Origin of the sequence: Ornithinimicrobium cavernae (assembly GCF_003121625.1) — a bacterium.
In the GTDB taxonomy this organism is placed as follows: domain Bacteria; phylum Actinomycetota; class Actinomycetes; order Actinomycetales; family Dermatophilaceae; genus Ornithinicoccus; species Ornithinicoccus cavernae.
This window is the reverse complement of the sequence record NZ_QDDJ01000010.1, coordinates 1-57,369: the sequence shown is the minus strand read 5'-3', so window position 1 is coordinate 57,369 and position 57,369 is coordinate 1. Positions and strand designations below refer to the sequence as shown.

48 protein-coding genes, 2 tRNA genes and 1 pseudogene (1 of these 51 only partly in view) are annotated in these 57,369 nt (G+C 71.8%); 34 read left to right on the top strand and 17 right to left on the bottom strand.

The window, feature by feature from the left end; all coding sequences use genetic code 11:
* Positions 1 to 3,576: the 5' portion of a S8 family serine peptidase gene (locus tag DA085_RS12640; protein WP_109473346.1), read on the bottom strand. It extends 33 nt beyond the left edge of the window; 3,576 of the gene's 3,609 nt are visible here — the first part of the coding sequence; the start codon lies at positions 3,574 to 3,576; its stop codon lies beyond the left edge, outside the window.
* Positions 3,577 to 3,853: 277 nt separating this feature from the next.
* On the opposite strand from DA085_RS12640, the gene metG reads away from it, so the two are divergent.
* Positions 3,854 to 5,680, top strand: a complete 1,827-nt coding sequence (gene metG, locus DA085_RS12635; protein ID WP_109473345.1) for a methionine--tRNA ligase — start codon at positions 3,854 to 3,856, stop codon at positions 5,678 to 5,680.
* Positions 5,677 to 6,522, top strand: coding sequence for a TatD family hydrolase (locus DA085_RS12630; protein WP_109473344.1), 846 nt, complete (start codon positions 5,677 to 5,679; stop codon positions 6,520 to 6,522). Before metG ends, DA085_RS12630 begins: the two co-directional genes overlap by 4 nt.
* A gap of 247 nt (positions 6,523 to 6,769) precedes the next feature.
* Here the strand turns inward: DA085_RS12630 and DA085_RS12625 are convergent, their stop codons facing one another.
* Positions 6,770 to 7,399, bottom strand: a complete 630-nt coding sequence (locus DA085_RS12625) for a superoxide dismutase (protein ID WP_202619216.1) — start codon at positions 7,397 to 7,399, stop codon at positions 6,770 to 6,772.
* Positions 7,400 to 7,709: 310 nt separating this feature from the next.
* On the opposite strand from DA085_RS12625, the gene rsmA reads away from it, so the two are divergent.
* The 5 genes from rsmA (at position 7,710) to DA085_RS12600 (ending at position 12,971) form a co-directional block, all read left to right on the top strand.
* Positions 7,710 to 8,576: a 16S rRNA (adenine(1518)-N(6)/adenine(1519)-N(6))-dimethyltransferase RsmA gene (rsmA, locus tag DA085_RS12620; protein WP_109473342.1), complete on the top strand. Its 867-nt coding sequence runs from the start codon at positions 7,710 to 7,712 to the stop codon at positions 8,574 to 8,576.
* 9 nt (positions 8,577 to 8,585) lie between these two features.
* Entirely contained in the window at positions 8,586 to 9,548 is a 963-nt protein-coding gene (locus DA085_RS12615; RefSeq protein WP_109473341.1) for a 4-(cytidine 5'-diphospho)-2-C-methyl-D-erythritol kinase, read from the top strand.
* 4 nt (positions 9,549 to 9,552) lie between these two features.
* Entirely contained in the window at positions 9,553 to 11,403 is a 1,851-nt protein-coding gene (locus DA085_RS12610) for an ABC-F family ATP-binding cassette domain-containing protein (RefSeq protein ID WP_109473340.1), read from the top strand.
* A 94-nt stretch (positions 11,404 to 11,497) separates the two neighbouring features.
* Positions 11,498 to 12,424: a DMT family transporter gene (locus tag DA085_RS12605; protein ID WP_109473339.1), complete on the top strand. Its 927-nt coding sequence runs from the start codon at positions 11,498 to 11,500 to the stop codon at positions 12,422 to 12,424.
* 34 nt (positions 12,425 to 12,458) lie between these two features.
* Positions 12,459 to 12,971, top strand: a complete 513-nt coding sequence (locus tag DA085_RS12600; RefSeq protein WP_109473338.1) for a MarR family winged helix-turn-helix transcriptional regulator — start codon at positions 12,459 to 12,461, stop codon at positions 12,969 to 12,971.
* Between the two features lie 176 nt (positions 12,972 to 13,147).
* Here DA085_RS12600 and DA085_RS12595 read toward each other — a convergent pair whose 3' ends face one another.
* Positions 13,148 to 13,759: a TetR/AcrR family transcriptional regulator gene (locus DA085_RS12595; protein WP_202619230.1), complete on the bottom strand. Its 612-nt coding sequence runs from the start codon at positions 13,757 to 13,759 to the stop codon at positions 13,148 to 13,150.
* Positions 13,760 to 13,899: 140 nt separating this feature from the next.
* On the opposite strand from DA085_RS12595, the gene DA085_RS12590 reads away from it, so the two are divergent.
* Positions 13,900 to 13,978, top strand: a tRNA-Gln gene (locus DA085_RS12590).
* A gap of 33 nt (positions 13,979 to 14,011) precedes the next feature.
* Here the strand turns inward: DA085_RS12590 and DA085_RS12585 are convergent.
* Positions 14,012 to 14,794, bottom strand: coding sequence for a 2-keto-4-pentenoate hydratase (locus tag DA085_RS12585; protein ID WP_109473336.1), 783 nt, complete (start codon positions 14,792 to 14,794; stop codon positions 14,012 to 14,014).
* 112 nt (positions 14,795 to 14,906) lie between these two features.
* Positions 14,907 to 15,428 (bottom strand): CarD family transcriptional regulator, encoded by a 522-nt coding sequence (locus DA085_RS12580; RefSeq protein ID WP_109473335.1) that lies wholly within the window; start codon positions 15,426 to 15,428, stop codon positions 14,907 to 14,909.
* A 221-nt stretch (positions 15,429 to 15,649) separates the two neighbouring features.
* Between DA085_RS12580 and glmU the strand changes: the two genes are divergently transcribed.
* From glmU to pth, 5 genes are all read left to right on the top strand, one after another.
* The gene (glmU, locus tag DA085_RS12575) at positions 15,650 to 17,185 is read left to right on the top strand and encodes a bifunctional UDP-N-acetylglucosamine diphosphorylase/glucosamine-1-phosphate N-acetyltransferase GlmU (RefSeq protein WP_109473334.1); all 1,536 of its coding nucleotides are present in this window, start codon (positions 15,650 to 15,652) and stop codon (positions 17,183 to 17,185) included.
* A complete protein-coding gene (locus DA085_RS12570) occupies positions 17,182 to 18,165 on the top strand; it encodes a ribose-phosphate diphosphokinase (protein ID WP_109473333.1) in 984 nt (327 codons plus the stop codon). The genes glmU and DA085_RS12570 overlap by 4 nt, the downstream gene beginning before the upstream one ends.
* 21 nt (positions 18,166 to 18,186) lie before the next feature.
* Complete coding sequence (locus DA085_RS12565) at positions 18,187 to 18,726, top strand: DUF1697 domain-containing protein (protein ID WP_109473332.1); 540 nt, start codon at positions 18,187 to 18,189, stop codon at positions 18,724 to 18,726.
* A gap of 210 nt (positions 18,727 to 18,936) precedes the next feature.
* Complete coding sequence (locus DA085_RS12560; protein WP_109473331.1) at positions 18,937 to 19,608, top strand: 50S ribosomal protein L25/general stress protein Ctc; 672 nt, start codon at positions 18,937 to 18,939, stop codon at positions 19,606 to 19,608.
* 171 nt (positions 19,609 to 19,779) lie between these two features.
* Positions 19,780 to 20,370: an aminoacyl-tRNA hydrolase gene (gene pth / locus DA085_RS12555; RefSeq protein WP_109473330.1), complete on the top strand. Its 591-nt coding sequence runs from the start codon at positions 19,780 to 19,782 to the stop codon at positions 20,368 to 20,370.
* Positions 20,371 to 20,455: 85 nt separating this feature from the next.
* On the opposite strand, the gene DA085_RS12550 is transcribed toward pth, so the two are convergent.
* From DA085_RS12550 to DA085_RS21860, 3 genes are all read right to left on the bottom strand, one after another.
* Complete coding sequence (locus DA085_RS12550) at positions 20,456 to 22,399, bottom strand: TPM domain-containing protein (protein ID WP_109473329.1); 1,944 nt, start codon at positions 22,397 to 22,399, stop codon at positions 20,456 to 20,458.
* Positions 22,400 to 22,516: 117 nt separating this feature from the next.
* Complete coding sequence (locus DA085_RS12545) at positions 22,517 to 23,233, bottom strand: PspA/IM30 family protein (protein WP_109473328.1); 717 nt, start codon at positions 23,231 to 23,233, stop codon at positions 22,517 to 22,519.
* 142 nt (positions 23,234 to 23,375) lie between these two features.
* Positions 23,376 to 25,442: a TPM domain-containing protein gene (locus tag DA085_RS21860; protein WP_109473327.1), complete on the bottom strand. Its 2,067-nt coding sequence runs from the start codon at positions 25,440 to 25,442 to the stop codon at positions 23,376 to 23,378.
* A 145-nt stretch (positions 25,443 to 25,587) separates the two neighbouring features.
* On the opposite strand from DA085_RS21860, the gene mfd reads away from it, so the two are divergent.
* From mfd to DA085_RS12515, 5 genes and pseudogenes are all read left to right on the top strand, one after another.
* Positions 25,588 to 29,226 carry a transcription-repair coupling factor gene (gene mfd / locus DA085_RS12535; protein WP_109473326.1) on the top strand — a complete coding sequence of 1,213 codons (3,639 nt, stop codon included), beginning with the start codon at positions 25,588 to 25,590 and terminating at the stop codon, positions 29,224 to 29,226.
* Between the two features lie 13 nt (positions 29,227 to 29,239).
* Positions 29,240 to 30,351: pseudogene (locus DA085_RS22040) on the top strand (DUF2332 domain-containing protein).
* Between the two features lie 27 nt (positions 30,352 to 30,378).
* Positions 30,379 to 31,053, top strand: coding sequence for a VOC family protein (locus DA085_RS12525; protein WP_109473325.1), 675 nt, complete (start codon positions 30,379 to 30,381; stop codon positions 31,051 to 31,053).
* 35 nt (positions 31,054 to 31,088) lie between these two features.
* Positions 31,089 to 31,808, top strand: a complete 720-nt coding sequence (locus DA085_RS12520; protein ID WP_202619214.1) for an ABC transporter ATP-binding protein — start codon at positions 31,089 to 31,091, stop codon at positions 31,806 to 31,808.
* A complete protein-coding gene (locus DA085_RS12515; RefSeq protein WP_109473324.1) occupies positions 31,805 to 32,554 on the top strand; it encodes an ABC transporter permease in 750 nt (249 codons plus the stop codon). Before DA085_RS12520 ends, DA085_RS12515 begins: the two co-directional genes overlap by 4 nt.
* On the opposite strand, the gene DA085_RS12510 is transcribed toward DA085_RS12515, so the two are convergent.
* Both DA085_RS12510 and DA085_RS12505 read right to left on the bottom strand, forming a co-directional pair.
* Complete coding sequence (locus DA085_RS12510) at positions 32,555 to 32,989, bottom strand: DUF6918 family protein (RefSeq protein ID WP_109473323.1); 435 nt, start codon at positions 32,987 to 32,989, stop codon at positions 32,555 to 32,557.
* Between the two features lie 61 nt (positions 32,990 to 33,050).
* Positions 33,051 to 33,698 (bottom strand): TetR/AcrR family transcriptional regulator, encoded by a 648-nt coding sequence (locus DA085_RS12505; RefSeq protein WP_109473322.1) that lies wholly within the window; start codon positions 33,696 to 33,698, stop codon positions 33,051 to 33,053.
* Between the two features lie 61 nt (positions 33,699 to 33,759).
* Here DA085_RS12505 and DA085_RS12500 point away from each other — a divergent pair, with 61 nt between their 5' ends.
* Positions 33,760 to 34,050: a hypothetical protein gene (locus DA085_RS12500; protein WP_154402190.1), complete on the top strand. Its 291-nt coding sequence runs from the start codon at positions 33,760 to 33,762 to the stop codon at positions 34,048 to 34,050.
* Positions 34,051 to 34,069: 19 nt separating this feature from the next.
* Here DA085_RS12500 and DA085_RS12495 read toward each other — a convergent pair whose 3' ends face one another.
* A complete protein-coding gene (locus tag DA085_RS12495; protein WP_109473444.1) occupies positions 34,070 to 36,022 on the bottom strand; it encodes an ABC transporter ATP-binding protein in 1,953 nt (650 codons plus the stop codon).
* 11 nt (positions 36,023 to 36,033) lie between these two features.
* Positions 36,034 to 37,977, bottom strand: a complete 1,944-nt coding sequence (locus DA085_RS12490; RefSeq protein WP_109473320.1) for an ABC transporter transmembrane domain-containing protein — start codon at positions 37,975 to 37,977, stop codon at positions 36,034 to 36,036.
* A gap of 78 nt (positions 37,978 to 38,055) precedes the next feature.
* Here DA085_RS12490 and DA085_RS12485 point away from each other — a divergent pair, with 78 nt between their 5' ends.
* A complete protein-coding gene (locus DA085_RS12485; RefSeq protein WP_109473319.1) occupies positions 38,056 to 40,122 on the top strand; it encodes a prolyl oligopeptidase family serine peptidase in 2,067 nt (688 codons plus the stop codon).
* Here the strand turns inward: DA085_RS12485 and DA085_RS12480 are convergent.
* Positions 40,086 to 40,610, bottom strand: coding sequence for a GbsR/MarR family transcriptional regulator (locus tag DA085_RS12480; protein ID WP_109473318.1), 525 nt, complete (start codon positions 40,608 to 40,610; stop codon positions 40,086 to 40,088). The two genes, DA085_RS12485 and DA085_RS12480, sit on opposite strands and share 37 nt — an antisense overlap.
* A gap of 64 nt (positions 40,611 to 40,674) precedes the next feature.
* On the opposite strand from DA085_RS12480, the gene DA085_RS12475 reads away from it, so the two are divergent.
* The 11 genes from DA085_RS12475 (at position 40,675) to DA085_RS12425 (ending at position 50,849) form a co-directional block, all read left to right on the top strand.
* Positions 40,675 to 41,724: an ABC transporter ATP-binding protein gene (locus DA085_RS12475; protein WP_109473317.1), complete on the top strand. Its 1,050-nt coding sequence runs from the start codon at positions 40,675 to 40,677 to the stop codon at positions 41,722 to 41,724.
* Positions 41,721 to 43,310, top strand: coding sequence for an ABC transporter permease (locus tag DA085_RS12470; RefSeq protein ID WP_109473316.1), 1,590 nt, complete (start codon positions 41,721 to 41,723; stop codon positions 43,308 to 43,310). Before DA085_RS12475 ends, DA085_RS12470 begins: the two co-directional genes overlap by 4 nt.
* Before the next feature lie 79 nt (positions 43,311 to 43,389).
* Positions 43,390 to 43,917, top strand: coding sequence for a hypothetical protein (locus DA085_RS12465; RefSeq protein WP_109473315.1), 528 nt, complete (start codon positions 43,390 to 43,392; stop codon positions 43,915 to 43,917).
* Entirely contained in the window at positions 43,878 to 44,990 is a 1,113-nt protein-coding gene (locus tag DA085_RS12460) for a nucleoside triphosphate pyrophosphohydrolase (protein WP_237565479.1), read from the top strand. The genes DA085_RS12465 and DA085_RS12460 overlap by 40 nt, the downstream gene beginning before the upstream one ends.
* 37 nt (positions 44,991 to 45,027) lie before the next feature.
* Entirely contained in the window at positions 45,028 to 45,885 is an 858-nt protein-coding gene (locus DA085_RS12455; protein ID WP_109473314.1) for a TrmH family RNA methyltransferase, read from the top strand.
* Between the two features lie 227 nt (positions 45,886 to 46,112).
* Positions 46,113 to 47,399 carry a phosphopyruvate hydratase gene (gene eno / locus DA085_RS12450; protein WP_109473313.1) on the top strand — a complete coding sequence of 429 codons (1,287 nt, stop codon included), beginning with the start codon at positions 46,113 to 46,115 and terminating at the stop codon, positions 47,397 to 47,399.
* Between the two features lie 65 nt (positions 47,400 to 47,464).
* Positions 47,465 to 48,079, top strand: a complete 615-nt coding sequence (locus tag DA085_RS12445) for an FtsB family cell division protein (RefSeq protein ID WP_109473312.1) — start codon at positions 47,465 to 47,467, stop codon at positions 48,077 to 48,079.
* Positions 48,063 to 48,632, top strand: a complete 570-nt coding sequence (locus DA085_RS12440; RefSeq protein ID WP_109473311.1) for a DUF501 domain-containing protein — start codon at positions 48,063 to 48,065, stop codon at positions 48,630 to 48,632. Before DA085_RS12445 ends, DA085_RS12440 begins: the two co-directional genes overlap by 17 nt.
* Positions 48,629 to 49,576, top strand: coding sequence for a Ppx/GppA phosphatase family protein (locus DA085_RS12435; protein ID WP_109473310.1), 948 nt, complete (start codon positions 48,629 to 48,631; stop codon positions 49,574 to 49,576). The genes DA085_RS12440 and DA085_RS12435 overlap by 4 nt, the downstream gene beginning before the upstream one ends.
* Before the next feature lie 13 nt (positions 49,577 to 49,589).
* Positions 49,590 to 50,477 (top strand): uracil-DNA glycosylase, encoded by an 888-nt coding sequence (locus tag DA085_RS12430; protein WP_109473309.1) that lies wholly within the window; start codon positions 49,590 to 49,592, stop codon positions 50,475 to 50,477.
* 298 nt (positions 50,478 to 50,775) lie between these two features.
* Positions 50,776 to 50,849 (top strand) — tRNA-Leu (locus tag DA085_RS12425).
* A gap of 185 nt (positions 50,850 to 51,034) precedes the next feature.
* Here DA085_RS12425 and DA085_RS12420 read toward each other — a convergent pair.
* Genes DA085_RS12420 through DA085_RS12410 form a run of 3 tightly spaced genes read right to left on the bottom strand, consistent with a single transcriptional unit; the run spans position 51,035 to position 54,658 of the window.
* Positions 51,035 to 51,637, bottom strand: a complete 603-nt coding sequence (locus DA085_RS12420) for an FMN-binding negative transcriptional regulator (RefSeq protein WP_237565478.1) — start codon at positions 51,635 to 51,637, stop codon at positions 51,035 to 51,037.
* Between the two features lie 60 nt (positions 51,638 to 51,697).
* Positions 51,698 to 52,177: an alternative ribosome rescue aminoacyl-tRNA hydrolase ArfB gene (gene arfB / locus DA085_RS12415; protein WP_109473308.1), complete on the bottom strand. Its 480-nt coding sequence runs from the start codon at positions 52,175 to 52,177 to the stop codon at positions 51,698 to 51,700.
* A gap of 6 nt (positions 52,178 to 52,183) precedes the next feature.
* A complete protein-coding gene (locus DA085_RS12410) occupies positions 52,184 to 54,658 on the bottom strand; it encodes a M14 family zinc carboxypeptidase (protein ID WP_109473307.1) in 2,475 nt (824 codons plus the stop codon).
* 171 nt (positions 54,659 to 54,829) lie between these two features.
* Here DA085_RS12410 and DA085_RS12405 point away from each other — a divergent pair, with 171 nt between their 5' ends.
* The gene (locus tag DA085_RS12405; RefSeq protein WP_109473306.1) at positions 54,830 to 55,729 is read left to right on the top strand and encodes a Bax inhibitor-1/YccA family protein; all 900 of its coding nucleotides are present in this window, start codon (positions 54,830 to 54,832) and stop codon (positions 55,727 to 55,729) included.
* A 5-nt stretch (positions 55,730 to 55,734) separates the two neighbouring features.
* Positions 55,735 to 56,043: a hypothetical protein gene (locus tag DA085_RS12400; RefSeq protein WP_109473305.1), complete on the top strand. Its 309-nt coding sequence runs from the start codon at positions 55,735 to 55,737 to the stop codon at positions 56,041 to 56,043.
* 12 nt (positions 56,044 to 56,055) lie between these two features.
* Here DA085_RS12400 and DA085_RS12395 read toward each other — a convergent pair whose 3' ends face one another.
* A complete protein-coding gene (locus tag DA085_RS12395; RefSeq protein WP_109473304.1) occupies positions 56,056 to 56,304 on the bottom strand; it encodes a hypothetical protein in 249 nt (82 codons plus the stop codon).
* 384 nt (positions 56,305 to 56,688) lie between these two features.
* Between DA085_RS12395 and DA085_RS12390 the strand changes: the two genes are divergently transcribed.
* Positions 56,689 to 57,222 (top strand): hypothetical protein, encoded by a 534-nt coding sequence (locus DA085_RS12390; protein WP_154402189.1) that lies wholly within the window; start codon positions 56,689 to 56,691, stop codon positions 57,220 to 57,222.
* Positions 57,223 to 57,369: the final 147 nt, after the last annotated feature.

Sequence of the window (57,369 nt, the reverse complement as noted above, 5' to 3'; positions counted from 1 at the left end):
CTCGACGTCCTGGCCGACCGCCGCGCGACCACCCAGGATCTGGATGTTGGCGGCACCCAGCCGGGTGAGCTCGGTCAGCACGCTGGCCGGGATCCGATCCGTCTTGACCAGCAGGACCGGGCTCTGCAGGTGACCCGCAAGGACCGCACCCGTCAGCGCGTCGGGGAACGCCTCGCCGGTGGCCACGAACACGTTCTGCAGCCCGTCGGGGAAGTCCGCCGAGATCGCTGCCGCGGTCTCGTAGCGGTTCTTGCCCTGCCGGCGCTCGACGTCACCGTAGGCGCCGAGCGCCTCCTCGACGTCCGCGGAGACGGCAGCGGTCCCGCCCAGGACCACGATGGTGGTCGGGTCGAGCCGGTCGAGCTCGTCCGCGGTCGCCCTGGGCAGGTGGGTGGACTGGGTCAGCAGCACCGGGCTGTCGACCGTTCCGGCGCGGGCGGCGCTGGTCAGGGCGTCCGCAAAGTCCTCGCCGGTGGCGATGTAGACCGTGTCGGCGCCCGGCTCGATGTCCGCCGAGATCGCGGTCGCGGTCTCGTAACGGTTCGCGCCGGCCATCCGGCTGACCTCACCCTCGGTCAGCCCGCCCAGCTTGGCCTCGACCGTCGCGTCGACCGCACCGGAACCGCCGAAGATCACGATCTGGCCCGGCTGCAGCCGCTCCAACTCGAACAGCGTGGCGGCCGGGATCGCGTCGGGCTTGACCAGCAGGACGGGTACGCCCTCGCTGCCTGCCCGGGCCGCACCCGCGAGCGCGTCGGGGTAGGTCGTGCCGGTGGCGATGTAGACCGTCTCGACGCCCGGGTCGTAGTTCTGCCCGGAGATCTTGGCGGCCGTCGAGTAGCGGTCGGTGCCCGCGTAGCGCGAGACCTCCGGTGAGGTCGGCGCCTCCTGGCCGTCCTCGATCGTGAAGGGCTCGCTGGTCCAGGACTCGGTCGCGGCCTCACCCTCGTCGTTGAACGACTGGGCCTTGGTGACGGTCATCTCCAGGAGGTACTTGCCGTCATCGACCGTCGCTCCCTGGAAGGTCCCGTCCCAGGTGAGGACCAGGAAGTCGTTGGGAGCCTCGCTGCGGCGCAGGTAGTCCTCCGTGTAGACGACGCCCACCTCGGCGCCCTGGGTGCCGTCGGCGTTGGCCTCGTAGGCGGTCAGCTCGACCGCGCGTGCCTGGTGGCCGAACTCGGCCAGGACGGCCGGGTCGTCGTCCTCCACGAGGGTGAAGACGGGCTCGTCGCCGGTCCCGGTCTCCGGGAAGACGTCGTAGCTGCCGCCACCGGTGTGGACGCCCAGGACCGGGAAGTCGAAGTCCTCGACGGCGCCGGGCAGCAGCACCGGACGCTCCTGGTAGTCACCGGCGTAACCGGCGTACGGCACGCGCAGCATGTCGCCCGCCGTGCCGTCGACCGGCTCGAGCTCCAGGTAACCGCCGTACTGCAGGCCGAGCTCCATGTCGGGATCGAGTGCCGGACCAGTGATGGTCACGGTGATCCAGGCGCTCTCGCCGGCCTCGACAGTGACCGTGTCGGGACCATCGACGATCGTGGCAGGACCCCAGTAACCCGGGCTGTAGTCGCCACCGTCGGTGGCGATGGTGGCGTCGTTGTTGCTGAGGGCGTAGGTCACCGAGTCGTTGCTGGTGTTGGTGATCCGTAGCCGCTGGCTGACCGGCCCCGCATCGGTCTCACCGAGCGAGATCTTGCCGGGGGAGACCATCGCCGGCGCCGAGATGGCGTCGTCGATGTCCACCATGCCGGCACCCTGCCGGTGTACGGAGTCAAGGTAACCGCTGGCCGGGCTGAGTGACCAGAGAGCCGGGTCGGCGCTGTTCTGCAGCACCGTCCGGACGTCCTCGGTGGCCAGGTCTGGACGTGCCTGCAGCAGGAGCGCTGCGGTGCCGGCCACGTGCGGGGACGACATCGAGGTGCCACCCAGGGAGGCGTAGCCACCCTTCTCCAGCGGGTAGGCGGAGAAGATGTTGCCGCCCGGGGCGCCGAGGTCGGGCTTGAGCTCCAGCTCGGCGGTCATGCCGTAGGAGCTGAAGGAGGAGATCAGACCGGCGGTGGGGCTCTCGGCCGAGGTGACCTCGTCGGTCCAGGTGAGCTCGATCTCCTCACCACCGGCGGCGATCGCGGCGTTCAGGTCCGCGCCGGCGGCCTGCTGGATCGTGACGACCGGGATCGTGATGGCCGGGTCGCCCTCGACCGTGGCGTTGATGACGCCGGCCACGTTGTTGGCCAGCACGACGCCGACGGCGCCCGCGCCCTCTGCGTTGGCTGCCTTCTCGTGGAAGGAGCAGGTGCCGCGGTCGATGAGCACGAGCTTGCCGGTCAGGTCCGCGGTGATGCCACCGTCGGCCGTGCACGCCATGCCCTCGGGGGAGCCGGTGTCGCCCAGGCGGACGATCGCGCCGGTGCCCTCGGTCGGCGGCTCGGGTGCCCCGGTCGCCGGGGAGTAGCCCACCGCCACGGCCTCGTCGCCGTAGGTGAAGGCGTTCTGGGTGACCATGGCGTTGTCGTAGGACGCCACGCCGATCGCCTTGTCGGAGACGCCCGGCGCCCCGGCGGAGAAGGTGCCGCTGGCGCCCTCGTTGCCGATCGAGTTGACCACGACGACGCCGGCGTCGACCAGTGAGTCGGACGCCTGGGCGCTCGGGTACTGCTTCCAGCTGGCCCAGCCCGAGCCGATGGACATGTTGACCACGTCCATGCCGTCCTCGTAGGCCAGCTCCATCGCCGAGAGCATGATGTCGGTGTTGGTGGACCCGGTGCAGCCGAACACGCGGTAGGCGCCGATGACGGCGTCCGGTGCGACACCCATGACGCCACCCGCCGCCTCGTCGCCGTTGCCGGCGGCGATGCCGGCCACGTGGCTGCCGTGACCCTGGCAGTCGTCCGGGTTGGGGTCCTGGACCGGGAAGTCGGTCTCGGGGGTGGAGGCGTCGTAGTCGTCGCCCACCAGGTCGAAGCCGAACCGGACCTGCTCGGTCTCCCAGCCCTCGCTCGTGCCGTCACCGGGCGTGCCGGAGCCGCCGAAGTCCGGGTGGTCGACGTCGACGCCGGTGTCGATGATGGCGATGCGCATGCCCTCGCCGGTGTAGCCCATCTCGTGGGCCTTGTCGACGCCGGTCATCCCCTTGGCGTACGCCATCTGCGGGGTGGCGTCCCCGACCGGCGTGGACGGGGCCTGGATCTGGTGGACGGGGAAGACGGCGACGACGTCGGCGGAGCCCGCGGCGAGCTCGACGTCGGCGCGGGAGCCGGAGACGGACAGCCCGCTCCAGACCGAGTCGTAGGTCTGGCGCACCTCGAGGTCGGCGCCGACGGAGCGGGCGTGGTCCAGGAAGGAGTCGGTCTGGGCCGCCACCGTCGTGGCAGAGCCGCCCTTGATCACCGGCGTGGCCCTGAGCTGGATGAAGTAGGCGGAGGGCTGGGCACGGACCCCCTCCACGGTGCGGTCCTGGACCTTCGCGGCCCCGTCCGGCGCCGAGACCCCGTAGTCGGCGCTGTCGCCGAGGTCCTGCGCCTCGTTCCCGTCAGCCAGGGCCCCGCCCCCGCTGACAGTGGTGACTGCAAGAGCCACCGCGGCGACTCCTGCGGTGGTGACCCTGCGGAGGCCCGTGGCGGGCGCTCTGCTCCCTGCTCGTCTCATCATTGAGTTCTCCCAGAATGTGATCCGGTGACACCCACCGGTGGCTCGACAGTAGGCAGTCCCCGGGCGTTCACGAGGACCTTGGCACAGTCCGTTATGGATTCGTGACCTTGGGAGAGGACCGCACGCCGCCTGGGTGCAGGTGGGGAGGGCCGGTGGCAGCGGCCCCGATCGGCCGGGACGGTGGCGGCAACTAGACTCGCCAGCCATGAGCCACGTCCTGTCTGCCGTCGCCTGGCCCTACGCCAACGGCCCGCGCCACATCGGCCACGTCGCCGGGTTCGGCGTGCCGTCCGACGTCTTCAGCAGGTACATGCGGATGGCGGGGCACGAGGTCCTCATGGTGTCCGGCTCCGACGAGCACGGGACCCCGATCCTCGTCCAGGCGGACAAGGCGGGGATGAGCCCCCAGGAGTTCATCGACGCCAACCACCGCCTGATCACCGAGGACCTCACCGGGCTCGGCGTCTCCTACGACCTGTACACCCGGACCACCGCGGCCAACCACCACGATGTCGTGCAGCGGATGTTCCTGGCCTGCCACGCCAACGGCTACATGGTCGAACAGGCGCAGCAGGTCGCGATCAGCCCGTCGACGGGCCGCACCCTGCCGGACCGCTACATCGAGGGCACCTGTCCCATCTGCAAGTACCCGGAGGCCCGGGGAGACCAGTGCGACAACTGCGGCAACCAGCTCGACCCGGCCGACCTGATCGAGCCCCGCAGCAAGATCAACGGCGAGGTGCCGCAGTTCACCGACACCCAGCACTTCTTCCTCGACCTGCCGGCCCTGGCGGGCGCGCTCGGCGAGTGGCTGGCAGGCCGCGAGGCGAGCGGGCTCTGGCGCCCCAACGTCATCCGGTTCTCCCGCAACATCCTGGAGGAGATCCGTCCCCGGGCGATGACGAGGGACATCGACTGGGGCATCACCGTGCCGCTGGACGGCTGGCGGGAGAACCCTACCAAGAAGCTCTATGTCTGGTTCGACGCCGTCATCGGCTACCTCTCGGCCTCGGTGGAGTGGGCCCGACGGCTCGGCGAGCCCGAGCGGTGGCGCGACTGGTGGAACGACCCGGAGGCGCTGTCCTACTACTTCATGGGCAAGGACAACATCACCTTCCACGCCCAGATCTGGCCGGCGGAGCTCCTCGCGCACAACGGTGAGGGCGCGCGCGGTGGCGACGAGGGCCCGTTCGGTCGGCTGAACCTGCCGACCGAGGTCGTCTCGAGCGAGTTCCTGACCATGGAGGGTCGGGCCTTCTCCACCTCGCGGAACATCGTGATCTACGTGCGGGACATCCTGGAGCGCTACCAGCCGGACGCGCTGCGCTACTTCCTCTCGGCCGCGGCCCCCGAGACCGCCGACTCCGACTTCTCCTGGCCCGAGTTCGTCAAGCGGACCAACAACGAGCTCGTCGCCGGCTGGGGCAACCTGGTCAACCGCACCGCCTCGATGATCGCCAAGAACTTCGGCGAGGTCCCGGCGCCCGGTGAGCTCGAGGAGGTCGACCGTGCGCTGCTCGACCAGATCGCCACCGGGTTCGACACCGTGGGTGAGCTCATCGCGACCCACAAGCAGCGGGCGGGCCTGGCCGAGGCCATGCGCCTGGTCGGTGAGGCCAACGCCTACGTCTCCACCACCGAGCCGTTCAAGCTCAAGGGCGAGGACCAGCGCGAGCGCCTCGCGACCGTGCTGCACGTCCTGGCCCAGGCGGTGGTCGACCTCAACACCATCCTGTCGCCCTATCTCCCGCACTCCTCGACGGCGGTGCACCGTGCGCTGGGCGGGGAGGCGGTGTTCCAGCCGATGCCGGTGGTGCAGCAGGTGCAGGACCTGGATGACCCGTCGCGCCCGGACTACCCGATCATCACGGGTGACTACTCGGCGGCGCCGCGGTGGGAGCACCGGCCCGTCCGCGTCGGGGCACCGGTCGCGAAGCCGACGCCGATCTTCACCAAGCTCGACCCCGGGACGGCGGATGAGGAGCGGCGTCGGCTCGGGCTGGGACCCGATGACGACGCACCGGCCGGATGACGGACGAGCGCACCGCGGAGCTCCCGCCCGCCCCAGAGCCGCTGCCGATCCCGGTGGCGGACAACCACTGCCACCTGGACATCAGCCGGGACGGCGGCGACCCGGTGTCGGTCGCCGACCAGGTCGCCGCGGCCGCCCGGGTGGGCGTCACCCGACTGGTCCAGATCGGGTGCGACCGCGAGAGCGCCCGCTGGACCGTCGGCATACTCGATGAGCACCCCGCCCTCCTCGGTGGTGTCGCGATCCACCCCAACGAGGCGCCGAAGCACGCGGCGGCCGGAGAGCTCGACGAGGCGCTCACGGAGATCGAGGCGCTCGCCGGGCACCCGCGGGTGCGCGTCATCGGGGAGACGGGGCTGGACTACTACCGCACCGGCCCCGACGGCGTCGCGGCCCAGCAGGAGTCGTTCCGGCGGCACCTCGAGATCGCCAGGCGCACCGGACTGGCCCTGCAGATCCACGACCGGGACGCGCACGCCGACGTGCTGCGCATCCTGGCCGAGGAGGGGGCGCCCGAACGGGTCGTGCTGCACTGCTTCTCCGGGGACATGGAGATGGCGAGGGAGTGCGTGCGAAGGGGGTACTACCTGTCGTTCGCCGGCACCGTCACGTTCAAGAACGCCCGTGACCTGCGCAACGCGCTCGCGGTGACCCCCCTGGAGCACCTGTTGGTGGAGACCGACGCGCCCTACCTGACACCCAGCCCGCACCGCGGCCGGGTCAACGCGCCCTACCTGATCCCGCTCACGGTGCGCGCCATGGCGGCCACCCTCAACGTGGCGGTGCCCACCCTCTGTGAGGCGCTGTCGGCCAACTCCGAGCAGGTCTACGGCCCCTGGTGACCTCGGCCGCGCCCTGGTGACCTAGCGCGCCGTGGCCCCGGGCCCCAGCGAGTGTCGTGCGCCCCGGGTCCCAGCGAGCGTCAGGTGCCCCGACCGCGGCGAGCGTCAGGCATCGCCAGGGTCAGAGCCCTGGAGATGCCTGACGTTCTGGGGCGTGGACGTGACGTCCTGTGGCGTGGACGTGCCCTCGGGACGACACACGGCCCCGGTGCAGGTGCACCGGGGCCGCTGAGGTGACGCGAGGTCGTCAGGCGCTGGGGACGATCAGGCCGTTGGTGGTGGTGCGGGCGGCCTCGAAGCGCGCCTGCACGTCCGCCCAGTTGGCGACGTTCCACCACGCGGTGACGTAGTCGGCCTTCACGTTGCGGTACTGCAGGTAGAAGGCGTGCTCCCACATGTCGAGCATCAGCAGCGGCACGAGGCCGGCCGACAGGTTGCCCTGGTGGTCGTAGAGCTGGCACAGGATCAGCTTCTGACCCAGGGTGTCCCAGGCCAGGATCGACCAGCCGGAGCCCTGGATGCCGAGCGCGTTGGCGGTGAAGTGCGCGCGGAAGGCGTCGAAGCTGCCGAAGGTGTCGTCGATCGCGGCGGCCAGCTCACCGACCGGCTTGTCGCCACCGTCGGGGGACATGTTCGGCCAGAACACGGAGTGGTTCACGTGCCCGGCCAGGTTGAACGCCAGGTTCTTCGACAGCATGTTGACGGTGCCGAAGGAGTCCTTGTCGCGGGCCTCGGCCAGCTGCTCCAGGGCGGTGTTGGCGCCGCTGACGTAGGCGTTGTGGTGCTTGGAGTGGTGCAGCTCCATGATCTCCCCGGAGATGTGCGGGGCGAGGGCACCGTAGTCGTAGGGAAGATCGGGAAGGGCGTAGTCAGCCACAGCAAACAACTCCTCAGTCGTAGATGTCCACAGGTTTCGAGCCTGTCCTACAAGCAACATAGCCGCAACCGCTCCGACGGGTCCGCGGTGGGGGGTGCGCCAGCAACAGGGGGTGGGGGCTGCGCCAGCAAGGGGTCGGGGGTGCGCCAGCAACAGGGGTGGGGGTGCGCCAGCAACGGGGTGGGGGGTGCGCCAGCAACAGGGGCGGGGTGTGGCAGCCACCCACCTCTCCCACCGGGCGGCCGGGCGCTCGCGTGGCGCCACCGACAGGTCAGGGTCCTGGGGGCTGCGACCAGTACGCTGACCGGTCATGGAGCCCCACCTGGAGGAACGCCTGCTCGGCGCGGCGGAGATCCGCGAGCTGGCCGGCCGGCTGGGGGTGCGGCCCACCAAGACGTGGGGCCAGAACTTCGTCATCGACGGCAACACGGTGCGCAAGATCGTCCGCCAGGCGGGTGTGGGGGCGGACGACGTCGTGGTCGAGGTCGGCCCGGGCCTCGGCAGCCTGACCCTCGCCCTGCTGCACGTGGTCGACCGGGTCACCGCGATCGAGATCGACCCGGTGCTCGCGGGGCAGCTGCCGGCCACCGTTGCCGAGCACGCCCCGGACCGGGCGGACCGGCTGACCGTCCTGCAGCAGGACGCGCTGACGGTCACGGCTCTGCCCGACCCGCAGCCGACCGCGTTGGTCGCGAACCTGCCCTACAACGTGGCGGTCCCCGTCGTCCTGCACCTGCTGGAGACACTGCCGACGCTCGAGCGGGTCCTGGTCATGGTGCAGCTCGAGGTCGCCGAGCGGCTCGCGGCCTCGCCGGGAGGACGGGTCTACGGCGTGCCCAGCGTGAAGGCGGCTTGGTATGCGGAGGTGTCACCGGCGGGGCGGATCGGCCGCAACGTCTTCTGGCCGGCACCCAACGTCGACTCGGGGCTGGTGCGCATGGTCCGACGGGACCCACCGGTCACGACCGCGGACCGGCGCGAGGTCTTCGCGGTCATCGACGCGGCCTTCGCGCAGCGTCGCAAGACGCTGCGTGCCGCTCTCGGCGGGTGGGCCGGCTCACCGGCGGCGGCCGAGGAGGTGCTGCGCCGGGCGGGGGTGGATCCCGGGGCGCGCGGTGAGAGGCTCACGGTCGAGCAGTTCGCGGCCATCGCGGCGGCGCGGCACGCTGACGCATAGGGTGTCGGCATGAGTCTGGCCGTCGAGTCCCGGGGCGTCACCGTCCGTGTGCCCGGGAAGATCAACCTGGAGCTGGTCGTGGGTCCGCTCCGTGAGGACGGCTACCACGAGCTCGCCACGGTCTACCACACCGTCGGCGTCTTCGACTACGTCACCGTCACCGCGGCGGACACCTGGTCCGTGCAGGTCAGCGGTGCGACCGCCGCCGGTGTGCCCACGGGCTCCGGCAACCTGGCGCTCAAGGCGGCCAAGATGCTGGCGCGGCGCTACGGCGTCGAGGAGGCCGCCACGCTGAGCATCGAGAAGAACATCCCCGTCGCCGGTGGCATGGCGGGCGGGTCCGCCGACGCCGCCGCGGCGCTCGTGGCGTGCGAGTCGCTGTGGGAGCTGCAGCTCACGCGGGACGAGCTGGAGCCGATCGCCGCGCGCCTGGGCTCCGACGTCCCCTTCCTGCTCCACGGCGGCACCGCCATCGGGTCCGGGCGCGGGGAGCGGCTCGCTCCGGTCCTGGCCCGGGGGGAGCTGCACTGGGTGCTCTGGGTGAGCACCGAGTCGGGACTGTCCACCCCGGACGTGTATGCCGAGTGCGACCGCCTGCGTGAGGCCGCCGGCACCGAGGCGGCTGACCCGGCGCCGTCGGGCGAGCTCATCGCGGCGCTGCGCACGATGCAGACCGCCGAGGTCGGCGCCGCCCTGCGCAACGACCTGCAGGAGGCCGCCTGCTCGCTGTACCCCGTGCTGCGCGAGGTCCTGGAGGCAGGCACGACCCTCGGTGCCCAGGGGGCGATCGTCTCCGGTTCCGGGCCGACCGTGGCCTTCCTGGTCGGCACGCAGGCGGAGGCGATCGACCTGTCCGTCGGCCTGGCCGCCCGTGGCCCCGCCGGTGACATCCGGCGCGCCACCGGGCCGGTCGCCGGCGCCCAGGTGATCCAGTCCGTCGCGCCGACCGGCCCGCACAACTTCACCGGCTGAGCGGATGGCCAACCTCATCTCGACCGACCGTGTCACGCTGATCGCGGGCACCCAGGTGCTGCTGGACGACGTGTCACTGGGCGTGCTGGACGGCGAGCGGATCGGTGTCCTGGGCCGCAACGGCGGCGGCAAGACCTCCCTGCTCCGGGTGCTCATGGGCACCCGCGAGGTCGACAGCGGCAGGGTGCTGCGCCCGGCCGGCGTGACCGCCGGCATGCTGGCGCAGGCCGACGTGCTCGACCCGGACGCGACCGTCCGGCAGGTTGTGCTGGGTGACCTGGCCGAGCACGAGTGGGCCGGTGACCCGCGGGTCCGGGAGATCCTGACGGGCCTCCTGGGCGACCTCGGGGCCAGTGCCCTGGGTGGGCTGGACTCGCAGGTGGGCGCCAAGTCCGGCGGGGAGCTGCGTCGTCTGGCGCTGGCCGCGCTGCTGGTGCGCGACCCGGACCTGCTCGTCCTCGACGAGCCCACCAACCACCTGGACGTCGAAGGGGTCGCCTGGCTGGCGGCATACCTGTCGGGGCGCCGTCCCCGTCCCGGCAGCGGACTGGTCTTCGTCACCCACGACCGGTGGTTCCTGGACGCCGTGGCCACCCGCACCTGGGAGGTAGGCGACGGTCGCGTGCACAGCTACGACGGGGGCTACGCGGCCTACGTCCTGGCCCGTGCCGAGCGCGCCCGGGTCGCCGCCGTGACCGAGGAGCGGCGCACCAACCTGCTGCGCAAGGAGCTCGCCTGGCTGCAGCGGGGCGCACCGGCCCGCACCAGCAAGCCCCGGTTCCGGATCGACGCGGCCGAGGCGCTGGTGGCGGACGAGCCGCCACCCAGGGACACCGTCGAGCTCGTCCGGTTCGCCACGACGCGGCTCGGCAAGGACGTGCTCGACCTGCTGGACGCGACGGTGCGCCTCGGTGACCGGGTGCTGCTGGACGACGTGACCTGGCGGATCGGCCCGGGTGACCGGTTCGGCATCGTCGGGGTCAACGGGGCCGGCAAGTCGACGCTCCTGCGCGCGCTGATGGGGCAGGTGCCCCTGGAGTCCGGCACCCTCCGGACCGGCAAGACCGTGCGGCTGGCCTGCCTGAGCCAGGACCTGCGTGAGCTGGAGGCCGTGGCCGGCCGCAAGGTCATCGACGCGATCACCGAGGTCCGCTCCTTCACGGTCCTCGGGGGCAAGGAGATCTCCGCCAGCCAGCTGGCCACCCGCCTGGGTTTCACCGGTGGACGCCAGCAGTCCCGGGTCGGTGACCTGTCCGGTGGTGAACGGCGCCGGCTGCAGTTCCTCCGGCTGTTGATGGATGAGCCGAACGTGCTGCTGCTCGACGAGCCGACCAACGACCTGGACATCGACACGCTGACCTCGATGGAGGACGTGCTGGACGGTTGGGCCGGCACGCTGATCGTGGTCTCGCACGACCGCTACCTGCTCGAGCGCATGACGGACCGTCAGGTCGCCCTCCTGGGTGACGGTGCGCTGCGCGACCTGCCCGGCGGGGTGGACCAGTACCTCGAGCTCCGTCGCGCGCGTGCGGCCGGGGCGGCACAAACCGGTGCCGCGGCGCGTGCGGGCTCACGCGGAGCAGACGCTGCCGGCGGCGGGCGGGCGCCCGTCCCCGACACACCGCCGCGGGGCCACACCCCGGCCGAGCTGCGTGAGGCCCGCAAGACCATCGCGCGGGTCGAGAAGTCCCTGGCCAGGCTGGGGGAGCGGGAGGCTCGGGTGCACCAGGACATGGTGGCGCAGGCGACCGACCCGGGAGCCATGACGCGGCTCAGTGCCGAGCTCGCCGAGATCCATGCCGAGCGCGAGACCCTCGAGCTGGAGTGGCTCGAGGCGGCGGAGCTGGTCGACTGAGCCACTCGGCCCGGAGCCGTGTGCACCGGGCACTGCAGGGTGGCGACGGCGGTCGCCCGACGGTCGAACGAGACAAGGGGAGGGTGCGCTGCAGATGTCAGGAACCGGCGCCCGCAAGGGCGGTCTGGTCGCCGTCCTGGCCCTGTTGGGGGCGACCCTGTTCTGGGCCGGCAACTACGTCGTCGGCGCGGCCGCGGTGGAGAGCATCGACCCGCTCGACCTGGTGCTGCTGCGCTGGCTGATCGCGCTCCCGCTGCTGGTGCTGCTGGCCCGGCGGACCGAGCGACCGGTCTGGCGCGAGACGCTCGGGGCGTGGCGGTGGCTGGTCAGTCTCAGCCTGACGGGCCTGCTCGGTTATCCGCTGCTCGTGTACGTGGCCCTGCAGCACACCTCCGCGCTCAGCGCTGCCCTGATCAACGCCGCCAACCCGGCGCTGATCGTCCTCGTGGCCACGGTCGTGCTGCGGGAACGGCTGACCCCGCTCGTGCTCACGGGGGTGCTGGTCGCGCTCGCCGGGGCCGTGGTGGTGCTCAGCCGTGGTGACATCGGGGCGGTGCTCAGCACCGGCTTCGGCCCGGGTGAGGTGGCGATGCTCGCTGCCATCGTGTGCTGGACCGCCTACACCGTCATCGGCCGCGCGGGCCAGGGTCTGCTCCGGGTGCCGCCGGTGACCGCCCTCGCTGTGCAGGCAGCGATCACTGTGGCCGTGCTCACGCCGGTCAGCCTCGCCAACGGTGGGCCCACCCTCCCCGCCACGGCGGAGGCCGTGGGATCGGTGCTCTTCATCGCCGTCTTCCCCTCGGTCCTGGCCTACGTGCTGTGGAGCCGCGCCCTGGTGGGGCTGCCCGCGGGGAGTGCCGGGGTGTTCCTCAACCTGATCACCGTGTTCGTCGCCGTGTTCACCCTGCTGGTCGGGGAGCCCTACTCGACGGCGCAGCTCGTCGGGGGCCTCATCGTGATCGTCGGCGTCGTCGCGACGAACGTCCGCACCGGCCGTCGCGATCCCCTCAAGGTCTCTTGATGCCGAGATTCTTGACGGTCACTACAGTGGGGTCATGACCGCCCGGCAGCCCGCGACCCCGGACCAGGTGGACGGCATCGTCGCTGCCTGGCGGCGTGAGCGCCCTGACCTGGACGTCTCCCCGCTCGAGGTCCTCTCGCGGGTCAGTCGGCTGGCGCGGCACCTGGACCTGGCCCGCCGGCACGCCTTCGACCAGTGGGGCCTGGTCGCCTGGGAGTTTGATGTGCTCTCGGCGCTGCGGCGGTCCGGCGACCCCTACCAGCTGTCGGCCGGTGAGCTGGTGCGGCAGACGCTGGTGACCAGCGGCACGATGACCAACCGGATCGACCGGCTGGTCTCGCGCGGCATGGTGGCCCGTGCGGCCTCCGAGAGCGACCGGCGCACGGTGCTCATCACCCTCACTCCGCTGGGGCGCGAGGCCGTCGACGGTGCCCTCGCCGACCTCGTGGACGACGAGCGTGACCTGCTGGCCGGGCTGTCGCCCCGCGAGTGCGACGATCTCGCCGGGCTGCTGCGCCGGCTGCTGGCCCCGTTCGAGCAGGAGTAGCGCGGACGGAGGCGGCTGGCATGCGTGCCACACTCCCGCAACGGCATTGTGCCCGGGGAGTGTGAGCGTCGGGTGATCTGCCCCCGGAGAGCGTCGGGTGACCTGTCCTCGGGGGGAGCGTCGGGTGACCTTCCCCTGGGGGAGCCTCGGGTGACCAGCCCCTAGGGGGCGTCGGGCTATCTTCCTCTGGGGGTGATCAGCCGCAGCGTGGGCTTGGACTCCAGCCCGGACAGCCCGTTCCAGGCGAGGTTGACGACGTGGGCGGCCACGTCCTCCTTCTTGATCTTGCGGGAGTCGAGCCACCAGCCGCCGGGGGTCGCCACCATGCCGACGAGCATCTGGGCATAGAGCGGTGCCATCTTGGGGTCCAGCTTCTGGCGCTTGAACTCGGCGGCGAGGATGTGCTCCACCTGGCTGGCGACGTCGCTGATTAGCGACGCGAAGGAGCCCGTGGACTGACCCGGAGGGCTGTCCCGGACCAGGATCCGGAACCCGTCGGTCGAGTTCTCGATGTAGTCCAGGAGGGCGAGGGCCGCTCGCTCGAGCAGGGCACGCGGGTGGCCCGGCTCGGAGAGGGCCGTCGTGATCGCGGTGAGCAGCGCCTGGATCTCCCGGTCGACGACCACCGCATAGAGGCCCTCCTTGCCGCCGAAGTGCTCGTAGATCACCGGCTTGGACACCTCGGCCTTGGCCGCGATCTCCTCGACCGTGGAACCCTCGAACCCCTTCTCGGAGAACAGCGCACGACCGATCGAGACCAGCTGCTCCCGTCGCTGGGGCCCCGTCATCCGGTGGCGGGCGGCGGGGGTGGACAGTTTCGGGTCTGGGCGGCTCACTTGCCCCATTGTGCCCTGTAGCGTCGTGGCGGCTGCTGGCGCCGTGACGATCTGGCCTAACCTTGACGGGTCCGGTGCCTGCGCACCGGCCTTCCCCGGTTGCTCTGCTGGTAGGGGCCGCCTGACTTTGAATCAGGATTAGCGACGTAGGTTCGATTCCTACCCGGGGAGCCTCACGATGTCGTGCGTGGGTGCCCGCGCCGCTCAGCAGAACGTGACGCTGTGCGTGCCCAACCGTCCGTAGTCGCCGGTGATGGTGTCGCCCGGAGCGACCGGCAGCGGGGGAGTGCAGATCCCGGTGGTGACGAACTGACCGGCGTGCAGGGTCTCCCCGATCCCCGACAGCTCGTTGACCAGCCAGGTCAGCGCGGTCCGGGGGTCGCCGAGCACGCGGGCACCGACCCCGTCCAGCTCCGTCCCCGAGGTGCTGGTGGCGCGCACCTGGTGGGCCGCGAGGTCGATGTCCTTCCAGTCCTGCACGGCCGCGGGGACCAGCGCGACGTGGAAGCCGCACGCGTTGTCGGCGATCAGCTGGGCCTCGCCCGCGCTCTCGACCTCGTCGAAGCGTGTGCTCGGGATCTCCCAGGCCAGCAGCAGCTCACCGGTGCCGTCCAGGACCTCCTGCTCGGAGTATGCCGTGGCGCGCGGCGCGAAGTCGACGTCCAGCCGGAAGGCGAACTCGAGCTCGGCCAGGTGCATGAAGTTGCCCTCCAGGGGGATCGGCTGCCCGGGAGCGACCACGCGCTCGGACAGGACCCGGCCGGCGAGCGGACCACTGACGTTGATGTGGTGCTGACCGACCTCGGACGTGGCCGCGATCTTCCAGCCGACCACCGCCGAGGTGTGCTCGGCGAAGTGGGCCTGGACGGCGTACCCCTCGGCCCGGGTGCGCGGGCGCACGTCCTCGGGGATCGCCGGGATCGTGAAACCACCCTCGTGCGCGGCCCACAGCGTCTGGAACGCCCGACCGGATGCGCTGGTGTCCATGGCACCGTCCTCTCGTCCCCAGCAGGGTAGCGAGAGACCTCGGCCGGCGGGCAGGCAGCCGGGTCAGCCCGTCGTGTCAACCCTTCGTCCCGGGCCCGTGCCCGGCTCGTCGTCAGCCGGTGGGTGCCAGGTCACCCGGACGCGGGACGTCCCGGCCGGTGACGGCGTCGACCAGCAGCTCCTCGGCGCGCTCGTCACTCAGTCCGAGCGCCTCGACGAACTCACCGAGCAGTGGCTTGCGGGCCTTCTTGAGCAGGTCCTTCTCGGCCGGTGCGAGACCGCCCTCCAGGTCACGACGGACCAGGTCGCGGACGACCGCCGCCGTGACGGTGAGGTCGCCGAGGAGCAGCCGCTCCTGCTGGGCCTTCATCCGGCGGGACCACTGCTTCTCGAAGGGCTCGCTCGGCGCCTGCAGCACATCGAGCACCTCCTGCAGCTGCTCGGTGGACAGCAGGGCGCGGATCCCGACCTCCTCGGCGGCGTCCGCCGGCAGGGACACGGTCAGGTCACTGCGCTGGACCCGCAGGGTGACGTAGACGCGCTCCACACCGCCGACGGTGCGGGTGATCGTGTCCTGGACGGTCGCCGGACCGTGGTGGGGGTGGATGACGAGCTGGCCGGGGGTGAACTGCACTGGAGGACCTTTCTCACGGTTCGTCGGGTCCGGTGCGAACGCGCATCACGCTGGCGGGGACGTGGTTCCGTCGCGGACCGACCCACCTATTGTCGCAGATCCGGCGACCGTGTTCCCGGCGTGAGATCCGTCACTGGGGCGGGGCGGGTAGCATCCAGGACTGGGTGACCCCGAGGGCCGCCGCCAGTGTCCTGTCCCCGAGACCTTGGGAGCGACTTCGCGTGAGCGAGAACCACCCGGCCGCCGTCATCATCCTCGCCGCGGGCGAGGGCACCAGGATGAAGTCGAGGACCCCCAAGGTCCTGCACCCCATCGCGGGTCGCTCCCTGGTCGGTCACGCCATCCACGCCGCCCGCGGCACCCGGCCGGAGCACCTGGCCGTCGTCGTGCGGCACCGGCGCGACCTCGTGGCACCGCACGTGGCCGAGACCGACCCCGAGGCCCTCATCGCCGACCAGGACGAGGTCAAGGGCACGGGACGCGCTGTCGAGTGCGGTCTGGAGGTGCTGCCGCCGGACCTGACCGGGACCGTGCTGGTCACCTACGGGGACGTGCCCCTGCTGACCACCGAGACCCTGCTGGCGCTCACCGCGGACCACGAGGCCTCGGGCAACGCCGTCACCGTCATCACCTCGGTGCTGGACGACCCGACGGGCTACGGCCGCGTCGTCCGGGACGCCGACGGCCAGGTGCTGCGGATCGTGGAGCAGAAGGACGCCCAGGCGGCCCGGGAGGCCGGTGCGGAGGACGGCGCCGCCCTCGACATCCGCGAGATCAACTCGGGGATCTATGCCTTCGACGCCCAGGTGCTGCGCGACTCCCTGGCGCAGGTCGGCACGGCCAACGCGCAGGGCGAGAAGTACCTCACCGACGTGCTCGGCCTCGCCCGCGAGGCCGGCCGGGCCGTGCGCGCGCACGTCGTCGAGGACCGCTGGCAGTCCGAGGGGGTCAACGACCGCGTCCAGCTGGCCCAGCTGGGACGGATCCTCAACGAGCGCACGGTCACCGCCTGGATGCGCAAGGGCGTCACGGTCGTCGACCCGGCCACCACCTGGATCGACGCGGACGTCACGATCGGCCAGGACACCGTCATCCGGCCGGGCACCCAGCTCCTCGGAGCCACCACCATCGGGGAGGACGCCGTCATCGGGCCGGACACGACCCTCACCAGCGTCGAGGTCGGCGACGGGGCCAGCGTGGTCCGCACCCAGGCCGAGCTCGCGGTGATCGGGCCGCGGGCCACCGTCGGCCCGTTCAGCTATCTGCGCCCCGGGACCGAGCTGGGCGCCGGCGGCAAGATCGGGGCCTTCGTGGAGACCAAGAACGCGGTCATCGGCGAGGGCGCCAAGGTCCCGCACCTCACCTACGCCGGCGACGCCACGATCAAGGAGGGCGCCAACATCGGCGCCGGCACGATCTTCGCCAACTACGACGGTGTCGACAAGCACCACACCACGATCGGCCGCCACTCCTTCGTCGGGTCCAACACGGTGCTCATCGCGCCGGTGAACGTCGCGGACGGCGCCTACACCGGGGCCGGGTCCGCGCTGACCGGCGACGTGGAGCCGGGGCAGATCGCGGTCTCCCGGGCCCGGCAGCGCAACGTGGACGGCTGGGTCGCCCGCAAGCGCGCCGGCACGCGCACCGCCGAGGCCGCCGAGGCGGCCCGCGCCGCCGGGGACGGGACAGGGGCGACCCGGTCCGACGGAGCCGGCTCACGGCATACCGGCTCCGGAGCCGAAGGAGGCCAGGCGTGACCGGCATCCAGCGCACCACGCAGAAGAACCTGATGATCTTCACCGGCCGGGCCCACCCCGGTCTGGCGGAGGAGGTGACCACGACCCTGGGCACCGACCTGGTGCCCACGGACGCCTACTCCTTCGCCAACAGCGAGATCTACGTCCGGTTCGACGAGTCCGTCCGCGGCTGTGACGCCTTCGTCATCCAGAGCCACACGGCGCCGGTCAACGAGTGGATCATGGAGCACCTGATCATGGTCGACGCGCTCAAGCGCGCCTCGGCCAAGCGGATCACCGTGGTGCTGCCGTTCTACGGCTACGCCCGGCAGGACAAGAAGCACCGGGGGCGGGAGCCGATCTCGGCCCGCCTGATGGCCGACCTGTTCAAGACGGCCGGTGCCGACCGGCTGATGGCGGTCGACCTGCACACCTCCCAGATCCAGGGCTTCTTCGACGGCCCGGTCGACCACCTGATGGCCCTGCCGATCCTGTCCTCCTACGTGAAGAAGAACTACGGCAAGGAGGACCTGGCGATCGTGTCGCCGGACGCCGGCCGGATCAAGGTCGCCGAGCAGTGGAGCCAGCGCCTGGGCGGTGCCCCGCTGGCCTTCATCCACAAGACCCGCGACATCACCCGCCCCAACCAGAGCGTGGCCAACCGGGTCGTCGGTGAGGTCGCCGGCCGCACCTGCATCCTCGTCGACGACATGATCGACTCCGGCGGCACGATCTGCCAGGCGGCCGACGCCCTCATGCAGGACGGGGCGCACAGCGTCGTGATCGCCGCGACCCACCCCATCTTCAGCGGCCCGGCCGTGGAGCGGTTGTCCAACTCGGTCGCCCGCGAGGTGATCGTCACCAACACCCTGCCGATCTCGGCCGAGGCCCGTGCCCTGGACAAGATCACCGAGCTGTCGATCGCGCCGCTGATCAGCCAGGCGATCCGGGCGGTCTTCGAGGACGGCTCGGTCACGAGCATGTTCGACGGCCACGCCTGAGGTCCGGCCCCGGCCACCACGATGCCCACCCACGTCGCCTTCCTCCGGGCGATCAACCTCGGGTCCCGGCGCACCTTCCCCAAGGACGCAGTCCGGGCCGCGGCGGAGGGGGCCGGCTTCACCGGCGTGCAGACCTACCTCAACACCGGCAACCTCCTGGTCACCTCCCGGATGCGCTCGCTGGCCCGCGTCGGGGACGCGCTGGAGGAGGCGTTCGCCCGGGACCGGGGGTTTGAGGTGCCGACCATCGTCTTCGGCTTCCCGGAGCTCACCGAACTGACCGAGTATGCCGCTCGGCTGGCCGGGCAGGCCGGTCACCTGGAGCGGCACTACGTCAGCCTGCTGCGCGAGGAGCCGGCGGCCGACCTGGCCGCCGAGGTGGAGGGCAGGTCCACGCCCGGCACACGGCTGGTCGTGCACGGTCGCAGCGTCATGATGATGTGGACGCGCGCCGTCCCGGGCGACGTCGACCCGCTGGGGAGCAGCCTGAGCAGGAGGCTCGGGCTGTCGACCGCCCGGACCGCCGGGGTCCTCACCGAGATCGTGCGCCGCTGGGGCTGAACGACAATGCGGTGGACGACCCGAGTTGGTTCCGGCGATACTGCTGACCTAGACTGACCGACTGTTGCCTCGGCGAGGGATGCTGCACGAAGAAGTGGCCGCGTCCGTGAATCGACGCGGTTGAGCCGATGATCCGGCCCTCCTGCCGCGTCGTGCGGCGCCCCGCGTCGAGGCCCCACCCGACGAACCACCAACCACGGAGGCCCCGACATGGCTGACCAGCTTTCCATCTCCGCCGAGAGGCGCACCGAGTTCGGCAAGGGCGCTGCCCGCCGCGTGCGTCGCGCCGACAAGATCCCCGCCGTGCTCTACGGCCACGGCACCGACCCGCTGCACCTGACCCTGCCCGGGCACGCCACGATGATGGCCCTCAAGCTCACCAACGCCGTCCTCAGCCTGGACGTCGAGGGCGAGCAGCACCTGGCCCTGGCCAAGGACGTGCAGCGCGACCCGATCAAGCGCACCATCGAGCACGTCGACCTGGTCATCGTCCGCAAGGGCGAGAAGGTCGTCGTCGACGTCGCGGTCCACGTCGAGGGCCAGGCCGGACCCGACACGCTGGTCACGACCGACTACACCGAGGTCAGCGTCGAGACCGACTTCACCAAGATCCCGGAGTCCTTCGTCGTCTCCGTCGAGGGCCTGCAGGCCGGCAGCCAGATCCTGGCCGGCGACATCGAGCTGCCCGAGGACGTCACCCTGGTCACCGACCCGGAGGCGCTCCTGGTCAACGTCACCCAGGCGATCTCCGAGGAGGCCCTGGAGGCCGAGCTGGCCGAGGCCGAGTCCGAGGCGGGCATCGAGCACGAGGAGCCCGAGGCGGCTGCCGCCGAGGGCGAGGAGCCCGCTGCCGAGGGCGAGGCCCCGGCCGAGGAGGCCTGACCGGCACCACAGCCGGCCACACGGCATACCCTCGGGGTTGTCCCGGACCACGCGTCCGGGGCAACCCCGTTGTCATGGCGAGCCCACCCCGCATTTGCGTAGCGGTTTCGCTGTGCAGGACTGAGTTTTCGTAGCGGTTTCGTCGGTGCACCGCGGACCTGAGGAGGAGCGATGGACCCCTGGTTGGTGGTCGGGCTGGGCAACCCCGGGCCGAAGTATGCCGGCAACCGGCACAACATCGGCGCGATGGTCATCGCGGAGCTGGCCCAGCAGGCCGGGGTGTCGGCCCGGGAGCACAGGTCCCGGGCGTGGGTCAGTGAGGTCCGCCTCGGCACCCTGCCCGGCGGGGCGCCCGGCCCGCGCGCGATCCTGGCCCAGCCGATGACCTACATGAACGTCTCCGGTGGGCCGGTCGCGGCGCTGGTGAGGTTCTACAAGGTGCCGTTGGAGCAGGTCATCGTGGCCCACGACGAGCTGGACATCGACTTCGGTGTGGTCCGGCTCAAGCGCGGCGGTGGCGAGGGCGGCCACAACGGGCTGCGCTCGATCAGCCAGTCCCTGGGGAGCAAGGACTACCTTCGGGTCCGCCTGGGCATCGGACGGCCGCCGGGACGGCAGGACCCCGCCGACTACGTGCTCTCCGACTTCCCGTCCCGGGACCGGGTCGACGTCGAGCTGCTCATCGGGGACGGCGTGGACGCGGTGACCGACCTGGTGCACACCGGCCTGGAGGCCACGCAGCAGCGTTTCCACTCGCGCTGAGGCGCGCACGCCTGACGGGGGCCGGGCTGCCGGGGGACCCGGGCCCCGCGGCAGGCCGGCCGGGAGCCCGCCGCAGGACGCCGGGTCAGAAGCGGCCCCCGCGCGAGCTGCGCGAGGATCGGGAGGACGAGCGGGACGAGCGACTGCGCGACCGGCTGCGGGAGCTGGTCCTGGACCTGGTCCGGGAGCGCCGGTGCGAACGGCCGGAGGATCCCGACCACGAGCTTCCCCACCCGCCGGAGGTGGAGGCCTCGGCGTCCTCCCGGATGTTCTGGATCGAGTTGAGGGCGCTGGAGGCCCGCTGGGCGGCGTCGCGCAGCAGGCTGTCGGCCTGGACCGGCTCGGTCTGCAGCAGCGCCTCGCCCTGGCTGAGCAGCGCCCGCGCCTCCGTCGACCTGGAGAGTGCCGTGGAGCTGGCGTAGGCCCGGTTGCGGCTCAGCTCTCGCTCCATCGCCTCGACCCTGGCCCGGCTCCGGGCCAGCTGGTCGGTCGCTGACCGGACCGCCTTGAGGTGGCGTTCCTCGGCCTGGCGGTGGCTGGCGAGGGCCAGGTCCAGCCCGTGCTCGAGGTCGCCCAGCTCCTCGGTGAGCTCCACCGGGTCCTCCGCCGGGTCCGTGACCCGGCCCAGGGCGGTCCTGGCCGCCTGGGCGGCGCGGGTCACCTCGGGGTCCTGCGGAGCGAGTCGGTCGGCATCTGCGATGTCCCGAGCCAGGGAGTCGGCGGCGTCCCGGAGCAGGCCGCGCCACCGGTCCAGCAGGGCGTCGAGGTCGCTCAGCCGGTCCGCCCGCGCCGTGAGGCCGGACAGGGCCTCCTCGGCGGCCTTCAGCGGGGGCACCGCCTCCTCCGGAGCGCCGGCGGTCACCCGCTCACCCGCTCGCGCCAGGGCCTGCTCGCCCCGGGCCGCGAGGGTGGAGCACTCCTGGGTCAGTCGCTCGAGGCGGGCGTGCTGGCCGGCCGGCAGGTCGGTCCGCGCGGAGGCCACGGCGAGGCCGTCCTCGACGCGGGTGGACGCCGTGGCGAACGCTGCGGACAGCTCCTCGATCCGCTGCGGGGCGCGGTCGGCCAGGGCCCGCAGCTCGTTGAACGCGCTGGCGTGCTCGTCGAGCCGGTCACCGGCCCGTGTCACCAGCTCCTCGAGCTCGGCGTAGAGCTCCACGACGCCGGCGTGGTTCTCCTCGGCATCGGCTCCGGCGATGCGCTCCTGCAGCCGGTAGGCCTCGATCGCCTCCTCCCGGGAGGTCGCCAGGGCGGCACGGAACGGGGAGGTGAGCTCGGGGGAGAACTCGGCCTCGGCATACTGCAGCTCTCCCTCCGCAGCCGTGAGGGCGGTGTCGAGGCGGACCAGCTGGCCACCCACCCGCTGGGCGGTCTCCTCCAGCGTCTCCCGCTCCTCCGCGCGCTCCTTGCGGCGGCGTGCCCACCCGCGTGTCCGGTGCACGCCGTAGCCCGCGGCCGCCAGGCCCCCCACCACGGCGGTGCCGAACCAGAACGTCGACGGGGCCGTGGCCTCCTTCAGGTAGCCCTCGGCCGCGGCGATCGCCGCGCCGTCCCAGTCGCTGTTCCGCAGCGCGGGCTCGATGAAGTCCGAGGCGACGGCGTCCAGCTGCGACCCGGACAACCCGCTGCCGTCGGCGATGCTGTCGCCCCAGGACCGCTCCTGCACCGCCACCGCGACGAGCAGGTCCCGGTCGCCCAGGTGGGAGACCTCGGCGGTCTCGGCGGCCCAGTCCGGACCGCTGAGCCCACCGAAGTCGTCGACATAGACCACGAACAGCTGCAGGCCGGTCTCGTCAAACAGCCGGTCCTGGGCGTCGCGGACGGCCGCCTCGTCCCGGAGGACACCGGCGTGGTCGACCAGCTCGTCCGGCAGTGGGAACGGCTCCTCGGCGTATGCCGCGGTGCCGGTGAGCAGCCAGCCACCCGTGAGCAGGGCGAGCAGTGCGAGCAGGCGGGCCGCCGCGGGCGGCAGACGGAGGGCCGGCGTGCCTACGGTGCGGCCCCGGGCGCGGTGGTGTGACGTATCGGGCATGGTGCGGTCCTTCCCCCTGAGCTGATGTTCCCCCTGCGGCCGCGGGCCCGCCGGATGATCCGGCGGGCCCGCGGGTCGTGCAGCGCCGGGCGGGCCCGGCCGTGGCTGCTCTCTCGGTCAGCCCTGGTTCTTCAGCGCCGCGAGGCGCGCCTCGATCTCGGCGTCGTGGCTGTGGTCCTCGAGCTCGTCGAACTGGTCCTCGAGCGTGGTGGCGTGTGCCTCCGCGCGCCCGGCGACCAGGGCCTCCTCGCGGCGGATCTTCTCCTCGAACCGGCCGAGCTCGGTGGTCGGGTCCATCACGTCGATCGAGCGGATCGCCTCGTTGACCTTGCTCTGTGCCTCGACCGAGCGCGCCCGGGCGACGAGGGTGCCGCGCTTGGACTTCAGCTCCTCGAGCTTGCTCTTCATGCTGACCAGGCCCTGCTTGAGCTGGTCCACGGTGGCGTTCTGCTGCTCGATCGCGGGACGTGCCGCGTTGACGTCGCTCTCGTGCTGGATCTGGCGGCCCAGGGCGACCTTGGCGAGGTTGTTGAACTTGTCGGCGCCCGCGGTGTCACCGCCGGCGCGCAGCTCCTCGGCCTTGCGGGAGGCGGCGGCCGCCTTGCGACCCCACTCCTGCGCGGCCTCCTCGTCGCTCTTGAGGTCGGCCTCGGCCATGCGCACGTTGGCGATCGTCTGGGCCACGGCCTCCTCGGCCTCGGCGATCGAGTTGGTGTAGTCCCGGACGAGCTGGTCGAGCATCTTCTCCGGGTCCTCGGCGCGGTCCAGGAGCGAGTTGATGTTGGCCTTCGCGAGCTGGCTGATGCGGCCCAGGATGGTCTGCTTCTGAGTCATGGTCCTGATGTCCTTTCGTTGGGACCGGTGGTGCGAGGTCGTCGTGCCAGTCCTGTGGAGAGACGGTCGGTGCCGTCCTGTGGTTCCCTGTGCGGGTCTGAGCTGGTCCTGTGGAGTGGATGGGTCAGCGCGTGTCACCGGGTCAGAAGCGGCCTCCCACCGAGGTCGAACCGCCCCCGCCGCCGAAGCCGCCGCCGAAGCTGCCGCCCCCGCCCCCGAACCCTCCGCCGCCGAAGCCTCCGCCGCCGCCCCAACCACCGCTGTGCCGGTGGCCGCCGCCGGCGAGGATGCCGCCGAGGATCACGGACAGGGGGTCGATGCCGCCGCCCCGGCGCGTGCCGCCTCCCATCGGCCCGTCCCACCGGTCCAGGTCCTGCTGGGCCTCGCTGAGGGCACGCTCGCCGAGCTGCTCGGCCTGGCTCAGCAGGGCGGCCGCCTGACCGGGGTCGTCCCTGGTCAGGCGCTGGGCCTCCTCGAACAGGCGCAGCGCCTCCGAGATGCGGGTGCGGGCGCCGCTGTTGACGGCGCCGCGCCGGGTCGCGATGGTCTCGTCGATGCTGCGCAACCGGGCGCCGATCCGACTAACCCGTGCGGTGAGGTCCTCACGGACCTTGGTGCGCCCGCTCTCGGCGTCGCGCAGCGGGTCCAGGAGGGTGTCCAGGTCGTGCTCGGTGGCGTCCAGCTCGGCCAGCGCGGCCAGCGGGTCGCCCGAGGTGTCGGCGTTCTGTCCACGGGCGATCACCTGGCGGGCGCGCTCGACGACGGGCTGGATCACGGGGTCCTTGGGCGCCAGGCGCTGCGCGTCCTGGATGTCGGAGGTCAGCGAGGCGATCGCGGTGGCCAGCACGGTCTTGGCATTGGCGAGGTCGTTGTCGGCCGACCCGATCGCGTCGAGCAGCCGCACCGCCTGCCCCAGGGCCTCCTCGGCCGCCCGCGCCGCGGCGACGGCGGAGGGCCGGTCGTCACCGCCCACCGACTGCCGTCCTGCGTCGACGAACCCGTCGGCGCTGTGCAGGAGGCGCTCGGCCTGGGCGCGGTGCGCACGCACGGTCTGCAGCGCCTGGCTGGGATAGCGAGCCGCGAGCCCGCTGATCTGCTGGTCCGCCACCGGGAAGCGGGCGCGCACCTCCTGGGTCCGGCCGGCCAGCTCCTCAAGGAACTGGGGCACGGTGTCCTGGAGGGCCCGCATCTCGGCGAACTCCGCTGCGTGCGCGTCCAGACTGGCCCGGGCGCTGGAGCACAGCTCGATGATCTGCCCGAGGAGGGAGCGCTCGACCGGCTCGGCCTCCTTGTCCGCGTCGTCCAGCTGCTGCCGGATGCGGAACGCCTCCTGGGACGTGCGGCGTGCCTCGTCCAGGACGGTCCGGAACTGTTCGGTGCGCTGCCGGCCGAACTGCGCCTCGGCGAAGGTGAGCTCCTCCTCGGCGCTGCGCAGCGAGTTGTCCAGGTCGACCAGGGCAGCGGCGGAGATCCGCTGCAGCTCCTGGGTGGGCACCTGGGCGGTGCGGCTCGTCTCGGCCGGCAGGTCACCGGCACGCTCCCGGCTCTGTCGCGCCGACTTGTTGCCCATCGCGGAGATCACCTTGGAGCCCGCGATCGCCACGACGGGGACCGCGAAGAACCAGGGGAAGCTGAACCCACCGCCGCCTCCCTCGCCCTCGTCCTGGCCGCCGGTGGGCGGACGCGGGTCGGACCGCGTGTTCACTCCCTCAGGCAGCACGGTGGCCAACCCCTCGGTGGCGGCGATGGTGGCCCCGGCCCAGTCGTCGTCCGCGAGGACGGGCTCGACATAGTTGCTGGCGACCTCGCTCAGCGCGTCGGAGGAGACCTGCTCGCTGCCGGTCAGCCCGTAGGAGCGCTGCTCCACCGCGACCGAGAGCAGGATGTCGTCGCCACCGAAGCCGTTGAGGTTGTAGGTCTCGTCGGACCACGCCGCGCCGTCGGGCTGGTCGAACTCGTCGACGAACACCACGAACAGCTGCAGGCCGGTGTCGTCGCGCAGCGTCTGGATCGCCTCGTCGATCTCACCCTCGCTGCCGGAGAGGACACCCGCCAGGTCGGTCACCTGCTCGGTGAGCTCCAGCGGCTCCTCCTCGGCGAGGGCGGCCCCGGCGGTGAGGGAGAGCGGCAGGGCCAGGGCGGCTCCCACCAGCAGCGTCGCGGCCCAGGACCTGGTCGGGCGGTGGCTCGGCTCGGCGGTGTGGGTCACGGTGTGATCTTCCTGTCCGGACCCACGGGACGCAACAGCGGCCCCGGTCCTTCGTCGGTTCTCCCCCTTAGACTGGCAGAGACCCCGATCAGTTCCTAGATCGGGTTCTTTGTGCTGCCCAAGTCACCGAAAGCGTAGGCCCCGCGTGAGTCTCACACCACTGCTGGCCGGACTGGTCACCGATCCCGGGGCGGCCGCCGTCCTGGCCGCCGCAGACGGCCGGGAGCCGCTCGTCGACGTGGCGGTTGCCGCTGGTGCCCGGCCCGCCCTGGTGGCCGCACTGGCGCAGCGGTCACCGGTGCTGGCCGTCACCGCGACCGGCCGGGAGGCCGACGACCTCGCCGCCGCCCTGCGTGAGTTCCTGCCCGAGCGCCAGGTGGTGACCTTCCCCAGCTGGGAGACGCTGCCGCACGAGCGGCTCAGCCCGCGCACGGACACGGTGGGACAGCGGCTGGCGGTGCTGCGCCGTCTCGCCCACCCCGAGCCGGGCGACGCCGCGGGTGATGACGCCTCGGGTGACGCCTCGTCAGGCGGCGCGGGCGACGCCCTCTACGGGCCGGTGCAGGTGGTGGTCGCTTCCGCGCGGGCGATGCTGCAGCCGTTCGTCGCCGGCCTCGGCGACCTGGTGCCGGTTCGCCTGCGGGCGGGGGAGAGCCACGACTTCGAGGAGGTCGTCCAGGCGCTCTCCGCGGCGGCCTACACGCGCACCGACCTGGTCGAGCGCCGCGGTGAGTTCTCCGTGCGCGGCGGGATCCTCGACGTCTTCCCCCCGACCGAGGAGCACCCGTTGCGGGTGGAGTTCTGGGGGGACACGGTCGAGGAGGTCCGCTGGTTCAAGGTGGCCGACCAGCGGTCCCTGGAGATCGCCGACGGCGGCCTGTGGGCGCCGCCCTGCCGCGAGCTGCTGCTCACCGACGCGGTCCGCGAGCGCGCGGCCGCGCTCGCGGAGCAGCTGCCCGGCGTGGCCGACATGCTGGGCAGGGTCGCCGAGGGGATCGCGGTCGAGGGCATGGAGTCGCTGGCGCCGGCCCTGGTCGACGCGATGGAGACCCTGGTGGACGTCCTCCCGGACGGGACCCGCGTCATACTGCTCGATCCGGAGCGGATCCGGACCCGCGCCCACGACCTGGTCGAGACCAGCCTGGAGTTCCTCGGGGCGAGCTGGGCCAACGTCGTGGCCGGCAACGTCGTGCCGGTCGACCTGCAGGAGGTGCTGGGGACCGCCTCCTACTGGTCGGTCGGTGACACCCGCGCCCGGGCGCTCGAGCTGGACCGCGGGTGGTGGACCCTGACTTCCTTCGCCGGCGACGAGGAGCTCGCCGAGTTCACCGAGGACGACGAGGGGGACGGGCCGACCGCCCGCCAGATCACGGTCGAGTCGACCGACATCGCCGCCTTCCGCAGCGACGCCGACGCGATCGCGACCAGCCTGCGGGGGTGGTTGGCGGACGGTCAGCGCGTCGTGCTGTCCCTCGAGGGGCCGGGCCTGGCGCGCCGGGTCAGCGAGGTCCTCGCGGAGCGCGATGTCCCGCACCGGCTCGTCGCGCCCCTGGAGCGGCTGGAGTCCGAGGTCGTCCAGGTCACGACAGGCATCGTCGGCCGGGGCTTCACGGTCCCCGGGGCACGCCTGGTCGTGGTCAGTGAGAGCGACCTGACCGGTCAGGCCGGCACCGGGGGCTCCACCAAGGACATGCGTCGTATGCCGTCGCGCCGGCGGGCGCAGGTGGACCCCTTGCAGCTGCGGCCGGGTGACTTCGTGGTGCACGAGCAGCACGGCGTCGGACGGTTCGTGGAGATGGCGCAGCGACAGGTGCAGGGTGCCGTGCGCGAGTACCTCGTGCTGGAGTACGCCTCGGCCAAGCGGGGGCAGCCGGCGGACCGGCTCTATGTCCCGACCGACCAGCTCGACCAGATCACCAAGTACGTCGGTGGGGAGTCGCCGACCCTGAACCGGCTCGGCGGCGCCGACTGGCAGAAGACCAAGTCCCGTGCCCGCAAGTACGTCCGTCAGATCGCGGCCGAGCTCATCCGGCTCTACAGCGCCCGGATGGCGACGCAGGGGCACGCGTTCGGGCCGGACACACCGTGGCAGCGGGAGCTGGAGGACGCGTTCGCCTTCGTGGAGACCACCGACCAGCTCTCGAGCATCGAGGAGGTCAAGGCCGACATGGAGAAGCCGGTGCCGATGGATCGCCTGATCAGCGGCGACGTCGGCTACGGCAAGACCGAGATCGCGGTGCGCGCGGCGTTCAAGGCGGTCCAGGACGGCAAGCAGGTCGCGATCCTGGTGCCGACCACCCTGCTGGTGCAGCAGCACTTCCAGACCTTCACCGAGCGCTACGCCCAGTTCCCGGTCGTGGTGCGGGCGCTGTCCCGGTTCCAGTCCGACCGCGAGGCCCAGGAGGTCATCAAGGGGCTGGCGGACGGCAGCGTGGACCTGGTGATCGGCACCCACCGGCTGCTGTCGACGTCGGTGACCTTCAAGGACCTCGGGCTGGTGGTCATCGACGAGGAGCAGCGTTTCGGGGTCGAGCACAAGGAGCAGCTCAAGGCCCTGCGCACCAACGTCGATGTCCTGGCGATGTCGGCCACCCCGATCCCGCGCACCCTCGAGATGGCGATCACGGGCATCCGGGAGATGTCCACCCTGGCGACCCCGCCGGAGGAGCGGCACCCGGTGCTCACCTTCGTCGGCGGCTACGACGAGAAGCAGATTGCTGCAGCGATCCGGCGCGAGCTGCTGCGCGACGGCCAGGTGTTCTTCGTGCACAACAAGGTGACCTCGATCGAGAAGGTCGCCGCGCGGATCCGCGACCTGGTCCCCGAGGCGCGCGTGGCGACGGCCCACGGACAGATGGGGGAGCACCAGCTCGAGAAGGTCGTCGTCGACTTCTGGGAGCGCAACTTCGACGTGATGGTCTGCACCACGATCGTGGAGACCGGCCTGGACATCTCCAACGCCAACACGCTGATCGTCGACCGGGCCGACCAGTTCGGGCTCTCCCAGCTCCACCAGCTCCGCGGCCGCGTGGGGCGGGGGCGGGAGCGGGCCTACGCCTACTTCCTGTACCCGCCGGAGAAGCCCCTGACCGAGACGGCCGTCGACCGGCTGCAGACCATCGCCGCGAACACCGACCTGGGCGCCGGCATGGCGGTCGCCATGAAGGACCTGGAGATCCGCGGCGCCGGCAACCTGCTGGGCGGGGAGCAGTCAGGTCACATCAACGGTGTCGGCTTCGACCTCTATATCCGGCTGGTCGGCGAGGCGGTCGCCGGCTTCAAGGGCGAGCAGGACGAGACGCCCGTCGAGATCAAGATCGAGCTGCCGGTGGACGCGCACCTGCCCCACGAGTACATCCCTGGTGAGCGTCTGCGGTTGGAGGCCTACACCAAACTGGCCCGGGTCACCGACGAGGCCGAGCTCGCCGAGATCGAGGCGGAGCTCGTCGACCGCTACGGTCCCCCGCCGGAGCCGGTCCAGACCCTGCTGGAGGTGGCGCGCCTGCGGACGCTCGCCCGGCGCGCCGGCATCAGTGACATCTCGGTGCAGGGCTCCACGATCCGGTTCGGGCCCGTGGAGCTGCGCGAGAGCCAGCAGCTCCGGCTCAACCGGCTCTTCCCCGGCACCATCCTGAAGGCGGCGACGCGCACCATCCTCGTGCCCGTCCCCAAGACCGCCCGGGTCGGGGGCAAGGTGCTGCGCGACAAGGACATGCTCGACTGGGCCAGCGTGCTGATCAGGCAGGTCATGCTGGACGACCTGACCGCGGTGGGCGCGGGCTGAGGAGGCGCCGGGGATGGCAACCGAGGACCAGGCCGCGGACCTGGCGAAGCAGGTCGAGCTCATCCGACACCAGGCCAGAGCCTGTGGCGAGCTCGGCTCTCCCCTGTATGCCGTGCTCCTTACCGACCTCGCGGACAACGTGGCCGCGGGCGGCGTCGCGGCGCACGTGCTTCGGGGTCACGAGGACGACCCGGGGCCGTCAGCGCTGGCGCTGCGGGTGATGGCGGCCGTCCACCGACTGGTCCTGACGGGGCGCGCCCCGGGCCTCGCTGCGCACTACCCGAGCGTCGGCGGCGACGATGATGCCGAGGCGGCCCGACCGCAGTTCCGCGCGGTCCTGGAGGAGCACACCGACGAGGTGCGGCGCGGTCTGGCCTCCCCGCCCCAGACCAACGAGGTCGGTCGGTCGGCCGCGCTGTTCGGCGGGCTGCTCCAGGTCCTCGGTGCCGCAGCCACCCCGGACCTCCCGGTCCGGCTCGTGGAGATCGGGTCGTCGGCCGGGCTGAACCTCCTCGCCGACCGGTTCGTCTACCGCGCCGCGGACGGCAGCGGCTGGGCACCCGGGACGCGCGCCGACCGGCACCCCGTGGTGCTGGACCCGGCCTGGGAGAGCCGGCCCCCGGCATACTGCCGGCGGTGCGGGTGGTGGAGCGGCTGGGGTGCGACCTGTCGCCTATCGACGCGCGCAGTGAGGACGGGGCCCTGTCGCTGGTCAGCTGTGTCTGGCCCGACCAGGTCCACCGGCTGGAGCGGCTGCGCGGGGCGCTGCGGCTCGCCCAGGAGCACCCGGTCGAGGTCGTGCGGCAGGGCGGGGGCGACTTCCTCGACGGCCTCGAGCTGCGGGCGCGCCACCACACGGTCGTGTGGCACTCCGTGATGTGGCAGTACGTGCCCGCGGAGGAGCAGGCGCGCATGATGGCCCGGCTGCACGAGCTGGGGGCGGCGTCCGGACCGGACCGGACGTTGACGCACCTGGCCTTCGAACCACGACGCCTGGTGCCCGACGGTCCGCACCGGTTCGTCGTCGCAGCCACCACCTGGCCCGGCGGCACCGAGCGTGTGCTGGGAGAGGCGCCGCCCCACGGGGTCCCCGTCCGGTGGGGTGACCCGACAGCAGAGGCATGAGTCGGTGGGGCGTGGGAGCCTGACGGCATGAGTGATCTGCAGGTGCTGACGCCCTACGACGCCACGCACGGCGAGGGACTGGGTGACTGGCGCTACCTGCTGGGTGAGCTGGTCGCCAGGTTCGACACCGATGGCCTCGCGGCGGGGGCTCGTCTCGCGGTCGCCGTCAGCGAGGTGGCCGACCGGCTCGACCACCGCCCGGACGTCGACCTGCGGCCCGACCACGTCGTGGTCCGCACCCGCACCGCGGAGGTGGACGCCGTCACCGCCCTGGACGTGGAGCTGGCCCGGGAGGTCAGTGCGCTCGCCGTGGGTGCCGGTGCGGTGGCCAGACCCGACCTCGTGCGCAGCCTGGAGCTGGCGATCGACACGGTCGACGCGGACGTCATCCGGCCGTTCTGGAAGGCGGTCCTGGATGCCGCAGAGGTCGCCGGTGGCTTCCTCGTCGACCCCGGGAGACAGCTGCCGGCGCTCTGGTTCCAGGACATGGACCCGCCCAGGACCGACCGCAACCGGGTCCACCTCGACCTCACCGTGCCGCACGACGTCGCCGAGCAGCGGGTGACCGCTGCCCTGGCGGCCGGCGGCCACCTGGTGTCGGACCGGCGTGCGCCCGCGTTCTGGGTGCTCGCGGACGCCGAGGGCAACGAGATCTGCGTGTGCACCTGGCAGAACCGGCCGGACAGCGGCGGCGGGGTCTAGCGTGGGGTCGTTCGGTTGCTGTCCGAGGAGGAGTTGTGGCACCTGACGACGTGGTGGAGGTCGCAGACCTGCGAGTGACGCGCGGGGGCGCGGAGGTGTTGCACGGCATCGACCTCACCGTGGGGGCCGGCGAGCTGGTGGGGATCGTGGGGCCCTCGGGCGGTGGGAAGTCCACGCTGATGCGGGCCATCGTCGGGGTGCAGGCGAACGTGCGCGGCGAGATCACCGTGCTGGGGCAACCTGCGGGCAGCCCGTCGGTGCGTGGGCGCGTGGGCTATGTGACCCAGGCGCCGTCGATCTACGACGACCTCACCGCGCGCCAGAACCTGGAGTTCTTCGGGGCCGTCCTCGGCGTGGGGCCCGACGAGGTGCAGTCGGCGCTGGCGACCGTGGACCTCGCTGAGGCGGGCGACCAGGTGGTGGGCTCCATGTCCGGCGGGCAGCAGTCGCGGGTCTCGCTCGCCACTGCGCTGCTGGGCTCCCCGGACCTCCTCGTGCTCGACGAGCCCACCGTCGGGCTCGACCCCGTGCTCCGCCGCTCCCTGTGGGGGACCTTCCGGGCCCTCGCTGCCGCGGGAGCCGCGGTGCTCGTCTCCACGCACGTGATGGACGAGGCCGAGCGGTGTGACCGGATCGCGCTGCTGCGGGCGGGCCGGGTCCTGGCCACCGGGACACCCGCTGGCCTGCGGGAGCGCACCAGCGCCGACACCGTCGAGCAGGCCTTCCTCGCCCTCATCGACGAGGTCGCGGCATGACCCCCCGGATCACCCTGGCCGTGACCCGGCGCGTCCTCCAGCAGCTGCGACGCGACCCGCGCACGGTCGCGCTGATGCTCTTTGTGCCGTGCCTGATCCTGCTCCTGCTGTGGTGGGTGTTCTCCGAGCTGCCGGGCCGGGACATGGTCGACAGCTTCGGTCCGGCGCTCATCGCCTTCATGCCGTTCACGGTGATGTTCATCGTCACCTCCATCACGATGCTGCGGGAGCGCACCGCCGGGACCCTGGAGCGGATGCTCGCCATGCCGACCGGGCGCGCCGACATCCTCATCGGCTACGCCCTCGCCCTGGTCGCGGTCTGTCTCGTCCAGGCCACGCTGGTCATCGGCCTGGGCGTCGGCTTCCTGGGCATGGATGTCGGTGGGCCGCTGTGGGCACTGCTGCTGGTCGCGCTGGCCGACTCGTTCCTCGGGACGGCCCTGGGACTGGCGGTCTCCGCCTTCGCCCGGACCGAGTTCCAGGCGGTGCAGTTCATGCCGGCGCTCGTCCTGCCACAGCTCCTGCTCTGCGGTCTGTTCATCCCACGCGACACCATGCCCGACCTCGCGCGGGCCGTCTCCGAGGTCCTCCCGCTCACCTATGCCATCGACGCCATGAAGGGGGTGCAGGCAGGGGTCGACGGACAGGTGGCCACCGGCACCTGGACCGACCTGCTGGTCGTGGTCGCGATCGCAGTCGTGGTGCTGGGCCTGGGGACCTTCACGCTCAGGCGGCAGACCGACTGATCAGGCGGCGTGCGCCTCGAGCGCCGCACCGACGCGAGGGAGGGCGGCGACGACGTTCTCCCTCGCCCTGCCGCGCAGGGTGCCGTACACCTTCTTGACCGCCCCGTGGGAGGTGCCCCCCACCCGTCGGTCGGTGACCGCGAGCAGAGCCTCGGCGGCCTCGTCCCGGTGGGCGACCAGTACGTCCCCGAACGGACGGTCCCCCCTGTCCTGCCAGAACGGGTCCAGCGCCGCCGCGAAGTCCGGCAGCAGCGTGTTCACCGCCCTGGCGACGAAACCGTCCGCGACCCGGGTGACCGCCGCATACCCGGTCTTGATGATCCGGCCGCCGATGCCGGACGTGCCGGCCACCTCGGCGTCGACGACGCCGACCAGGGCCTCCACGACGGCCGGTCGACGTGCGGGGTCGAGCAGGATCTGTTGCAGGGAGCTCATGGACCCCAGCGTAGGTGCCGGTGCCTGGGCGCTGGTTCTGAGTGCTCGTAGGCCCCGCGAGCTACGGCAGCAGGGCGGCGATCAGCGCCTGCGCGACCCAACTGCCGTAGCGCTCGGGTGACCAGCCCCTCTCGATCACCAACAGCCGATAGAGCTCCGCGGAGTTGTAGGTCCACAACACGTCCCGCGCGTCGCTCGCTGTCACATCGGCCCGAAGGTGACCGCGCGCGTCGAGGTCTGCGGCGAACATGCTCATCCCCCTGAGTCGTTCGTCCTGGAGCTGTTCCCACACGCTGGCCGCGTCAGGGTCGCTCGCTGCCGCGTCGAGGATCACGAGCTGAAAGGGAACGTGGCGGGGCGCGACGAGGGCGAGGTGCTCGCCGTAGTACGTGAGCTTGCGACGCGGATCTGGTTCGTCGCGCACCCTGAGCAGTGACGGGCGCTCGACCATCGGCACCTCCTCGTCGTCTCCCGCGATCGCGAGGTCGAAGACCGCCTTGGCCAGCCCGACCTTGTTCCGGAACACCTTGTAGACGTTCTGGACCGAGGCCCCTGAGGCCCTGGCGACGTCGGCGATGGTCGTCGCCGCGAAACCCCGCTCGAGGAAGAGGGCCGTGGCGCTCCTCACCATGACCGTGCGGTTGTGCCGCGCGAGCTCTCGGCGCCGCGAACCGTCGTAGGTGCGTGTGGTCTTGACGGGCCTCTCCAATCAGGTGCACACTCATTTCAGTAGAGGTAACTCTACCTAAACTCTCCCAGGAGGTCTCACCATGTCGTACGCATGCTCCTACGAAGTTCCTGCCAGTGTCGAGATGTACCACGAAGTGCGCCGGCTCATCGGTGATGAGCCGGCCGCCGGCATGCTTGCCCACCTCGTGGTGCGCAGCGAGTCCGGTCTGCGACACCTCGAGGTCTGGGAGTCCGAGTCCGCCTGCCGCGAGTTCCGCAAGGATCGGGTCATCCCCGCCGTCCACTCGGTCCTGAGGGCGTCCGGCCTCACGCAGATGCCTCCGGAGCCGCTCCTGGAGGAACTGGACCTGGTCGACGCGCAGATCGGATGACGCCGCTGCGGACAGTCGGTTAGGTGGTCCAGGCCCGCCAGAGCGCGGCGTACTCACCGTCGAGGGCGACCAGCTCGTCGTGGCTGCCCAGCTCCGCGACCCTCCCGTCGATGACGACCGCGATCCGGTCGGCGTCGTGGGCGGTGTGCAGCCGGTGCGCGATCGCGACGACGGTCCGCTCGGAGAGCAGGGCGTTCATCGAGCCCTCCAGGTGCCGGGCGGTGCGCGGGTCGATGAGCGAGGTGGCCTCGTCCAGGACGATCGTGTGCGGGTCGGCGAGGATGAGCCGCGCCAGCGCCACCTGCTGCGCCTGGCCGGGCGTCAGGTCCTGGGCGCCGGAGCCGATCCTGGAGTCCAGCCCCTCCGGGAGGCGCTCCACCCAGTGCCAGGCGTCGACGGCGCGCAGGGCCGACTCCACCTCCGCGTCGGTCGAGCCCTCGCGCGCGAGCACGATGTTGTCGCGCACGCTGCCGATGAACACGTGGTGCTCCTGGGTGACGAGCGCCACCTCTGTGCGCAGCTGGTCCAGGGGCAGCCTGGTGAGCTCGACCCCGCCGACGGTGACCGCGCCGGTGCGCGGGCCGTGGATGCCGGCCAGCAGACGCCCCAGCGTGGACTTGCCCGAGCCGCTCGGGCCGACGATGGCAAGCCGCTCACCGGGCTCCAGGGTCAGGTCGATGCCGTGCAGCACGTCGTGTCCGGGGCGGTAGGCGTAGCGCAGGTCGGAGCCGACCAGCCGCGCGCCGGCCGGCTCGTCCGTGCCCTCGTCGCGGTCCGGCGGCACGGTTGCGATGCCGAGCAGGCGGGTGGTCGAGGCGACGCCGACCTGCACCTGGTCGGCCGTGTGCACGAGCATGTCGAACGGGCCCCAGAGGGCCTCGGTGTAGAGGATCGCCGTGGTGATCTCGCCCAGGCTCGCCCAGCCCTGGGTGTAGCCGATGGCACCGACCAGCAGCACCAGGACCCGCGGCAGGCTGAAGGCCAGATCCATCACCAGGAACAGCAGGTTGCGCAGCGTCATGCCGTAGCGCTCGGCCTGCGCGGACACCTCGATGTCGTCGTCGCCGATCCGCAGCCGCTGCGCGCCGACGCCCAGGGCCTCGACCGTGCGGGCGCCCTCGACGGTCTCGGTGAGGTGGGTGTTGATCCGCGAGTAGGTGCCGCCCTCGGTCAGGTAGCCGTTCGGGGCGCGCCGCATGTAGCGGCGCACCTGGACGAGGGACACCGCCAGCAGCACGAGGGAGGGCAGGGCCAGGACCAGGCTGTTGGCGATCATCGCGGCGAGCGTGGCCACGACCGAGGTGCCGGCCACGATCACCTGCGGCAGGGCCCACCGCACGCTCTCGCTCATGGTCCCGACGTCGCGGGTCACGCGGGTGACCAGGTCGCCGGAGCTGGCGGACTCGACCCGGGACAGCGGCAGCCGCAGGATGGCGCGCACGACGTACTCCCGCGCCGAGGCCAGGATGCCCTGGCCCAGCACGGCGGCGGACGCCTTCGCCCCGAAGGTCAGGAGCGCCTGTAGCACGACGATCCCGGCGACCAGCAGGGCCACCGAGTCGGCCGTCGCGAGCGCGGCGCTGGTGCGCCCGGCCTCGACGTCGGCCACAGTGCTGTCGACCAGCCGCCCCAGCCACCACGGCACGAGCAGCCCGGCCACCGCGGCGAGCGCGTTGCCCAGGACCACGGCGACCACCCACAGGCGGCGCTCGCCGAGCAGCCCGCCGACGAACCGCACGACCTGCCGGGGACGCGCGATCGGCAGCCCCTTGGTCGCGTTCATCGTGTCGGCGACGAACTCGGCCGCCCGCTGCTCGCGCAGCAGGTGGCGCCGGCGCATGGCCGCGGCCCGCTCGGCCAGGCTCGCCGAGACGGGCGGGACGAGCTCCTCGGGCACGGCGGGGCCGCGCCGGTCGGCCTCGTCCCAGGTGCGCGCCGACTCCGCCACCAGGTCCGGCGGCAGGAGTGGCATCTGTGTGGTGCTCACAACACCTCCTGTGGCGCGGGTCGGGTCATCGTGCGGTGGGCCTCGGGCGGGCTCGCGTCCTGCTCGGGCCGGTCGACCGTGGCGGCCTCCTCGCCACGCACGACGACCGAGCGGTATGCCGCGTTGCCGGCGAGGAGGTCGGCGTGCGTCCCGTGGGCGGTCACCAGACCGTCCTGGAGCAGCACGACCTCGTCGGCGTGGTGCAGCAGCAGCGGCGAGGCCGTCATCACCACGGTGGTGCGCCCCTCCCGCGCGCTGCCGAGGCGCTCGGCGATCCGGGCCTCGGTGTGCGCATCGACAGCCGAGGTGGGCTCGACCAGCACGAGCACCTCCGGGTCGGCCGCGAGCGCCCGCGCGAGCACGAGCCGCTGGCGCTGGCCGCCGGACAGGCCGCGGCCGCGCTCGTCGAGCTCGCCGGCCCAGCCGCCCGGGACGGCGTCGAAGACGTCCTCGGCGGAGGCGGCCCACAGGACGGCCTCGGCGCCCTCACGGCTCAGCCTGCGGTGCGGGTCGATCGCCGAACGGAGCGTGCCGGCGAAGACGTGCGGCTTGGTGTCGCTCACCAGGATGCGCGAGCGCACCTCGTCCAGCGGCACGGCGGCGAGGTCGACGTCGCCCACCCGCACGCCCCAGGCGCGCCTGGCGCGCTCCTCGTCGCGGACGGCCTGCTCGGCGCGGGCGATCAGGCGACGGGCCCGCTCCCGCCGGGCGCCGCGCCCCTTCATCTCCTCGGGCAGCTCCAGGCTGACCTGGGCGTCCTGCTCCTCGGGCAGGTAGCGCCCCAGCCGGTCGGCCAGGGCAGCGGAGTCGTCGGGGACACCGGTCACGACCATGGTGAGCCGTCCCGGCCGGACCACCAGGCCGGAGGCGTCGTCGGTGATCGGTGCGCCGACGGGGAGCGTCGCGGCCTCTACCGGCTCGATCCACGGGGGGCGCTGCTCCAGCACCGCGATGGCCTTACGCGCGGCCACCACCGAGCGGGTCATCTTCTGGGCGAACTCCACGAAGGTGCGCATCGGCTGGATCAGGAACAGGCCGTAGCCCAGGACGCTGACCAGCTCGCCGACGCTCAGCCGGGCCTGGACGACCTCACGGACGCCGACCCACATCAGCGCGACGACGAACCCGCCGCTGAGCAGCACACCCACGCCCTCGACCGCCGCCTGCCAGGCGCCGGCGGAGACGCCCGACTGGCGCACGCGCTGGGACTGCCGGGCGTAGTTGCCACCGAAGGTGTCCTCACCACCGATGCCCCGCAGGATCCGCAGCCCGCCGACGATGTCGGTGGCCATCGAGGTGAGCTCGGAGTTGCGGGAGCGCTCGATGCCCTGCCAGCGCTGCATGGGGCGCAGCAGGGGGGAGCCGACGAGCACGAGCAGGGGCGCGGACAGCAGCACGAGCAGCCCCATGGTCGGGCTGATCGAGATCACGATCGCGGCGACACAGAGGAAGGCGATGAGCTCGGAGAAGGCCCGGGTGACGATCTCCATGAAACCGCCGAACTGGTCGCTGTCGCTGCCCGCCACCGAGAGCACCTCACCGGTGGGGGTTCGGCGCGGCAGCACGTGCCCGAGCTGCAGCGTCTTGCGGGTGACCAGCTTGGTGGTGCCGTAGAGCGCCACGAGCCACTCCCGCACGATGACCGTGTGGTAGACGGTGCCGCTCAGGCCGCCCAGCACCGTGACCACCAGCAGCGCCAGCACCCACTGCAGCGTCGCGCCGGAGTCACCCGCGACGATCCCGTCGTCGATGGCGTGGCCGACCAGCCAGGGCCCGAGGACCTGGGGCAGCATCCACACCAGGGCGATGCCGACACCGACCAGCGCGAGGGTCCCCTCGAGCCGGACCACCCACCAGAGGAAGTGCCTCGGGCTGCGGGTGTCCGGCGCGGCGGCGTCGCGTGCTGAATAGGCCCGGATTTCGGGCGGGAAGTCTTGCATGGCTTGGTCAAGGGTACGGCTCCGCGGAGACCGCGGACCACCGGTTTTGCGGCGGGAGCGAGCGCCTACGCTGACCGGGTGGACACGGTCGAGAACAGCACGGACGAGCACGCCTGGCTCGAGGACGTCGAGGGGGCCGAGCAGCTGGCCTGGGTGCGGGAGCGCAACGCGGGTGAGGCGGCCCGGATCGCGGCCACGCCGGAGTTCGGGGCCACCCGCGACCGGATCCTGGCGATGCTCGACTCCGAGGCCAAGATCCCGGACCTGACCAGGATCGGCGAGCACTACTACAACTTCTGGAAGGACGCCCGGCACGAGCGCGGGGTCTGGCGGCGCACCACCCTGGACTCCTACCGCACTGAGGAGCCGGACTGGGAGACGGTCCTGGACCTGGACGAGCTCGGGCGTGCGGAGGGCGAGAACTGGGTCTGGCACGGGGCGACCGTGCTGCGGCGCAGCCGCGGCAGCGCGGACGACGACCACCGGCTGGCGATGGTCGAGCTGTCCCGCGGTGGCGCCGACGCCGACGTCTCCCGCGAGTTCGACCTGCACACCAAGGAGTTCGTCGTCGACGGCTTCCACCGGCCGGAGGCCAAGGGCAGCGTCTCCTGGATCGACGAGGACACGCTCTTCCTGATGACCGACACCGGCCCCGGGAGCCTGACCGACAGCGGCTACCCCAGGACCGCGCGTCGCTGGCGGCGGGGCACCCCGATCGAGGAGGCGGAGGTGGTCTTCGAGGGTGAGGCGACCGACATCGCCGTCGCCGCCTCGCACGACCAGACGCCGGGCCACGAGCGGGACCTGGTCCACCGTGCCCTCACCTTCTACACCAGCCGGACCTACCTGCTGGACGGTGACGGCAGCCTCGTGCTGATCGACGTGCCGGACTCGGCGCGGGTCGGGGTGGTCCGGGAGTGGCTGACCGTGGAGCTGAGGGATGACTGGACCCCGGAGCAGGTGACGTATGCGGCAGGCTCGCTCCTCGGCATACGGCTGGCTCAGTTCCTGGCCGGGTCAAGGGACCTGGAGGTGCTCTTCGCGCCCACCCCGACCAGCTCGCTGGCCGGCTACACCTGGACCCGGGGGCACCTGGTCCTCAACGTGCTGGAGGACGTCACCAACCGGCTGCAGGTGCTCACCCCGGGGGCGGACGGCTTCACGTCGGCGCCGTTCCCCGGCGCGCCCGAGGTGGGCACGACCCAGGTCGCGGCCGTGGACCGGGTGACCTCGGACGCCGTGTGGGTCTGGACCACCGACTTCCTGACGCCCACGACCCTGGGGATCGCGGACGTGTCGACGGGCCGGGTGCCGGAGCCGCTCCGGGCGATGCCGAGCTTCTTCGACCCCACGGGCCTGGTCGCCGAGCAGCGGTTCGTCACCTCCGCGGACGGGACCCGGGTGCCCTACTTCCTCGTGCACCGGGAGGACCTGCCGGCCGACGGGACCACACCGACCCTGCTCTACGGCTACGGGGGCTTCGAGGTCTCGCTCACCCCGTCCTACTCCGGAGGGCTCGGTGCCGCCTGGCTGGAGCGGGGCGGTGCCTATGCCCTGGCCAACATCCGCGGGGGCGGTGAGTACGGCCCGGGCTGGCACCAGGCGGCGCTGCGGGAGAGGCGCCACCGCGCCTACGAGGACCTCTCGGCCGTCGCTCGCGACCTCGTCGACAGCGGCGTCACCACGCCGCAGCGGCTGGGCGTGCAGGGCGGGTCGAACGGTGGGCTGCTCACGGGCAACATGCTCACGCAGTACCCGGAGCTGTTCGGGGCCGTGGTCGTCCAGGTCCCGCTGCTGGACATGAGGAGGTACTCCCACCTGCTCGCGGGCGCGTCGTGGATGGCCGAGTACGGCGACCCGGACCTCCCGGAGGAGTGGGAGTTCATCCGGACGTTCAGCCCCTACCACCTGGTCGAGACCGACCGGGACTACCCGCCGGTGCTGTTCACCACCTCGACGCGGGACGACCGGGTCCACCCCGGGCACGCCCGCAAGATGGCGGCCCGGATGCTGGCCGGCGGCAAGGACGTCACCTACTACGAGAACATCGAGGGCGGGCACGGCGGCGCGGCGACGAACGCCCAGCTGGCCCACATGCAGGCGCTGGCCTACCGCTTCCTGGCCGAGCGGCTCGGGCTGGACTGATTCTTCCGCTCCTGCCAGCGCTGCATCACGCCGTCCATCTCCTCCACGAGGAAGGTGAAGAACTCCCGGAGCTCGGCCAGCCGGTGGGCCGCCGAGCTGCCGGGCTCGACGACCTCCAGGCCGCGCGCGAACCCGGACGTCCAGGAGTTGAGGGCGCTGGTGTCGTGGGCGATGAGGCGGATGAGGGAGTCGCTGTCGACGACATACTGCTCCCGGCGGCTGCCCGGTGTGCTGCGCCGGGAGACCATGCCGACCTGGGTGAGCCAGCGCACGGCGGTCGAGACCGCCGCGGGGCTCACCTGCAGGGTCGCGGCCAGCTGGGCCGCCGTCATGCTGCCCTGTTCGCTGACCAGGATCGCCGCGTAGACCCGCGAGGGCATGCGCTGGACGCCCGAGGCCGTGATCGTCGCGGCGAGGTCCTCGACGTAGGCCAGCTGGGCCTCCGAGAACCCGTCGGGCCCCTCCTGCGGCGCCACCTGCTCAGCCATCGCGGAACCTCCTGTGGTGTTAATTACATTCACAAAAATGTGAAGATGATGTAGATTCTAACGCATGGACGCACCGATTGTCGTTGACCAGCTGCACAAGTCGTTCGGCTCGACGCACGCGCTCGACGGTCTGGACCTGACGGTCGAGCAGGGGGAGGTGCACGGCTTCCTCGGCCCGAACGGCTCCGGCAAGTCGACCACCATCCGGGTGCTGCTCGGGCTGCTCCGGCCGGACTCGGGGCGCACGACCCTGCTCGGCGGGGACCCGTGGCGCGACGCGGCCACCCTGCACCGGCGCCTGGCCTACGTGCCCGGTGACGTGGCGCTCTGGCCGGGGCTCACCGGCGGCGAGGTGATCGACCTGATCGGCCGGCTGCGCGGCGGGCTGGACGAGGCCCGCCGTGCTGAGCTGCTGTCCGACTTCGAGCTCGACCCGCGCAAGAAGAGCAGGACCTACTCCAAGGGCAACCGGCAGAAGGTCGCGCTCGTCGCGGCGCTCGCCTCGACCGCCGACCTGCTGATCCTGGACGAGCCGACCAACGGCTTGGACCCCCTGATGGAGGAGGTCTTCCAGAGCTGGATCCACCGCGCCAGGGACGAGGGGCGCACCGTCCTGCTGAGCAGCCACATCCTGGCCGAGGTGGAGGCCCTGTGCGACCGGATCTCCATCATCCGGGCCGGTCGCACCGTGCAGAGCGGCACGCTGGCCGACCTGCGCCACCTGACCAGCACGACCGTGACCGCCGAGACGGACCGCCCCGCCGACGGGCTGTCCCGCATCGCCGGGGTGAGCGACCTGGAGCACATGGACGGCCGGGTCACCTTCAAGGTCGACACCGACCACCTGGACGAGGCGATCGCGCACCTGTCCGGGTTGCGGATCCGGTCCCTGCAGGCTCACCCGCCCACCCTGGAGGAGCTCTTCCTGAACCAGTACGGCGACCGGCTGCCGCCTCAGGACCAGACGCCTGAGCACGCGGACGGCGCCGGCGGAGGTCACGCTGCCGGGCCCGTCGGTCGGGCGGCCGGGGCCACCACGGCTGCGGCTGGGGGAGAGGCGACGGGCGAGGCTGCGGGGGCGGGCCGCGGGAGCGCGAGGGGGGCGGACCGGTGAGCGGCCTGACCGGCACCGGACAGATGGTCCGCCTGTTCCTGAGGCTGGACCGGATCCACCTGCCCGTGTGGGTCGTGGCGATCGTCGGCATCGTCGCCGCCTCGGCGTCGGCGGTGCAGGGCGTCTACAACACGCCCGAGCTGCGGGCCGGCTATGCCGCCACCGTGAGCAACAGCCCCGCCGCCATCGTCATGAGCGGCCCGCCCCAGGGCCTGGACAGTGTCGGCGGCATCACCGTCTTCGAGATCAACCTCACGGCGGCGCTGGGCGCTGCCCTCATGGCCATCTTCCTCACCGTGCGGCACACCCGCGCCGAGGAGGAGGCCGGCCGCACCGAGCTGCTGCGCGCGGGCGTCCTCGGACGGCACGCGCCGCTGGCCGCGGCCCTGGTGGTGGTCGGTGGCGCGAGCCTGGTGGTGGGCCTCCTCATCGCGGGGTCGCTGGCCGGGCTCGGGCTGCCGGCCGGTGGCTCGCTCCTGTTCGGGGCGGCGATGGCGTGCCTGGGGCTGGTGTTCGTCGCGGTCACCGCCGTCGCCGCGCAGCTGACCGAGCACTCCCGTGCCGCGCTGGGCATGGCGGTCGCGGTCCTGGGTGTCTCCTGGGCGCTGCGCTCCCTGGGCGACGTCCGGGACAGCGCGGCGTCCTGGCTGTCCCCGGTCGGCTGGGTGCAGTCCGTCAACGCCTACGGGGACCAGCGGTGGTGGCCGCTGCTGCTGCCCCTCGCGCTCGCCGCGGTGCTGACCGTCGCCGCGGTCCTGCTCACCCGGCGCCGTGACGTGGGTGCCGGGCTCGTGCCGACCAGGCCGGGTGCCCCGCGCGCTTCGCGCCTGCTCTCCTCGGTGCCGGGGCTCGCGCTCCGCCAGCAGCGCTCCTCGCTGCTGTGGTGGGCCGTCGGGCTGTTCCTGGGCGGGCTGGCCTTCGGGTCCTTCGGCAACGAGGTGACCACGATGCTGGAGGACAACCCGGAGCTGGCCGACATGTTCGGTGCCGCCGGCGGTGACGACCTCGTGGCGGGTTACTTCGGTCTGATCCTGCTCATCCTGGCGCTGGTGGTCGCGTGCTTCACGGTGTCCTCGGTGCACCGGCTGCGCGCGGAGGAGTCCGAGGCCCGCGCCGAGCTGGTGCTGTCCACGCGCATCCTGCGGCGTGGTTGGCAGCTGGGGTGGCTCGCGGTGACGGCCGGCGGCACCGTGCTGGTGCTGCTCGCCACCGGCCTCGGCGTCGCCGTGGCTGACACCCTCGTCAGCGGCTCCGCCGACCGGTTCGGTGAGCTCCTCGGCGCCACCCTCGCCTACCTGCCCGCGGTCGCGGTCATCGGTGGGCTCGCGGCGGCGCTGCACGGCTGGCTGCCGAGGCTGGGTGTGCTGAGCTGGGTGGTCCTGGCCGGCTGCTTCGTGGTCGGCTGGCTCGGTGACCTGCTCACGATCCCCGAGTCCGTGCGCGACCTCTCGCCGTTCAACCTGACCCCGCGCCTGCCCCTGGAGCCGATGGGCTGGCCGGTGGTGGCCGGCCTGACGGCCGTCGCCGCGCTGCTGCTGGCGCTGGCCGTGCTCGGCCTGCGCCGCCGCGACGTGGACAGCGCCTGACACGTGAGGCGGCCAGCGCGTGAAGGGGTCACTCCGAGCGCCTGACCGACCTCGCGGCGGCAGGTGACATGATGTGCCCGTGAGGATCGCAGCCAGTTCCCTGACCCGTGTCCGTCGCTCGACGACCGTGCTCGCCGTCGCGGCGGCCGGTGCCCTCGTGCTCTCCGGATGCTCCGACAGCGGCCTGTCCTCGGGGGTGGCCGCCGTGGTCGACGGCAAGGAGATCACGGTCGCCCAGGTCCAGGAGGCGACCAAGGAGTTCAACACCCTGCCGGTGTCGCCGACCACGCCCACCGACGTGCTCACCCTGCTCGTCTACGGCGACCTGGCCGAGCAGGCGCACCGCGAGGCCGGCAACCCGCCGATCACCGACGCGCAGCTGGTCAACGACCTGCGCGGTGGTGGCCTGCAGAACCCCAGTGAGAGCGTCATCGACCTCTACCGCTCGATCAACTACCTCCAGTCGGCCCAGCAGCTGCCGCCGACCGAGGGCCTCACGATCGAGGTCAACCCGCGCTACGGCGAGTGGGACGCCGAGAACGGCCAGGTCGTGGCGCAGACCCCCGAGTGGATCACCCAGGTGACCGGCGCCGAGGCGCAGAACTGAGCGGTCGCCTCAGCCTCCTGCTGACCTCGCCGAGGCTGGCCCCGGGCCTGCTGTCGCGCGAGGCGTGGAGCCGTGTCGAGGAGGCCGGCGCCGTGCTCGCCCGCACCCTGTCGGATCCCCAGCCACGCGCCATACGGGCCACCGGCACCGAGGTGACCGCCGCGTCGGCTGACCCGCGGCAGCTGGCCCGAGAGCTGCTCGACCGCGCCACGGGGGCGACGGTCGTGTGGGTCGGCTCGCCCGACGGTGACCCGGGCCTCACCGATGCGCTGGCGGCCGAGGCGACCCGCAGAGGCGGTGCGGCCGCGCCCGAGGTGGAGGTGCTGGTCGGCTCGTGGGACCAGCCCGGCTCACGGCTGCTCGACGTCGTCGCGGTCATGGACCGGCTGCGCTCGCCGGGCGGGTGTCCGTGGGACGCGGAGCAGACCCACCAGAGCCTGGTGCCCTACATGGTGGAGGAGGCGCACGAGGCCGTCGAGGCGCTGGAGTCGGGTGATGACGACCACATCGTCGAGGAGCTGGGCGACGTCCTGCTGCAGGTCGTCTTCCATGCCCGGGTGGCGGCCGAGCGTGCGGACGGCTTCGACATCGACGACGTCAGTGCCCGGCTCGTGGACAAGCTGGTGCACCGCCACCCGCACGTCTTCGCCGACGTCGAGGCCGCCGATGCCGCTGCGGTGGAGGCGAACTGGGAGCAGCTGAAGGCTGTCGAGAAGCCGCACCGGGAGCACCCCCTGGAGGGCATCCCGGCCGGTATGCCGGCGCTCGCCCGCGCCGCCAAGGTCGCCTCACGGCTGGAACGGGCCGGGCTCGCCGACCGGCTGCGGGCCGAGATCGACGCCCGGCTGGGAAGGGGCGAGGTCGGTGCCGGCGGAGCGTCGGGAGCCGAGGCAGCGGCAGTGGAGGCGGCGGGGGCGGAGGCGACGGCAGTGGAGGCCGAGTGCAGTGGCGTCGTCGCCGCACGGCTCATGGACGTGGTCCTGGCTGCCCGTGCCGCGGGCGTCGACCCCTCCGCCGCGCTGCGCGAGCTGCTGCGAGAGCTGGCGTCGGTCGACTTCGGCCCTGCCCCATGAGTCCGGTCGCCCTCATCCGCCGGCCGCGGGCCAGAGCATGAGCGCGGGGCAGGACCGCGTCCTGCGGATCCGCAGCCGCAACGCGACCTTCCAGCAGTGGCACTCGCTGTTGGGCAACCGCACGAAGCGCAACCGCCACCGCGAGTTCCTCGTGCAGGGCGTGCGCCCGCTGACCCTGGCGCTGGAGCACGGGTGGCCGGTGCACGCGCTGCTGCGCAGGGACCAGGACCTGTCCTCGTGGGCCGAGGGTGTGTGGGACTCCGTGGTCGCGGACCAGCGCGCGGTGCTGGCCGAGGAGCTGCTGGCCGAGCTGGGCGGCAAGGAGGAGTCGGCCCCCGAGCTGCTCGCCGTCGTGGAGCTGCCCCGGGACGACCTGGACCGGCTGCTCGGCGCCGCCGCCCAGCGTTCATCGCAGCCACCCCTGATCACGGTGTTCGACCGCCCCGGCAGCCCGGGCAACATCGGGACCCTGGTCCGTTCGGTCGACGCCTTCGGCGGCTCCGGTGTGGTGGTGACCGGTCACGCGTCCGACCCCTACGACCCGCGGTGCGTCCGCGCCAGCACGGGCTCGATGCTCACCGTCCCCGTGGTGCGGGTGCCCTCGCACGCCGAGGTGCTCGCCTGGCTGGAGGGCCGGCGGGAGCGGGACGGGGTCCCGTGGCAGGTCCTGGGCCTGGACGAGGGGGGTGACTCCGTGCTGCGCGAGACGGACCTGACCGGCCCGACCGTCCTCGTCGTCGGCAACGAGACCCGGGGGCTGACCCGCGCCTGGCGCGAGGCCTGCGACGCGGTCGTGAGCATCCCGATGGTCGGCGCGGCCAGCTCGCTCAACGCCGCGGTGGCCGGATCGGTCGTGCTGCACGAGGCGCTGCAGCAGCGGGGCAGCCAGACCTGAGGTGACCGGGATCTGGTGTCACGGTGAGTGGGTGGGCCGGGATCTCGTGTCACGATGCGCCCGGTGGGCCGGGATCTCGTGTCACGGTGAGTGGGTGGGCCGGGATCTCGTGTCACGGTGCGCCCGGTGGGCCGGAATCTCGTGTCACGGTGCGCCCGGTCGAGGTTGGCGGGCCCGGGCCGTTAGGCTCGGGGTGACCTGACCTGTGTGCACCTGAAGGAGTAGTCGTGGCAGTCATCGACGCGATCATCGCCCGGGAGATCCTTGACTCCCGCGGCAACCCGACTGTCGAGGTGGAGGTCGGTCTGGACGACGGCACCGTGGGGCGGGCCGCCGTGCCCTCGGGTGCCTCCACCGGTCAGTTCGAGGCGGTCGAGCGCCGTGACGGCGCCGAGGGTCGCTACCTGGGCAAGGGCGTCGAGCAGGCCGTCACCGCGGTCATGGACGACCTGGAGCCCCGTCTCCTGGGGTTCGAGGCCAGCGAGCAGCGCCTGGTCGACGCCGAGATGCTGGCCGTCGACGGCACCGACAACAAGGCCGAGATCGGCGCCAACGCCATCCTCGGGGTCAGCCTCGCGGTGGCCCACGCGGCCGCGGACTCAGCCGAGCTGCCGCTGTTCCGCTACGTCGGTGGTCCCAACGCACACGTGCTGCCCGTCCCGATGATGAACATCCTCAACGGTGGCTCCCACGCCGACTCCAACGTCGACATCCAGGAGTTCATGATCGCCCCGATCGGCGCCGGCTCCTTCCGCGAGGCCCTGCGCTGGGGCACCGAGGTCTACCACGCGCTGAAGTCCGTCCTCAAGGAGCGCGGCCTGAGCACCGGCCTCGGCGACGAGGGCGGCTTCGCGCCAAACCTCGAGTCCAACCGGGCCGCCCTCGACCTGATCCTGGAGGCGATCACCAAGGCGGGTTACACCGCCGGCAGCGACATCGCCCTGGCCCTCGACGTGGCCGCCAGCGAGTTCTTCGAGGACGGCTCCTACGCCTTCGAGGGGGGCAGCAAGACCGCCGAGGAGATGATCGACTACTACACCGAGCTCGTCGACGCCTACCCGCTGGTCTCCATCGAGGACCCGCTCAATGAGGAGGACTGGGCCGGCTGGAAGGCGATGACCGAGCGCCTCGGCGCACGTGTCCAGCTCGTCGGCGACGACCTGTTCGTCACCAACCCCGAGCGGCTGCAGCGCGGCATCACCGAGGGCATCGGCAACGCACTGCTGGTCAAGGTCAACCAGATCGGCACGCTCACCGAGACCCTCGACGCGGTCACCCTCGCGCAGACCAACGGCTACCGCTGCATGATGAGCCACCGCTCCGGCGAGACCGAGGACGTCACGATCGCCGACCTCGCGGTCGCCACCAACTGCGGCCAGATCAAGACCGGCGCACCCGCCCGCTCCGAGCGCGTCGCCAAGTACAACCAGCTGCTGCGCATCGAGGAGGAGCTCGACGACGCCGCGGTCTACGCCGGGGCGGGCGCCTTCCCGCGCTTCAGCGCGCAGTCCTGACCACGCCAGGACCGGCACCGGTCCGCTGACCCGAGCACTCGGCATACTCCTGGGAGGAGGAGCAGATGGCCACCAACCGCGGCCCCGGCCGGGGTTCGTCGCGCCCGGGCGCCAAGCGGCCGGCGCCACGTGCCCGGCCGACCAGCGCACCCCGCTCCGCGCCCCGGGCAGCGCCAGCGACGACCGGCCGGCGGCAGACCCCGCCGCACCTGTGGCGGCTCGGTGCCCTCATCGTGCTCCTCGGCTTCCTGGCGCTGTTCCTCACGCCGACGCTGCGCGGCTACCTCGACCAGCGTGCCGCCATCTCCCGCGCGGAGCAGATGATCGCCGCCGAGCAGGACAAGATCGCCAGCATCGAGGCCGAGCTGGAGCGGTGGGAGGACGATGCCTACGTCGAGCAGCAGGCCCGCGAGCGGCTGCGGTTCGTCAAGCCCGGTGAGGTCGCCTTCACCGTGCTCGACGACACCGGCGAGCAGCTGAGCGAGCCGCTGCCCGGCATGACCCCGGTGACCGAGGACGTGCACGCCCACCGGCCCTGGTACGGCCAGGTCTGGGAGTCGGTCGTCACCGCCAACGAGAGGCTGCCGGAGGGCCAGACCCCGCAGGGCGGCGTGCCGACGACCCCCGGCGGCACACCACCCGCGACGGACGCCCCGGACGACGATGCCGACCAGCGCTGAGCACCACCAGGTCCCCACCGAGGAGGACCTGGCCACCATCCACCGGCAGCTCGGCCGGGTGCCGCGCGGTGTCGTCGCGATCGCCCACCGCTGCCCGTGCGGCTGCCCCGACGTGGTGCGCACGGAGCCGCGCCTGCCCGACGGCACGCCGTTCCCCACCTCGTTCTACGCCACCTGCCCCCGGCTGACCGGCGCAATCTCCACGCTGGAGAGCGAGGGGATGATGCGGGAGATGACCGAGCGGCTCCAGCACGACCAGGAGCTGGCGAGCCGGTATGCCGAGGCGCACCAGGACTATCTGGCCCGGCGGGCGGAGCTCGGCTCGGTCCCGGAGATCGAGGGCATCTCCGCCGGCGGCATGCCCACGCGGGTCAAGTGCCTGCACGTGCTGGTGGCGCACTCGCTGGCCGTCGGGCCGGGCGTCAACCCCCTCGGGGACGAGGCGCTGGCCGCCCTGCCGCAGTGGTGGCGCGACGGCTGCTGCGCCGAGCAGGACGAGATGGCCGTCGACCCGGCAGCAGCCGACGGAACGACCTCGGAGGAGCCGGTATGACGCGGGTCGGGGCGATCGACTGCGGCACCAACTCGATCCGACTGCTGATCGCGGACGTGACTCCGGGTGGGCTCGAGGAGGTGCACCGGGAGATGCGGATCGTGCGGCTCGGGCACGGCGTCGACGCCACGGGAAGGATCGGTGCCGAGCCGATGGCCCGCACGCTGGCCGCCGCCGCGGACTACGCGACCCTGTGCGAGGAGGCGGGATGTGCGTCCGTGCGGTTCGTGGCGACCTCCGCCTCGCGGGACGCCTCCAACGCGGCTGACTTCGTCGCCGGTGTCCGGGACGCCTTCGCCGCGTTCGGCACCGCGCCCGAGGTCATCACCGGCCAGGAGGAGGCTGCGCTGTCCTTCGCCGGGGCCACCACCGGTCTGGAGGCCGCAGCGGCGCCGTATCTCGTGGTCGATATCGGGGGCGGCTCCACCGAGTTCGTGCGCGGGAGCCAGACCGTCGAGCAGTCCGTCTCGGTGGACATCGGCTGTGTCCGGATGACCGAGCGGCACCTGCGCAGCGACCCACCCACCGAGGCCGAGGTCTGGCCCGCGCTCGGGGACATCACCGTGGCTGTCAACGCCGCGGCCGAGCAGGTCGACCTCAGCGGGGTCGGCACGCTGGTCGGTGTCGCTGGTTCGGTCACGACCGTCACCGCGCACGCACTGGGGCTGGACACCTACCGGCCCGAGGCCATCCACGGCGCCGAGCTGCCGGCCGAGCAGGTTATCGCCGCGTGCACCGCCCTGGTGCAGATGACCCGGGACGAGCGGGCGGCGCTGCCCTACATGCACGAGGGACGGGTGGACGTCATCGGCGCCGGTGCGCTGGTGTGGCGCAGCGTCATCCAACGCGTGCAGCACGACTCCGGACTGACCACTGTGCGCGCCTCGGAGCACGACATCCTCGACGGGATCGCGCTCTCCCAGGTCGCACCTGCCGCCGGCTGAACGGCATACGGCCATGTCACCGGCTCCGCACCCACGGTCCCCGTCAGGAGTCCCCCGACGCGCGCCCGAGGGCGGCCCCGGGACCGACCCGCACCCGATCACCGGTCAGGAGTTCCCCTCCCCGGTGCCGCCGGGGACCGGCTGGCCGGGTGACCCTGCCGGGCCGCAGACACCCGTGGCCCGCACTCCGGCACAGGTGGTGCGCCTGGCCCGGGCCGCCGGCTCGGTCCGCGACCTGGACGCCGCCATCACGGTGTGCCGGGCCTGCCCCCGCCTCGTCCAGTGGCGGGAGACCGTCGCGACCACCGGACGCCGGGCCTCCTTCGCCGACCAGCCCTACTGGGGCCGTCCCGCTGCCGGGTTCGGTCCGGCCGGTGCGCCCGTCCTCGTCGTCGGGCTGGCCCCCGCGGCCAACGGTGCCAACCGGACCGGGCGGATGTTCACCGGGGACCGGTCGGGGGACTGGATCTACGCGGCGCTGCACCGCGGCGGCTACGCCACCCGGGCCACCAGTGAGCACGCCGGCGACGGCCTGGAGCTGCAAGGCATCCGCATCGTCTCGGCGGTGCGGTGCGCGCCACCGCAGAACAAGCCGACGACGGTGGAGAAGGCGACCTGCGCGCCGTGGCTGCACCGCGAGCTCGAGCTCGCCGCGCCGGTCCTCCGCTCCATCCTGGCGCTCGGCTCGATCGGCTGGGACGCGACCCTGCGCACCGTCCGCGAGATGGGCTGGACCGTGCCCCGGCCGAAGCCGAGGTTCGGTCACGGGGCCCAGGCCGGGCTGCTGACCCCGGACGGTCGGGCGGTGCGGCTGGTCGGCAGCTATCACGTCAGCCAGCAGAACACCTTCACCGGCAAGCTCACCGAGCAGATGCTGGACGCGGTCATCGCGGTGCTGTGACGCGCGGCGACCGACGTCTTGTGTCGGGACGTCTCACGTCAAGCGCGTTCACCTGACGCAGCCTGGTGCATGCCGGTTCGGGCCCATTGTGGCTCCGTGCCGTTGATCCGAAATACCTCGCAAGCGGCGGTACTCGCTCGTAGAGCATCCCGACGGATGTCCGTAGAGCATCCCGACGGATGTCCGTAGAGCATCCCGACGGATGTCTGAGCACCGCCGGACGAGATGTCTGCCCCTGCGGTTCAGCACCGCCCGGGCCATGACGATCAGAGGCCGCTGGCTCGATAGGCTGGCCGGTGCCCTCGTAGCCCAACCGGCAGAGGCAGCCCACTTAAAATGGGTCCAGTGCGGGTTCGAGTCCCGTCGGGGGCACGGCGTCGTGATCCTGACACCGTCGGGGCACGATGAGAGCGGGAGGCGGGGCCCCCGTGCGGCTGGCTGAGCCCCGTGCGGCTGGCTGGGCCCCCGTGCGGCTGGCTGAGCCCCGTGCGGCTGGCTGGGCCCCGGGCGGCTGGCTGGGCCCCGTGCGGCTGGCTGGGCCCCGGGCGGCTGGCTGGTTAGCCCTCGCGGACCCGACGCATCTCCTCGGCCAGGGCCGGGTTGCTGGTGCCGATCTCCTGCACGATCCGGTCCTGCACCTCGGGCTTCTTGTTCTGGCTGAGCTTGGCCCGGGCGTCGAACCGGGTCACCCGCAGGCGCAGACCGACCGTCCCCTTGGCGGCCCGTCGTGTGCCCGCCTCGTCCTCGGACAGGCTCCGGCCGTGGGGGTAGCCCTGCTCGAAGTGGTCGGTCAGCCGGGAGAGGACGGCGTAGTTCTCCTCCTCGGAGAGGATCTCCGGCACGCCGTAGAGGTGGGCGGTTACATGGTTCCAGGTGGAGACCAGATCTCCGGGCTCGTACCAGCTCGCGGAGACATAGTCGTGCGGGCCCTGGATGATCACGAGCACCTCGTGCTGGCCCAGCTCGTGCAGCTGCTCGTCCGGGCGCCCGAAGTGGCTCACGATGCTGAGGCCTTCGGCATCCTCCTCGAGCAGGACCGGGTAGTGCGAGGCGACCAGTCCCGTGCTGGCGGGGGAGACGATCGTGGCCCACGGGTTGCCACGGATCAGGCGCTTGACCTCGTCGGGGTCGGTCATCAGGTAGTGCGGGGTGTGTCTCACGGCGTCCTCGATCGTCTGGTGGCAGTGCGAGCTAGTCTGCCCGCTCGGTGTTGGGCACGTTCAGTCGCCCTCCCCGGTGACACGGCCCCGGCCCGCCTTGGTCTGTGACCTCTGCCGCTTGCTCTCCAGCCGTCGGCGCTGGCTGCCTCGGGTGGGTCTGGTGGCGCGCCGACCGGGTGGTGGGGGAGCTGCTGCTGCGCGGAGCAGGTCGATGAGGCGCTGCCGGGCGGCGATCCGATTCTGCCGCTGGGCGCGGTGCTCGGAGGCGACGACAACCAGCTGCCCGCCGACCAGGTGCGGCTCCAGCCCCCGCAGGAGCCGGTCGCGGGCAGCCTCCCGCAGCTCCGCGACCGCGATCGAGGACGCCGGGCGATAGGTCAGCTGGACCCGGCTGTCAGTGGTGTTGACGCCCTGGCCGCCAGGCCCGGACGCACGGGTGAACCGCTCGAGCAGCTCGCCCGCCGGGATCACCAGGCCCTCGGGCAGCCCTGGCCCCGGCGGGACGACGAGGTCGGCACCCGGCGCCGAGGTCCGGGCCACCGTCGGTCAGTCCTGCAGGGCGGACCAGAACAGCGCGCGACCGACCAGGGGGAACTGGCCCTTGGGGTGGGCCCGGAACAGCGGCTCGCTGCCGAACAGCACCGCGGCACCGTCGTCGTCGGTCCCGCTGACGATCACGGGCTGACCCGCAGCCGCATCCTGCCCACCCTCCTCGGCGGTGCCGGCCCAGTGGCCGCTCACCAGCACGTCGTCGGCGGCGTAGCTCTGGTCGACCGTGACGTCCTCGCCCAGGTCGGTGAACCAGCCGGGGGAGTAGACGAAGGAGTGGGGGGTCGCTCCGGCGCTGATGGCGGTGCCGGCGTTGTCGACTGCGACGACCCCGTTGCCGTCACTGCGACCACGCTCGAGGGTGACGCCGAGGAGCCCGAGCTCGTCGTTGAGGCGCGTCCCGTGCAGCCCGCGCCCCACGAACCCACCGCCGTCGGCGAGGAAGCCGGTCAGGTCGTTACGGGCCTCCTCGTCCAGCGAGCCCCAGGAGATCGCCGAGGAGGAGACGTACAGCGCGTCGACGTCGGAGTAGTCGAAGCCGTCGTTCAGCACCGTGGCGCTGACCTCGCGGACCTCGAAGCCCATCTCGTTGAGGGCCCAGCGCTCCTGCGGTGAGGCGGCCGCAGCGACCACGAACTCGTCCACCGGGGCACCGCTGGCGCCGTCCGGGGCGGGGCCGAACGTGACGCCGAAGGAGTCCGCGGCCGCCTCCGCCTGGGCAGCTGCAGCCGCCGGGACGAGAGCGGAGCCGTTGGGGAGCCACTCGACGCCCACGTCGGAGCGAGCCAGGTGGTTCAGTGCGGCGAGGTCTGCCGGGTCGTTCAGCTGGAGGACCAGGTCGCCGTCGCCCTCAACCTGGCCGGTCGGGACGGCGGACTCGATGGCCTTGCCGGCCCTCGGCATACTGCCGTCCTCGGGGATGGTCGCCACGTCCGCACCCCAGAGCAGACCCAGGCTCCAGCCGGAGATGTCATACATCGAGTCGACCCGGTCGCTGATGTCGGTGCCCGGCCCGAGGATGGTGTTGGCCAGGCCGCGACGGGACTGGTGCATGTCCACCACGTAGCTGCCGGGCGCGTAGGTCCGGCCGTCGATCGTGACCGGCTCGCGCGTGGTGCGGACCTCCACGCCGTTGGTGATGAGGTGGTCCACCAGGCGTGCAGCGGCGGGCGCCGAGCGCTGCTCGTCGTCGTTGGGGATGACGTAGGCACGCGGGTACTCGGTGAGGTAGACGTCCTCCGGACCGATCTCCGGGAACAGCTCGTCGGTGACCTCGACCGGCTCGGCGCCGGTCACGCCCCGACGGAAGATCTCGATCTGGTCGGCCAGGAGCTCGTCGCGGTGCTCCTGCAGGTAGGCGATGGAGGACGTCATCGCGGCGTGGGCGATGTCGGTGTTGATCGCCGAGCGACGCTGCAGCTCCTCCTCGGGCAGGTTGTAGGACGCGTTGTTGACGCGCATCGGGAACTCGATGGTGTGCGCCACCGCACCGTGGTAGGCGGCGTACTGCGGGGTGAAGATCGGCGGCCAGTCGTCCCAACCCTCCTCCCAGTCGCGGAACGGGATCTGGGGCGGGTTCACGCCGTCGTCCTCGGGCGTGTAGCCCAGGTCGAGGATGGCCTGCTCCATGCCCAGGCCGTTGGGGTAGGCGTGCTTGATGAACAGGTCGTACTCGTAGTTCTCACCGTGCGGCGGGGTGGTCGGCTCGATGAGCGTGCCGTTCACGTAACCGTGCAGGTCGAGCATCACCAGGGGCTGGGTGCGCACGAGGGTGTCGCGGACGGCGATCACCTCGGGCTGGGTGGCGGTGATGAAGTCGCGGTTCATGTCGAAGCCGGAGGCGTTGGCGCGGGTGTTGCCGTGACGCCCGTCCGGGTTCATCGTGACCACGACATAGATCCGGCTGGTCTCCAGCGCCTCGACGACCTCCGGGTCGTTGCTGGTCGCATAGTCCTCGATGAGGCGCAGGGCCGCGTCCGTGCCCTCCCACTCGTTGCCGTGGATGTTGTTGTTGAGGAAGATCGGTGTCTTGTAGTCCTTGGCCAGGCCGCGGTCCCCGGCCGCCTGCTCGGGCTGACGCAGGATCCGCTCCCGCATCCGCTCCTGCTGCTTGGCCTCGGCGGCGGACTCCGGCGCGGTCAGCGTCACCAGATAGAGCTCCCGGCCGGTGACGGTCTGCCCGATGACCTCGGCGCTGACGCGCTGGGAGGTGCGCTGCAGCTGGTTGAGCTTCGGCGCGATCGCGTGGTACGGGGTCAGGCCCAGCTTGATCGAGGCATCGGACTCGTCCACCGGCGGCTCCACCAGGAGGTTCTGGCGCGGGTAGCCCTCGGAGTCAGGCGTCGGCGCGAGTGTCACGTCGATCGCCGGGGCAGCCTCCGCGAACGAGGTCGCGGGCAGGGCGGCTCCGGACACGGCCAGCGCGGCCACCGCCGTGGCGCCGAGCAGGCGCGTAGGGACTCGACTCGACATCGTTGACTCCTCGAGGTGGTGCAAGACTTTGCCGAAAGGCTTTCCAGGATATCGGGAAGACACCCTGGGAGCGCAAGAGGGTTGCGTCGGGGTGGGAACAACACAGCGGTCCCGTTCGCTCTAAACTGTGTACTGACGACACATACGTGCCGCTAACGAGGAGGGCCAGAGATGGCGACCAACCCTGTCTTCAACCGTATTGACAAGGAAACCCAGCAGTACGCCGGGTTCAACCAGGCGCCGCAGCAGGGCTATGGCGCGCCCGGCCCCCAGGGACAGCCCCAGATGCCGATGGGCTACCCCGGCGCGAGCGAGTCCATGAGCCCGCAGCAGCTGGAGGACATGTACCGCCAGGCGCCGGCCGGCCCGGCGCAGACCGGTCGGCTGACGCTCGACGACGTCGTGATGAAGTCGATGGCGCTGTTCGGGATCGTGCTGGTGTTCGCGATCGGCACCTGGTTCTTCGTGGACCCGAAGCAGACACTGGGCTTCGGTAACCCGGAGCTGGCGATGCCGATCTGGCTGCTGGGCATGTTCGGCTCGCTGGGTCTGAGCTTCGCGATCGCCTTCCAGAAGAAGGTCAACGTCCCCCTGATCGTGGCCCACTCTGTCCTGCAGGGCCTGTTCCTCGGCGCGGTCAGCGTCACCTTCAACACCATGTGGCCAGGCGTGGTCACCAGCGCCGTGGTCGCCACGATGGGCACCTTCGTCGGCATGTTCATCGCCTGGAAGGTCGGCTTCATCAGGGTCACCAGCAAGTCCCGCCGCATCTTCGGCATGATGGCGATGGGCTACCTGGTCTTCATGCTCATCAACATCGGTGCCAGCTTCCTGGGCTTCGGTGACGGCTGGGGCATCTACAGCCAGGGGTGGCTCGGAATCGCCGTCTCCATCCTGGGTGTCGCGCTCGCCTCCTACTCCCTGGCCGTCGACTTCGACTCGGTCGACCGTGGCATCGCCGCGGGCGCGCCGGAGAAGTACTCCTGGCTGATGGGCCACGGCCTGGTCGCCAGCCTGGTGTGGCTGTACATCGAGTTCCTGCGTCTGTTTGCGATCCTGCAGAACGACTGACGCACATGAGCACCCCCGACCCGCGCGCTGCGCGCGAGGTGATCGGGACAGAGCTGGGGCGCGTGGTCCGGCGGTGGCAGCAGCTGCCGCTGGACCACGCGCTCTCTGTGTCTCCGCAGGTGCGGGGGCTGGTGCAGAGCCTCGCCGACCGCGTCGCCACGGCCGAGGGTATGCCGCGTGGTCCCGTCCCCGATCTCGGCCCGGCCGTGCTGATGGACCAGTTGCGCGTGATGGTCTACGACTACGGCGAGGCCGATCTGGACCCCACGGTGCTCGCTGCCGAGCTCACGGCGCTGCGTCGTGCCATCGGGTGAGCTGGGCACCTCTCACCACAGTCCCCTCCCGGGCACCAGAGTCTCCTCACTGATGGCGTTGTCGCGGCACTGGATCAGATAGAGCCAACCATCCTGTCGTCGCGCCGCGATGGTGCCTGACACGACGTGATCGAAGGTGAAGTCGGAGAAATCATCCCGGCCGTCGTCGGCCGCGAGGGCTCCGGGCCGCAGGAAGTGATCGATCAGGTACTGGAGCTCGTGGACGGCTGAGTTGGACTTCTCGATGTCGACCCACTGCAAGCAGCATCCGGACACACAGGGGGTCCAGTCGCAGTGGGCCAGGCCGCGTTCGCCAGGAGGGATGATCAAGGCGCCAGGTGGCGACTCCTGGACCAAAGGATGCCCACTCGGTTCCGCCCCGGGATTTTCGGCACGGCATACGGGTCGTCCGGATGCAGCCCGCGGTGGGTGCGCTGAAATGCTCGCAACCAGGTCGTCTCCTCCGGATTGAGGCGGGGCTCGATGTCGAGCTGCCCGAGATAGTGAGTGCTGTATCCCATGGTGTCTCCTCTCGTCGGTGCTACGAGTAGCCGACCAGAGTTCGGCCGTCGGCTGCGCGAGTTATCCACAGGTAGGAAGCGGTCGCCAGCGGCGGGGTGAAACATGGCGCGACACTCGTGCCTCATGAGAGCGCACTACGGAAAGCCATGGGAGTTGCGAAACACGTCACTGACGTTGTCCGAGATCGTGCGACGAGGCCGCGCGCGTGCTGGCACCACCCTGATCGCCTGTGTCGACAACGAATCTCAGGACGTGTTGGAGCTTGGGCGGATCGTGACGCCAGCACCCTGTCGGGGGGACGATGATGAGGCGGAGCACCGGGCCATCCATGCTTTGAGTGGTGAGTTGCGCAGGATCGCCACGTCGATCGGTCCGGAGCGGCCCCGCACGCTCGATGGCCGGGCCGGGAGCCCGATCGCAGGCACCTTTGTCACAGTGGTGTGCCGTGAGGGCAGGGTCGTCTCGACGGATGTCGAGTGGCAGTTCCTCTCCGCCTGGCGCTACTCCAACCATTTCATGGCGGCGTTTGACGGAGACGTCTATGTAGTGACCCCGCACGGCTGGACCAGCACGCTGACCGGCGAGAGTGGTTATGAGCCAGCGCTTGGGTCAGGTACTCCGTTGACGCCGGTGCCAGACCCAGGACCTGAGGTCTGAAGCTGCTTCGGGTCAGAAGGGTGGTGGGGCGTCGGGGTCGCGCGACCAGGGTGTGGAGGGGCCGTCGTTGCTCGCGCCGCTGGTCGTCTCGTCGTGGCTCTCGCCGTCACCGGTGTCCTGGTGGTCGGTCGAGCCCGCGGTCTGGCC

Coding starts and splice junctions, on each gene's coding strand:
- metG (WP_109473345.1), top strand. CDS start 3,854: ATGAGCCACGTCCTGTCTGCCGTCGCCTGGCCCTACGCCAACGGCCCG.
- DA085_RS12630 (WP_109473344.1), top strand. CDS start 5,677: ATGACGGACGAGCGCACCGCGGAGCTCCCGCCCGCCCCAGAGCCGCTG.
- rsmA (WP_109473342.1), top strand. CDS start 7,710: ATGGAGCCCCACCTGGAGGAACGCCTGCTCGGCGCGGCGGAGATCCGC.
- DA085_RS12615 (WP_109473341.1), top strand. CDS start 8,586: ATGAGTCTGGCCGTCGAGTCCCGGGGCGTCACCGTCCGTGTGCCCGGG.
- DA085_RS12610 (WP_109473340.1), top strand. CDS start 9,553: ATGGCCAACCTCATCTCGACCGACCGTGTCACGCTGATCGCGGGCACC.
- DA085_RS12605 (WP_109473339.1), top strand. CDS start 11,498: ATGTCAGGAACCGGCGCCCGCAAGGGCGGTCTGGTCGCCGTCCTGGCC.
- DA085_RS12600 (WP_109473338.1), top strand. CDS start 12,459: ATGACCGCCCGGCAGCCCGCGACCCCGGACCAGGTGGACGGCATCGTC.
- DA085_RS12595 (WP_202619230.1), bottom strand. CDS start 13,759: ATGACGGGGCCCCAGCGACGGGAGCAGCTGGTCTCGATCGGTCGTGCG.
- DA085_RS12585 (WP_109473336.1), bottom strand. CDS start 14,794: ATGGACACCAGCGCATCCGGTCGGGCGTTCCAGACGCTGTGGGCCGCG.
- DA085_RS12565 (WP_109473332.1), top strand. CDS start 18,187: ATGCCCACCCACGTCGCCTTCCTCCGGGCGATCAACCTCGGGTCCCGG.
- DA085_RS12560 (WP_109473331.1), top strand. CDS start 18,937: ATGGCTGACCAGCTTTCCATCTCCGCCGAGAGGCGCACCGAGTTCGGC.
- pth (WP_109473330.1), top strand. CDS start 19,780: ATGGACCCCTGGTTGGTGGTCGGGCTGGGCAACCCCGGGCCGAAGTAT.
- DA085_RS12550 (WP_109473329.1), bottom strand. CDS start 22,399: ATGCCCGATACGTCACACCACCGCGCCCGGGGCCGCACCGTAGGCACG.
- DA085_RS12545 (WP_109473328.1), bottom strand. CDS start 23,233: ATGACTCAGAAGCAGACCATCCTGGGCCGCATCAGCCAGCTCGCGAAG.
- DA085_RS12525 (WP_109473325.1), top strand. CDS start 30,379: ATGAGTGATCTGCAGGTGCTGACGCCCTACGACGCCACGCACGGCGAG.
- DA085_RS12515 (WP_109473324.1), top strand. CDS start 31,805: ATGACCCCCCGGATCACCCTGGCCGTGACCCGGCGCGTCCTCCAGCAG.
- DA085_RS12510 (WP_109473323.1), bottom strand. CDS start 32,989: ATGAGCTCCCTGCAACAGATCCTGCTCGACCCCGCACGTCGACCGGCC.
- DA085_RS12500 (WP_154402190.1), top strand. CDS start 33,760: ATGTCGTACGCATGCTCCTACGAAGTTCCTGCCAGTGTCGAGATGTAC.
- DA085_RS12495 (WP_109473444.1), bottom strand. CDS start 36,022: ATGCCACTCCTGCCGCCGGACCTGGTGGCGGAGTCGGCGCGCACCTGG.
- DA085_RS12490 (WP_109473320.1), bottom strand. CDS start 37,977: ATGCAAGACTTCCCGCCCGAAATCCGGGCCTATTCAGCACGCGACGCC.
- DA085_RS12480 (WP_109473318.1), bottom strand. CDS start 40,610: ATGGCTGAGCAGGTGGCGCCGCAGGAGGGGCCCGACGGGTTCTCGGAG.
- DA085_RS12475 (WP_109473317.1), top strand. CDS start 40,675: ATGGACGCACCGATTGTCGTTGACCAGCTGCACAAGTCGTTCGGCTCG.
- DA085_RS12455 (WP_109473314.1), top strand. CDS start 45,028: ATGAGCGCGGGGCAGGACCGCGTCCTGCGGATCCGCAGCCGCAACGCG.
- DA085_RS12445 (WP_109473312.1), top strand. CDS start 47,465: ATGGCCACCAACCGCGGCCCCGGCCGGGGTTCGTCGCGCCCGGGCGCC.
- DA085_RS12440 (WP_109473311.1), top strand. CDS start 48,063: ATGCCGACCAGCGCTGAGCACCACCAGGTCCCCACCGAGGAGGACCTG.
- DA085_RS12435 (WP_109473310.1), top strand. CDS start 48,629: ATGACGCGGGTCGGGGCGATCGACTGCGGCACCAACTCGATCCGACTG.
- DA085_RS12430 (WP_109473309.1), top strand. CDS start 49,590: ATGTCACCGGCTCCGCACCCACGGTCCCCGTCAGGAGTCCCCCGACGC.
- DA085_RS12410 (WP_109473307.1), bottom strand. CDS start 54,658: ATGTCGAGTCGAGTCCCTACGCGCCTGCTCGGCGCCACGGCGGTGGCC.
- DA085_RS12405 (WP_109473306.1), top strand. CDS start 54,830: ATGGCGACCAACCCTGTCTTCAACCGTATTGACAAGGAAACCCAGCAG.
- DA085_RS12400 (WP_109473305.1), top strand. CDS start 55,735: ATGAGCACCCCCGACCCGCGCGCTGCGCGCGAGGTGATCGGGACAGAG.
- DA085_RS12390 (WP_154402189.1), top strand. CDS start 56,689: ATGAGAGCGCACTACGGAAAGCCATGGGAGTTGCGAAACACGTCACTG.